The following is a 41,805-nucleotide window of genomic DNA, read 5'->3' on the forward strand; positions in this document are numbered from 1 at the left end:
GAAAAACAGAATTATTGATTTGCATTGTTTTGAATATACGGACGAAGGTGAAATTCTTTATGATGGGGATTGTTTTCCGGTAGAAACTTTTTCGGGTAAAGGAAGAATTGAGGAAATAGAGGTTTCCTGTATTGAACCATATAGTCAAGTAATGTTCCATCTGGGATACGAGTTTGATGAAAATGATGCACATGATGTGAAGTTATTGTGTGAGACACTTCATATCGAAATTCCAAATGAGTATAGATAACTGCAAATAACAGTTTGTAGGGGAGTTCTGATACTCCCCTATAAAAATGGCTATTTATCAACTGTTTGTTGTGACATAGCCAAACAAAATTGAAAGCCCCCTGCTCCGGCAGCGGGCTTTTCTTATACCTGAATTTCATAGTTTTTTACAAGGGCAACGGAAAACCGGCTGCCCTATTTTTATATCCAAAAGGAGAGATGCACTATGAAGAACATGAAAGCTATGGCAATGACTCTGGCCCTGGTGGCCGTCATTACGGGGACGGCCTTAGCCGCCGACATCCGGGAAATCGTGGGGGACCCTGGCACCGGAATCACGGACCGGAACCCTACTTGCTACCAGAGCCGGATGGTCAATGGCCACCTGATTGAGTCCTACGTGGAAAATGATGTGGCTGTTACCAAACAGGATGGTGACGTGGTAATCCTGTACGAGATTGATCATGGGGACTTTATTCCCTTCGATCAGGATTCCAATAACTGATAAAAAACGGCAGCGGGAACCAGGGGGTGAAGAGCATGTTTCCGGAAAGAAAAGAAAATGAACAGAATTTTACCATCACCAAAGATGGTGTGGAATACAAGCTGCCAGTCCATTGGAGCCTTACGGACAGCGGCAGCTATACCTTCCGGAGCAAGCTCCAGTCCCGGGCCTTTGCCCATGGCAGTGATGCTGTGGGGGATGGGAAGATTGACGGACGGACCCTCCAGGTGGAGTTTTCCATGGAAGGGGCTACGGAAGAAGACCATGACGAGGTACTGAATGAGGCATATACCTTCTTTGGCCAGACTGACTATTCCCTGATGGCAGGCCGGCCAGACCGGGTCTACCATGTGGCCTGCCTGTCGAAAATCAAGCACAAGTTTGAGAACGGGTTCAAGCAGAGAAGGAGCAACATCACTGTTTCCCTTCTCCTGGCAGATCCGTTCCGCTATGAAGCTCAGGAATCCAGGGTGGTGTTCACCTTTCCCCAGGCTACGGTTCAGGCGGAAATGGTCCTCCACAACCTGGGGAGCGTGGATACACCGCTCACTTTTCGCTTTATTCCCCTGGACCGGATGACGAATCTTACGGTCTGGCATCAGGAGGCCAAAGAAAAGTTCACCTTAACGGATGCTTTGCTGGTGGCTCCCAAGACCTCCATCGTCAACGGCAGAGAAGGAACCGTGTGGCGGGACAAGGACAACAGCATCAATGCTTTTACGGGCACCTTCCTCCACGCCAAACCGGGAGCCAATCTTTTCCTGTACACCGGAGGAGCCGGGACGGTGGAAATTACCTATACCAACAGGTGGTTTGTATGACAAATTTCATCTTTGGACGGGGCCTGTTCGGCCGGTGGATCTTTGCCGGTCCTACTGGTGCCGGTGAAGGAAACAGCGACCGGGGCAAGGTCCATGAGTACTATCCTGGCCAATTTGTGGTCTATGCCTACAAAAAGGACGGGACCCGGACGGCCATTTTTGGCGGGGGCAGCGAGGCCAATGCCCTGAACGAAGTGACCTTTGAAATCACCAGCACCGGTTGTGGCCAGTGCCAGCTGACATTCTATAAGCAGCCTTCCAATGCCCAGCTGGACTATATGCAGCGCATCGACATCCACCTGTACGGAGACCGGAAGCCCTGGTACAGCGGGTACATCATCAGCCGGCCTATTGAAGGGACTACGGATACCAAGTTCGTGTACAAAGGCTATGGTTTCTACAACCGGCTGGAGAACGTGATGCTCTGGAAGACCTATGAGAACACCGATGTAGGGGACATCGTCCGGGACATTGCCCGCCAGGTGGAACGGCAGACTCTCCAGGTGGTCTACAACGACAGCAAGATCCAGAGCGTGGGATACCGTCCCACCAAACTGGTCTTTGACGGGGTGACGGTGAAAGAAGCCCTGAATACTCTGGCGGACTTTACGGTGGACTACGTGTACGGGGTGGATGAATACCGCTGCCTGTACTTTCGACGCAGAGAGACAGCAGTGAACGAACAGGCCCGTCTTACGGTAGGAAAACACATCACGTCCTATACACCCTCCTGGGATGTGTCCAAACTGGTGAACTGGGCCCGGATCAAAGGTGGCAGCGTGGATGAACAGGGAGAGCAGTGGCTGTGTATCGTTGAGGATAAGGACAGCCAAAACAGCTACGGGGTCCACCAGGCCGTCTGGAACCTGCCGGAAGCCTATGATGCCGCCGATGCCAAGCGTTGGGGCGAGAACCAGATCAGCCAGTACAAGGCCCCGGTGAAATCTGCAAAAATCAGCGGTGTCCGGCTGGAGTATCCCTACCCGGACGGAACCTTCAATGTGCGGCATATGTCCACAGAGGGACTTGCAGAAATCCGGAGGCTGGACGGGAACGCCGATACGTATCCCATCAAGAAAATCAAGTATACCTTATCTGGGGAAAACGGCATCAAGACAGAGATGGAACTGGGGGAGCCTCAGTTTTCCGTGGACCGGTACCTGTCCGACATCGAACGCCGGTCCAAGGATATCGAGCAGTCCCAGTCTTCGGCCCTGAAGCAATGGAAAGGAGGAAGCTGATGGCCATCCATGATTATCGATTCAATCCCTTTGAAAATACCTTCGACATCAAAAAGATTTTTGACGAAGCCCATGTAATTCCTACCAATAGTCCCTATACCATCCGCCTGGCGGAAGTGCCCCAGAAGACGTCTCCCACCACGCTGCAGGTGAAGTTCCAGAACGGGAATCTCCTGACGGAAGTAGCGGAAGAGCCAGCCCAGGGGCAGTATTGGCCGGACTACCTGACTACGGAGCACGGCATTGAGGGGTGGAATACCGGGACATTGAAATTTTCTGCAGCTGATGCGGGAAAGACTGTCCGTGTTACCTATAACGGGATGGGAACTCTGACCGATGATCGGCTCATTGACCAGGTGGAGATTTCCGTAACGTCCAGCACTCAGGCAGACAAGGACGCCCGGGTGATGGGCTTGAATTCCTGGGACGTAGAGACTGGACCTACATCGGCACCGGGACTGCAGTCCATCAAGTCTGCTTACCATATCCGGAAACACCGGGGCATTCCGGCAGGAACCTACACCCTCCGGCGTATCCTCCAGGAACTGGTGAACCGGTCTCATACGGAAGAATACTGGAAAGAGAATTCTCAGTGCAACTGCAACTGTAACTGCGACTGCAGCGACGATTCAGGAGGAGGCTAAGATGCTGGTCATTGACGAAAATAAGAACATCCAGGTATCCCAATACGATACCTTTTCTATCCGGTTTCGTTTTACCAACTATAAGCTGACCAATGCGGATAAGGTGGTCTTTGCTATTAAGAAAACTACCAATTCTTCCGAGGTGGTGTATACGGATACCTTCTACAACCCCAACAACAACTTCGTGGATGTGGTGGTGCCCAAGGGAGCGTTGGATTCTTTGGAACCTGGGGCATACATTTATGACTTGGCCATTATGAACAGCGAGACAGAACGGATCCTCACCTGTTTCTTTACCAAATCTTTCATCATTAAGGGGGTGGCCCACAATGTCTGATGCTGCCAATGTGGAAGTGACGCTCACCGTCCAGAACAACACGGAAGTGGAACTGGGGGATGTGGCGGATAGTTATGCCGCGGATCAGGCTCGGGAATACAAAAACAAAGCCGGAGAATATGCGGAAAATGCCCTGAACAGCCAGAACATGGCGGAAGCCTGGGCAGAAAGCGACAGCCCTCCCGCCGGAGAAGGAACCCGTTCCTCTAAAGTATGGGCAGATACAGCCCGGCAGTGGGCGGAAAGTTCCACCAATCCGGATGGGGTGTCCGGGGCCCGGTCCAGTAAGACTTGGGCGGAAACAGCTCGGGCCTGGGCCGAAACTGACGGGGAACCGGATGGAGTAACGGGGGCCAAGTCCGCCAAGACCTGGGCAGAAGCATCTTCCAAAAGTGCCGCCGAAGCATCTGCCAGCGCCAAGGCTGCAGACACCAGTGCCAAAGCCTCTGCCAGCAGTGCAGCAGCGGCCAAGGCTTCTCAGGAAGAAGCCACCACCCAGGCTACCATAGCACGGCAGAATGCGGAGAGCGCGGCAAAAAAACTGGCCCAGATGCAGATCGACCTGAAGGTGAAGGCGGACGTGGACAGCCCGGTCCTTACGGGAACTCCAGTAGCCCCGACCCCTGCAGAAAGTGCCCAAAGCACCCAGATCGCCAATGTGGCCTATGTGAAGCAGAAAATCGCAGAGCTGGTGAATGGCTCCGACGCCTCCCTGGATACCCTGAAAGAATTGGCGGATGCACTGGGGAACGATCCTGACTTTGCCACCACCATTATGACGGCCATGGGGAAAAAGCTGGATGCGAATGCAACGGCCCAGGCGGCTCTGGCAGATGGGAAGGGAAACAACATTGCAGAGACCTATGCCACCAAGGCGGAACTGACCGGGGAGACGGAAACTCTTGCTGCCGTGGCAAAAAGTGGAAGTTACAAGGATCTGTTAGACAGGCCCACCATCCCGGATAAAACCAGCCAGCTGACCAACGACAGCCGCTTTGTGGCTGCGGATGCAAACGGGAATGTGACTTTGACCGGTACGCTCACGGCTGCGAAAGTCTATAACGCGGTGTATAACGACTACGCCGAATTCTTTCCCCGGGGGGACGATACCCAGCGGGGAGACATTATAGCTTTGGACGAAACATCCAGCAAGGAACAATACATCAAAGCTACCGCCAGCAGCTCCTGTGTGGTGGGGGTCCATACGGAAGATTTTGCCTCCATCATCGGCGGTCGGACACTTTCTCCAGGGGATGATATTCTAAAGGTCAATCTCCCCACCTATATTCCGGTAGCCCTGGCCGGCCGTGTCCCTGTCCGGATGTACGGGAAAGCCAAAAAGGGTGGATGGGTCATTCCTTCGGAGATGCCGGGAGTCGGCCGAATGGCCCTTCCGGGCGAAAGTCTTACCCAGGCGGTGGGACAGATTGTGAAAGACGATACCGCAGAAAACGTGCGGCTGGTTAAAATCATAGTAAGGAGTGGAAGATGAAGTATCTGAGACGAACCGTTAACACCGTATTCCTCATGCTGGGGAATTCCTGCAACATGAATTGTGCCTACTGTTTGCAGCATCCTCTGGTGCATAAGCCCCTTACCCGGGAGGTCAACCCGGAAATCTATGACTTCCTGGAAGAGATTTCTCAAGAGAACACCCGGCCCCTCCACTTTCAGTTCTACGGCGGGGAGCCTCTGTTGTATTTTGGCACCATCCAGGAAGTGGTGGCAGCTGTTAAGAAACGCAAATTGAACATGACCTTTGGGATCATCACCAACGGGCGGGCTCTGACGGACGAAATGGTCCGTTTTTTTAATGCCCATCAATTTTCTGCCTGTGTGTCCTGGGATGGCCCTCATGTGAGGGAAACAAGAGGGTATGATGTGTTTTCTGTGCCGGAAACCCGAGAACGGATCCTGGCCCTGGAGCATCTCTGCCTTTCTGCCGTCCTTTCTGCTAGGGCCTATCCCCAGGAAGTCCTCCAGGCCTTCCAGCAGATTTCAGAAGAGTACAGCGCCATCCATGGGTATCAGATAGCGGTGAACCTGGACGAAATCATGGATACCGGCCTTCCTAAGAAGAAACTGCTAGCTATTGATTACAATCGGGTAGAGCGGGAAATGAAGGAAATGACACTCCGGTTTCTGGATGGCTTCGGAAAACGGGTTCCTCCAGAAAGATATACAGAAGAAGCCTATATCCGGCAGCTGTTTCATGCTTTGAAGGAATTCTACCTGACAGGAAAGGGAAAGTGGAACCGGTATACCGCTGCCTGCGGAAATGGGCTCACGGTGCTGAATCTGGACCTCCAGGGGAACCTTTATCCCTGCCACAACACATCCCGGAAGGCAGGCACCATCCAGGATGGATATTTCACCTATTTGCAGCGGATCCTTGCGGGAGATCATACTCGTGAACACAGAAAAGAGTGCTTATCCTGCACGGCCCTCGCCTTTTGCCAGGGAGGCTGCAAGCTGGTGGGGGACAAGGCCCGGAAGGAATCTTACTGCAAGTTCAAACGGGCCGTCTTTACTCCGGTCCTTATGGCCATCCAGCAGTACGGGCAGAAGCTATTGGAGAAGAACCATGGGAAAGAACGGAACCATCAATAAAACTTCTTTTACAGATACGTCTGCCCTTGGGGATACCAGTGAGCTCAAAGTAAAGGCCATCCATGTGACGGAACTGCAGACGGCCCTGGAACAGCTCACTACCTATGCGGTCAACGTGGACAACTGTGGGAACTGCGTGTATTGCCAGACTTGCCAGGGGTGTCAGACCTGCCAAGGGTGCCAGAGCACAAAATGCCAGTCCAGTTCCTGCCAGACCTGTCAGAGCATCAGCCAGTGCAGCTCGAGAAACTGCACCTGCCAGACGAGAGGGCAATGTGACTGCAACTGCTCTGGTGGCAACTGTAACTGTTCGGATGATTCGGGAGGAGGGCCATAATGGCAAGTCAGAACGAGATTGTATGGAAGAAGGACCTGACGGACATCCAGTCGGGACTGGAAACCCTTGCCACAAAGACGAAGATTTCCATCGACCTTTCCTCGATGAACTATGACAAGGTGAAGAAAATCAACGTGGCAGCCCTGGAAACAGCGGTGAACAAACTAGAGGAGGCCTTTTCGGGAAACTGTTGCCAGGCCAACTGCTGCCAGACTTGTCAGGGGTGCCAGTCTTGCCAGACATGCCAGGGATGCCAAAAATGCCAGACCTGTCAAGGATGCCAAACGTGCCAAGGGTGTCAGAAGTGTCAGTATTACATGACCAAAAACTGCAATTGCGACTGCAATTGCGATTGCTCGGATGACAGCTAAAGGAGGAACGAATCATGATTATTGCCAAAGGAAACGTAAGTACGGCGGAAGGGCCAATGCCGGTAGAGAATCTGCAGCCCGGAATGCTGGTGATAGATCGGGGTCATCGGGCCAGGAAACTGCTGAAGGTGGAACAGGTCCAGCTCCATCAGACACTTCACTTTGAAAGGAATACCGACCTGGTCCTGGCTGGGAACAGCATCCTTTTTACCCTTATTGGGTTGCGGAGCGCCATCGCCCTTAAAGGTGTACGTAAGGCCATGGGTGGACGGATCCAGATGCTCTTTGAAGGAAGAAAGATGCAGGATGATGTGATGAAGATAAAAAAAGAAGAAGTCACCGGATATCGCCTGACCATTGAGAACGGGAAGGACGTCCTGGTCAACGGGTACGATGTGGCAGACAAGGAGGAAGGGGTATGCTGAAAATCTATTACAACGAAGAATCCAATGCGGATTACCGGATCCACCTGATTCTTCGGGGCGATTTCTGCAAGGCGGAATGCAGCAGCAATAGCGAGAGCCGAAAGGGAGCCGATGTGATCGAAACCATGCATCCCTACAGTTCCTACGTCCTTACAGAAGGAAACGGAACAGTGAAACTGTTCCGCCGCCCTATGGCTTCGGACTACCGGTTCCTTGACCTGAACCGACTGGGGGTATCCATTAAACTGGATTTTGCCGTCCTGACCCAGCTTTATGGAAATACTACCATCCTTGATATCGATACGGGCATTATGGCGGAAGGCCAGCGATACATCGTGGTGCGGATGTTTAACGGGCAGAAAGAGAATCTAACCATAGAAACGGACCAGGAATATGAATTACTGCCCTTTCACACCAGCGACCTGGTTCTGGGGGATCATCCCCGGATGAAACTGTGGGACAGCTACAGCCTTTCTGCTGGTGGACGGGAGCTGATGGCCAACAGGAAAGGATACCTGATTGATGGAGATCCGGAAGAACCCTTCATCCCGGAAGGTGATAAGGATTATATCGATTTTACCATCCAAAAGTACAAGGGGAATTTCTCTACAAAGGAGAAGTTGACCAGGGATATTGACGATGAAGAAGTCTTTGTGGAAGCGTCTGCCGGCCTTGTGAATAACAGGCGGGTAAGATTGGTGAAGGGAACAGGCACTTTTCGTTTGTATCCCTTTGGGTACGAAGGCCCGGTGAAAATCAAGTTGGGCCGGAAGTGGTACGAAGTGTGGAACGACTACCTGGTGTTTGTTGGAAAGTAGGATGACTATGCAGAAAAATAGGTTGGATTTGTCGACCAAGGTTCAACTTACCCTTTACTTGGGCAGCCAGTGTAATCTCCACTGTGCCTATTGCCACAGGGAGGCCTCGGACGGGGAAGGGGGCATTTCGGAAGAATTCCTGGCGGAACTAAAAGAGAATCCTCCTGGATCCATCAAGTTCATGGGAGGGGAACCTTTGCTTTACATGAAAGAGATCCGAAAGGTGGTGGAGGCTGTACCAACGGCCAAGTTTTCAGTCAGCACCAACGGCATTGGCATCGAAAAGCACCTGGACTACTTCCGGGAACACCATTTCCAGATTTGCATCAGCTACGATGGAGCAGAAAAGGACCTGCGGGGCTATGATCCCTTTACTGCTCTTTTGGAGTATCCGGATCTGGCGGTTTCCACTACCCTGTACCACGGGAATACGGATATGGGAGCCATCATGGAGCGCTTTCGGGAGAAAGAGAGGGTCATCGGACGGCCTCTTTCCTTCTTTCCCCATCTCATGCATGTGACCAGTGAAGCCAATCGGCCCTATGCCCTGACCCAGGAAGACTATGATTCTCTCCTGGAGCAGTACAAGAAATACGTGGGACTTTACCTATCCCGGCTCCGGAGATTCGGTATCCGGGACAAACGGTATGATGGCCTCTACCAAACCCTGGAGCGGCGACGGGAAGTCCATTACACTTTTGGGGAGACTTACTGCAGCAACCGGCACATCCAGAAGGTGGATGCCCGAGGGCAGGCTTATCCTTGCTTGTATATCCGGAAAGAGAAACTGAGAAAGGATTGGCTGAAGGAACAGCAGGCTCTCATTGATTCCGTCAGTCCTGGCTGTCGCCAGTGTTCCGTCTACGGTATGTGCGGCGGGGCCTGTATTGTCAGCCAGGAACATGAAATGGAGTGCCGATTCTACAAGGCCCTCTATACCTGGTTCCAAAAGGAAGAGGATCGGTCATGAATAACATATTCATTTTCCCTGAGGCCATCCATACGGAAGATACCATTTCTCTGGATCTGGAAGAAAATGGATTGCGCTTTTTCTGTAATAACAAACGAGTGGTTATTGATCTTGCTGCATTGCGGAGCGGGTCCTCCACGGTGATTCTGAAAAATCCCATCACTGGGACCGTCTATCCGCTGTTTAACTTCCGGGAAATCCTCCAGGTGATGGATCTGGGTCCCCAGGAGCTGCTCCAGACCCTTCGCATCAACGGCTATGTGCAGATCGACAAGTCCGGGAAGGATACCTTCATCAAAGTGTTTCTGCCCAATGGGCAACCTGAATTAAAGAGTCGGACTCATGACTTTTCCCGGTTTCCCCATGTGGCCATGGCCGATCTCCATAAGCTGGACCGGGCTTTCAGTTGGTCTGCGCATACGGGGAAGGTCCAAATCCATTATGGCCGGATTGAGGGATCCCTGGTGTTTGACCGCTCAACCTTTTGGAAGGAACCGGTTTATGTGAGCCATGCCGGACAGAGCCAGGAGCTGACCGAGGGGGAAAACTGGTTTTCCTTCGTTTGGAGTCCTTCGGAAGATGTGTACTGTGGGCCTCAATGTGGACGGTACAAAGGACGGGCACTTCATCTAACACCCGGCTGCTAGTCACCAGAAAGGAGGAGAATACCATGGATTTCATCAGCTACACCTTTGTGAACGCAGTGATCAGTGCCCTGGCCGTATTCGGGTGCTGGCTCATCCTGCGTCCTCAAAAGATTGAGAATCGGGCGCTCCACAAGAGTATCGACAATAATACCAAGGCCCTGGAGGACCTGACCGGTCTGATCAACGAAATGCGAGTGGCCCAGGCAAGTGTGGAGACGAACATTACCAATCTCTGGCACCGGTACAAAGATCTGAAGGGAGAAGTAGACAGAATTCATGACCACAATCGGGATCTGGGGAATCCGCCATGTTCGAAAAAGTAAGAGGGTGGCTCAAGAAGAGCCTTGGGACTGTAAAGAAGCGCCTGAACCAGTTCCAGCAGCCCATTAAATGGATCGTCATAGGGTATCTTGTGACGGTCTTTTTGTTTGTAGTTTCCTATTACGGATTCTGGATGTATCTGGCCGTGATGGGAAAAATCCAGCTGCCGGACCTATTGGCAATGATACGGGAACTAGTGGGGCCTGCCATGGTAGGCTTTGTCACCTTCATTGCAGGCTGTTTCGTGGATCTTGATGGAAACGGAGTCCCGGATCATTTTGAAAAGGAGAAGGATAAGAAATGAAGATTTTTATTAATCCTGGGCATATGCCCGGTGTGGACAGTGGGGCCGTCAATGAAACTTATGGAGTCACCGAAGCGGATATCGTAAAAGAAATCGGAGCCGGAGTCCAGCAGTACCTGAACCGGGTGGGCTATGACTGTATGCTGGTCCAGTCCGACAATCTTTGCGGGGAATCTCCCAACTATACCAATATTTGTGCCAGCGCAAATGGGTGGAAGGCAGATCTCTTTCTTTCCATCCACTGCAATGCGGCCGCGGAAGAAGCCCAGGGGACGGAAACTCTGGTGTACAGCAGGGACAGCGAAGGAGCCTGCGCCCTGGCAGAATGCATCCAGAACCAGATTGTCCAGAGCCTGAGCACCGTGGACCGGGGTGTGAAGGAACGGCCGGGGCTGGCGGTGCTTCGGGAAACGGATATGCCGGCGGTTCTTGTGGAAACGGCGTTCATCACCAACGAAGAGGATGTGCAGCTCCTGATGAACCGGAAGGACGGATTTGCCCGTGCCATTGCCCGCGGGGTGACGGATTATGTGGCCCGGAAAGGATGAGAGACCATGGACATGTGGCGGATCAGCGATGAATTTCTCTTAGGCTATCTTTTGGGCATCTTGACCGGGGTGCTCCTGTTCACCTTGGTCATCTGAAGAAAGAGGGTGGGGATGATTGAGAAGAAACGTCTGGTTCTTCTTGGTGCTTTGTTTGTTATTCTCCTTTCCGCAGGTGTCCTGGGCCTCTACGTATACCATAACAGAAGAGGAACTGACCCAGTTGGAGCAGAATATCAGCGAGCTGCAGACCATCAACAACAGATTACAGAAGGAATCCAGTCAGCAGAAGAAACGCATGAAGGAATTGGAGACGCAATTGACCGCAGCACAGACCGAATTACAGAAAGCCAGGGAACAGTCCAATCGGCTCGGGAGTCAATTGAAAGATCTGGAGAGGACCTCGATCAGGCAGGAAGAATCCTTGCGGATTGCCAACGAATCCTTAGCCGCATACGAGAAAGAAACCAATAGAACACAGAAACGGCTGAAGGCACAGCGGAATTTGGCTTATGGAATAGGTACGGTTTTGCTGGTGGCTTTGGTGCGGAAATGAATAGAGCCATGGTGGGAATTCCTGCCATGGCTCTTTTTTCGTGCAAAAAGTACTTATTCCCCCTTTCCTGTCCTGTTACCAGTAGAAACAGACAGAACAGGAGGTTTGAAAACTATGGAAAGTAAAGAGATTCCCTTTAACCAGCGGTATGTCCTGACCGTGAAGGAGGCCAGGCAGTATTTCCACATTGGGGAAAAGCGGCTGCGGCGGATTGCGGCGGAACACCCTGGGGCGAAGTTTTTGGTCTGGAATGGACGAAGAGTGCTGATCATCCGGGAGGAGTTTGAAAAGTTTCTCCGCCAGACATCCTGTATTTAAGTTGACTTATTTGACATTTGGAGTGATGAATTAGGATGCCAAACAAGGAGAAGGGGGAAAAACAATGAAAAAAATCCATATGCGGGGCCGTGTGCGCCGGGATAAGAAAAGAAGGATCTTACGGGCGGGAGAGTCCGTGCGGATCGATGGAAAGTATCAGTTCAAATATATGGTGAACGGGCGGCCGAAATTCCTGTACAGCTGGAAGCTGGAGCCTACGGATCCCTTGCCGCCGGGACGGAAACCCTGCCTATCCCTCCGGGAAATGGAAGACAGCCTGGAAGTGAAACTGGTGATCTGCCCCAATGCCCATTCGGATTCCATGACCGTCCTGGAGCTGGTCCAGAGGTACCTGATGCTGAAAAAAGGCGTCAAACCCAATACCCTGAGCAACTACAAGTTCATAGTCAATGCTTTGAAGAAGGACCCGTTTTCCCAGAAGGCCATTGGGAAGGTGAAAATGTCCGATGCCAAATTGTGGCTGATCAAAATGCAGTCGGAAGGGAAAGGGTACAGTACCATCCACAGTATCCGGGGCGTGGTACGTCCGGCCTTTCAAATGGCCGTGGATGATGAGATCCTCTGGAGGAATCCTTTCAACTTCGAAATGAAGGATGTGCTGATCAACGACAGCGTACGGCGGGAGGCTCTTTCCAAACGGGACATGCGGATTTTCCTGGAATTCATCCGGAAGGACGAATACTTCAAGAGGTACTACGAAGGAATCTACATCCTGTTCCATACCGGGCTGCGGATCTCAGAATTCTGCGGGCTGACGGTGAACGACATTGACCTGGAAAAGCGGACCATCAACGTGGACAAGCAGCTCCAGAAATCCAACAGTAAATATTACATCCTGTCCACCAAAACCAAGGCCGGGGCCCGGCTGTTGCCCATGACGGACGAAGTGTACCGGTGCTTTGTGACCGTCCTCCGGCAGCGGAGGCCGCCAAAGGTGGAACCCATCATCGACGGAGTGGGGCAGTTTCTTTTTTATGATAACAGGGGCTTTCCCATGGTGGCCCAGCACTGGCAGAAGTATTTTCAGCATATCCTGAAGAAATACAACAGCACCTACAAGTACCAGCTGCCGAAGATCACCCCTCACGTGTGCCGCCACACCTACTGCACCAACATGGCTCTGTCCGGGGTGAGCGCCAAGACTCTCCAGTACCTGATGGGTCACAGCGACATCGGCATCACCCTGAATGTGTACACCCACATCAAGTTCAACGATGCCCAGAAGGAAGTGGAAGTGATCCAGGCCCGGCAGCAGAAGGAGATGGAAAGCGTAAGGGAAGAACTGGAAAAGGTGGGCGAGATCCAGCCGAAGGTGATCCGGTTTCCGAATAAGGCGTAGAAACTGGGAAGGCAGTTGGCCTTTGCCGGAAAAAAGAGAAGACCCGCAGTCTTGTGATTGCGGGTCTTTTCTGTGGTGTTTTTGGGATAGGTCGTTTGGTATAATGGGCATAGAGAAAGAAAAAAACGGTTGATGGGGGTCTGAAACATGAGCATAAACCGAAGTCATAAACATGGACTGTGCGTTGACACAATGTGGGAGGATTTGAAGCCCCAGGTGAATCAGGTGATCCAAAAATATTTTGCAGAACATAATCTTTCAGTAGAAAAGCTGAAAAAATGTAGGATAAGTGAAGATTATGAAATGCGAGGGTACCAGGCACCTGCTTCTCCTTATAATGTGCCAACCAAGGATTACGGTAAAAATGTGATGGATGATTCAGTTGTACCGCCAATTGTTTTGCTTCTGCGTAAAAAGGGTGACAGGCTGGAAGTCGAGCCTACAAGATATACAAGACCATTTCTAACCAAGGAATCAGATTACTTTCTTGTAACGGTTGATTTTCTAAAATACCGGATCAATTCTTTAATCCAGCACGTCGTTTTTGATTATAAGGGAATTCCCTGCGGGGTGGATCCCCTTTCTCATCATGAGTTCGATGTATGGTATGGCGACAAAGCGGAAACAATGACCAGCATAGATGACGTTATGAACAAGCCGTTCTTTGATGGAAAGAGTCTTACTGAAATTGCTTCTGAAATAGAAAATGTGGAATTCTAGATGGTTGTGCTGTTTTTAAAGATGCGGTAGGTGCAGAATCATGACAAGTTCTGACGAAATAGATAAAAAATCATCTAAGGATGAAGAAGTCCTGGCGAAAATCAATTCTGAACTTCAAAATATGGATCGAATTTATATAATGGCTTCTGAACCGCTTGAAGGGCGCTCCATTGAGGAAATGCAGGAATTAGCAGAGAAGACAACAGATACGGAAACGCTGGCGAACCTCTATGCGGCCGTTTGTAATGAATTTTTCTGGATAGAAGATAACGAATATGATTTTCCCCAGGGAACACCGGAATATGCAGAAGCGATTCAAATAACCGATCAATGGGGAAATCTTATGGACGAACTGGAAGCACGGCTTATGCAGATTGCGGCAGAGGAAAGGCTGCTTCTGCCGGAAGAATCCGTTAGCTGGCGTCTAAATCGAATAGAACGATTTATGAAAAAATATGGCCTTGTGAATGCCGGTGGCTGGTGGGTCAAAGAAACACTGAAAAATGAAGAACTGCAGGGGCAACTGGCATTTTTGATTCCGAATCTTGGTCATTGAATTTGTGAGAGCGGCCAGGGATGGGTTTGCCTTCGGCGAACCCCTACGCCGTCTTCGTCGGGGTGACGGGGAGAAGGTTCAATTGGGTGGAACTCCGTTTTTCTCCTTCAAAGGAACCCGCTGCCGGGTTCCGTCCATCGGCCGCTGACCGCTGACAGTTGACTGCTGACAAAAGGGAATGCCGCATATTTTGTGCAGCACTCCCTTTTCTGCTATAATCAATCCCAGAAAACGCTTAGTAGTAGGAATTGCCCAAAATACTACTACTTTTACTACTTAGAGGAGAAAAGTTATGCCAGGTTATGCCATTTCTTGTCTTCCCTGAATGGACTGGCAAAATCCGGGAATCGGCATTAATTCGGCATAGTTTGGCATAACATGGCATAGAGAGGAGCTAGTGTCTATGGTGAAAGTACTTTTTATTTGCCACGGCAACATCTGCCGTTCCCCCATGGCGGAATTTGTCATGAAGGAGCTGGTTCGGCGTCATCATTGTGCCGATGCTTATGAAATCGCTTCGGCGGCTACCAGCCGGGAGGAAATTGGCAATGACACCCACTGGGGGACCAGGGAGCAATTGGATCTCCACCATATTCCCTATGCGCCCCGGAAGGCCCGGCAGATGACCCGGGGAGATTATGGGTACTATGATCTGCTCATTGGGTTCGATGATGAGAACCTTCGGGAGATCCGCCGGATCGCCGGGGGAGACCCGGATGGCAAAATCCACCTGCTGCTGGATTTCACCGATCATCCCCGGGAAATCGCCGACCCCTGGTATACGGGGGATTTTGTCAGCACGTACCGGGATGTGAAGGAAGGGTGTGAGAGCCTTTTCTGTCGGAAAAATGTTCCTTCAGCAGCTGGTTGATTTCGGCTCTTTCTTTGCCCTGCTTTTCCATCTGTTTGATCAGTTTGTAGGCGTGGAACAGGGGGGAGGGGGCGATTTCGGAGCTGAAGAAGCCGATGCCCATGTTCCAGGCCAGCTGTTCGAACACATCATCCAGGGCCCGGGAATCCAGGCCGTTGGCATAGGCCTTCAGCAGTTCCCGCATGGCCTGGCGCATCCGCCCGGCACCTACTGCATTGGCCAGGGAGAGCAGCAGCCGGATATTGTAATCCAGGTAGCGTTTTTCGCTTTTCCAGGTCATATCCCAGAATTCCACTGCCAGTTCGCCCAGTTTTTCGTCAATCATGGGGTAGTTGGTGATCACCGCCGGCCGTTCCGGGGCTTCTTCCGTGTTCCCTTTGTTTTCGGTCCGGTAGAAATAGGCGTGGTATTCGTTGGGGGCCTTTTTCTCAGTGGCATGTTCATAGCCCAGCATTTCCATCACTTCGTAGAGGGGGATGGGTTCGAAGGTCTGGATTACTTCCAGTCCCTGGCCCACAGGGAGCTTGGCCGCCTGTTTTTTCAGGCCTTCCAGGAAATTCCCGGCAATGCCCCGCACGTCGACTTTTTTAAAGCTGCTGATTTTATCGTTCCATTCCAGATTTTTCATACCGATTCTCCTTCCATTTGTTCCTGTTACCATGGATAATGTTACGTTCTTCGTCTTCCTGGAAACAATATAGCATGGAAAAAGAAACCGGTATGTTGTTTTTACAACGAAAATTGGCACAGGAAACCCTCCGGGAGGCCGGGGAGGGCGTGCCTCTGGCGCGCCCCTACGCGTCAGGGTCGGGGGTTCGGTGCACGGTCTGTATTTCGGTGCGTAAATCGGTACCGTAGGGGCTCCACGCCGGGGAGCCCGCAAAAAACACCGATTGTACGGGCGTAATAGCAATCATCCCTACGCTAACTACGTCCAATCCGATTGAAGGAGATCCCTCGATTCCAACGTGGTAGGGGCTGCCCGCAGGGAAGCCCGTCCCGGCCGCCGGTTTTTACTGTTACCTATTGAAAAAAATGAGCTGCTGCATATACCTGCAACAGCTCTAATTCATTTGATTACCGATAAACTTCCCGTCGGTGAGCAATTTCAAAAAGAAATACAATCAGCACATCATCCTGGATTTCGGCAAACAGCCGGTAATCTCCTACCCGGTATCGCCACACCCCTTTCAAGTTTCCCGTAAGAGATTTTCCATGCTGTCGGGGATCCGTTGTATCCACCAGGTTTTTAACCACCCAGTTTTTGATGACACGGGCCGTTTGTTTGTCCAGTTTTTTCAGTTCTTTTACCGCGTGTTCAGAGAACCGTACCTGGTACATATTAAATGCCCAGCTCTTTCCAGACCTCTGTATGATCATATGTCTTTTCTTTCTTCAGCAGTGCCCGGGCCCGCAGGATCCGGTCCTCGTCCAGTTTCATATCCTCCTCGATTTTATCCAGCACCAGGCTGCGGATAAAAGAAGAAAGATTCAGATTATTGGCGGCCACATAATTTTGAATCAGTTTGTTTTCTTCATCGCTGACCCGAAGAGAAATGGTACTCATAGGAAATCCTCCCTCGTAATACATGTAATACCTTCTACCATAAGTATAGCAAAAATGCGTGAAAAAGCAAGAGAAGAGAAGGGGGAAAGGGAAGATCCCTTCGGGAGGCCGGGAAGGGCGTGCCTTTGGCGCGCCCCTACGCGTCAGGGGCGGGGGGTTGGTGACGAGCCAGCAGGCCTGCCAGTTTGCATTTTTCCCGTGCAGACAGTTCCATGGTATCGCCTCCTCAGTAATTTTCCCAGAAGAGCCGGGCGGTTTCGTGAAGAGGCCGGCCTTTTTTCCGGACCAGCACCACCTGGCTTTCCAGCTTTTCTTCCCGGACCGGTACCGCATTCAGGTTCTGGCTCAGGTTCACCACGCTTTCCGGCACCAGGGCCACCCCCAGTCCCGCCTGGGCCCACTGGAGGCAGCTCCGGGCATCGTCTGCCAGGCACCGGAAATACAGGGAAAAGCCCCGGCCCCGGCAGATTTCCTGGATGATCCGCTCCCACCGCCGGTATCCCAGAAGGGGCAGCTCCTCTAGATCTTCCAGGGTAAAGGCCTCCGGCAGGTGTTGGGGGAACAGTTCCCGGCTTCCCAGGGCGCAGAAATGCTCCCGGCACAGCACCTTTCCTTCCACCCGGGTTTTGGAAAAGGGGGTCCGGATCACGGCCAGATCCACCGTCTCCTTTTCCAGGGCGTCCAGCAGCTGGTAGGTGTTCCCTTCGTACAGCTGGATGGAAATCTCCGGGTACTTCTGGGCGAAATACCGAACCCCCCGGAAAAACCGTTCTCCGGCGCCAGAAGAGATCATCCCCAGATGGAGACTGCCTTTTTTTCCCAGCTGGAAATTCTTCATGTCCTCCTGGGCCGCAAGGGTCAGGGTCTGGATCCGTTTGGCCGTGTCATAGAGGCTTTTCCCCGCTTCCGTGAGACGGATCTTCCGTCCGCCCCGTTCCAGCAGCCGTACCCCGCACTGGGCTTCCAGCCGCTGGAGCTGGAGGGACACCGGGGGCTGGGTCAGGTTCAGCCGCCGGGCCCCTGCTGAAATGGACCCTTCTTCCACCACTGCAATGAGACAGTTCAGCTGTTCCAGGTTCATAATGCATCCTCCTATATGGAAAATATATGGTTCTCAATAGATTCAATATTTATTATATAGTATTTCCGGTGGTAAGATAAAGACAGTTCAAGCAATGAGGTGCTGATTATGAAAAAATTTCTTTCTTATTTTAAGGGGTACCGCTGGGACTGCATCCTGGCCCCTTTGTTCAAACTGCTGGAAGCCCTGATGGATCTGGCGGTGCCGTTGGTGATCGCTGCCATGATCGACCAGGGACTTTCCACCGGTGACGAAGGCTTCCTGTTCCGCTGCTTCCTGGTGCTTATGGGGCTTATGGTGCTGGGCATGGGCTTTTCCTTTACCGCCCAGTATTTCGCCGCCCGGGGCAGCGTGGGGGTCATTACCCGGCTCCGGCAGGCTCTGTTCGACCATATCCAGGGACTGTCCTACAGGGAACTGGACACTTTGGGCACCGATACCCTGATCACCCGGCTCACCAGTGACGTGAATCAGGTCCAGACCGGGCTGAACATGGCTCTGCGGCTGCTGCTCCGGAGTCCCTTCATTGTGTTCGGGTCCATGGTCATGGCCTTTTTCATCGATGTGCCCAGTGCCCTGGTGTTTGCCGTGGCCATCCCCCTGCTGCTGGTGGTGGTGCTGGGGATCATGCTCCGGAGCATCCCTTTGTTCAAACGGGTCCAGGAAACTCTGGACAGACTGCTCCAGACCACTAGGGAAAACCTGACCGGGGTCCGGGTGATCCGGGCCTTCTGCCGGGAACAGGCGGAAATCCGGGAATTCGACAGCCGGAATGCTGACCTGACCCGGAAGAACCTTCATGTGGGCCGCTGGTCCGCTTTGATGACACCGGGCACTTATTTGCTGGTGAACCTGGCCACGGTGGTGCTGATCCGCCAGGGTGCCCTCCGGGTGGAACTGGGGGCCATGGCCCAGGGGGATGTGGTGGCTCTTTACAATTATATGGCCCAGATGATCATTGAACTGGTGAAACTGGGCAGTATGATGATTACATTGAATAAATCGGCAGCCTGTGCAAGCCGCATCCAGGGAATCCTGGAGGTGGAAAGTTCCATGACCAGTCCCGCTGCTTACGGACCCCTTCAACCGGTGAGCGGGGGACCGGCCGTGGCTTTCCATCACGTGTCCTTTGGCTATGCCGGAGGCGCCGAAGCGGTGACAGATCTGGATTTTGCCATTCCCAAAGGCAGTACTGTGGGAATCATCGGGGGCACCGGCAGCGGCAAGACCACCCTGGTGAACCTGATTCCCCGTTTTTATGATGTGACACGGGGCCAGGTGGAAGTGGAAGGCCGGGACGTGCGGGAATACCCGGCCGGCCATCTGCTGGAAAAAATCGCCCTGGTACCCCAGAAGGCAGTGCTTTTTGAAGGCACCATCCGGGACAACCTGCGTTGGGGCAAGGCTGATGCCACCGACGAAGAACTGTGGCAGGCCCTGGAAACTGCCCAGGCCAAAGATGTGGTGCTGGGGAAGGAAGGCCGGCTGGATGCCCTGGTGGAACAGGGGGGACGGAACCTGTCCGGAGGCCAGAAACAGCGGCTGACCATTGCCCGGGCCCTGGTGAAGAAACCGGATATCCTGATCCTGGACGATTCTGCCAGTGCCCTGGATTTTGCCACCGACCTCCATCTCCGCCAGGCCATCAAGGCCCTGGAAGGGGAAATGACCGTATTCATCGTGTCCCAGCGGACCAGCAGCGTCCGCCAGGCAGATGTGATTTTGGTGCTGGATGACGGGAAACTGGTGGGCCAGGGAACCCATCTCCAGCTGCTGGAAACCTGCCCGGTGTACCAGGAAATCTTCGATTCCCAGTATCCCGGCCGCCGGGCGGAAGAAATCCGCAAGGGAAAGGAGGAAGCCTGATGTCCATGGATAGAAACAATTCCAGCTGGGTCACCCTGAAAAAAGTCTGGAAGATCATCGACGCCTACCGGATGCTCCTTATTGGGAGCCTGGTGCTGGCCGGTGTTTCCGTAGCTCTCCAGCTCTATGTGCCCATCCTGTTCGGCCGGGCCATTGACGGGATCCTGGGACCGGGACAGGTGGATTTCCCCCTGGTGGGCCGCTATGCTTCCCAGATCCTCTTTTTGGTAGTCCTGTCCAGCCTGGCCACCTGGGCCATGAATCTCATCAACAACCAGTTGGCCTTTAACACCGTCCGGGATATCCGGAGCCGGGCCATCCGTCAGATCCAGCAGCTGCCCCTGTCCTTTTTGGACGGCCACAGCACTGGTGACCTGGTCCAGCGGGTGATCGCCGACGTGGACCAGATTTCCGACGGGCTGCTTTTGGGGTTCACCCAGCTGTTTTCCGGGCTGGTGACCATTGTGCTCACTTTGTATTTCATGTTTTCCACCCACCGGAACATTTCTCTCATGGTGATCGTCCTGACCCCGGTGAGCTTCCTGGTGGCCCGGTTCATCGCCAGCCGGTCCTATCGGCTGTTCCAGAACCAGACCGCCATCCGTGGGAAGCAGACCGCCCTGATTAACGAAACCATCGGCAGCGAAAAAGTGGTGAAGGCCTTCTGCCATGAAGAACGTTCTTCAGACCAGTTCCGGAGCCTTAACGAAGAGCTGCAGCAGGCCACCCAGGGAGCCCTGTTCTACAGCTCCCTCACCAACCCGTCCACCCGGGCGGTGAACAACGCCATCTATGCCCTGGTGGCCCTGGTGGGGTGCTGGGAGATCCTGGGCGGAGGGCTTACCGTAGGGGGGCTCACCGTGCTGCTGTACTACGCCAACCAGTACATGAAGCCCTTTACGGACATCAGCTCCGTGGTCACTGAGCTCCAGAATGCCCTGGCCTGCGCTGCCCGGGTGTTCGCTCTCATCGAAGAGACTCCCCAGAGCGCCGATCCGGACCGGAAACTGGTGTTCCGGGAAGGGCGCGTGGACATTTCCCATGTGTATTTTTCCTACAATAAAAAGCGCCCTCTGATCGAAGACTTCAACTTCCAGGTGGAACCGGGCCAGACCACCGCCATTGTAGGGCCCACCGGCTGCGGCAAGAGCACCTTCATCAACCTGCTTATGCGGTTCTACGATGTGGACCGGGGGACCATCGCCATCGACGGCCAGGATACCGGGAAAGTGGACCGGCATTCTCTCCGGAGGACTTACGGCATGGTGCTCCAGGAAACCTGGCTGAAACAGGGGACCATCCGGGAGAATATCGCCTTCGGGAAGCCGGGAGCCACCGAAGAAGAGATCATCCAGGCCGCCAAAGAAGCCCACAGCTGGGAATTCATCCGCCGGCTGCCCCGGGGGCTGGATACGGTGGTGGACGACGACAGCCTGAGCCAGGGACAGAAACAGCTCCTGTGCATCACCCGGGTGATGCTGGCCCTGCCGCCCATGCTGATCCTGGACGAAGCCACCTCCAGCATCGACACCCGGACCGAGATCCAGATCCAGAACGCCTTTGCCAAGCTCATGGAAGGCCGCACCAGCTTCATCGTGGCTCACCGGCTCAGCACCATCCGCAGCGCCGACCGGATCCTGGTGATGAAAGACGGGAAAATCATAGAGCAGGGCACCCACCAGAGCCTGATGGAACAGGGAGGGTTTTACAAGGAGCTGTACAACAGTCAGTTTGCAGGGTGATAAGGGTGTTGCACAGAACGTGCAACACCCTGTTTTCCATTCACCACCCAAAAACGCCCATTCATCCCACAGGGGGTTCTCAAATCTGGAAACTCCGGTATAATGGGACCTGAGGGGAAATTACCTGTACCGAGGAGGCACCAACATGGACAGAAACAATTCCGACTTCAGCTACGAAATCACCCAGGAACTGGGAACCCTTTCCACCAGCCCCAAAGGCTGGACCAAAGAGGTGAACCGGATTTCCTACAACGGCCGGACACCCAAATTCGACATCCGGGAATGGGCCCCGGGAAGAGAAAAAATGGGCCGGGGAGTGACCCTGAGCGAAGAAGAAGCCAAAACCCTGTGCAAGATCCTGTTCCAGTATTTCAAGGAACAGGCAGGGAGGTAAGAGGAGGAGGGCTGCTGCGGGAGCAGCAGCCCCCTTTGTCAACGGTCAGCGGCAAAAAGGAGACCATCTGCCGGAGGCAGATGGTTTTGAAGGGAAACGCAGCCCTGGGGGCTGCTAACCCACCACCAGCCTATCGGCCGGTCCCCCGCCCTTGAAAAGGGCGGATATGTGGCACGGCGGGCTGGGGCCCTTGTGCAGAAGGAGACCATCTGCCGGAGGCAGATGGCTTTGAAGGGAAACGCAGCCTGGGGGCTGCTAACCCACCACCAGCCTATCGGCCGGTCCCCCGCCCTTGAAAAGGGCGGATATATACGGCGCATACCGGGCCAGGGGCCCTTATGCAAAAAGGAGACCATCTGCCGGAGGCAGATGGCTTTGAAGAGAGACGCAGCCTGGGGGCTGCTAACCCACCACCAGCCTAACGGCTGGTCCCCCGCCCTTGCAAAGGGCGGATATACGCTCGGGCTGGCGCCCATTGCTTTTTGGCAAGTGCTAAGGCGTTAGCCCGCGTACTTCTTGTTCACTCTTTTGCGTGGGTGGATATACGCTCGGGCCTGCGGCCCATTGCTTAATGTATTGCAAAACTACAGCTGTCGTATTGCTGCACAACTGCAGATTTAATCGGACAGTCGCCATTAATCGTGCAGGGCGCCAGCCCGCACTACTATCCGCCCTTTACAAGGGCGGGGGACCGTTGCGCCTGCGCAATGGTGGTGGGTTAGGCGCCGCGATACCCGGCGCCGTCTTCCTCTATCCCCCCGCACCAACAACCATCCCCAGTCCACTCTGCCATTTTGGCACCAACAAACAATTTGCCACAAAACAATCCAACAGAAAGGACCTCACCCATGTACTACGAAACCACCCGAGACCGTCACCTCAAACACTTTGCCAATCATCTCCGAAAAAACATGACTGCCGAAGAACGGCATTTGTGGTTCCAGTTTTTGCAGCAGTATCCTATCCGTTTTCTCCGGCAGAAACCCATCCGGGGATACATTGTGGATTTTTACTGCGCCAAAGCCCGGCTGGTGGTAGAAATCGACGGCAGTCAGCATTACAATCCCGCGGAAAAAGCCTACGATCTGGAACGGACCCGGCGGCTTATGGCCTGCGGCATGAAAGTGCTCCGGTTCAGCAATCGGGACATATGGAGAAATTTTTCCGGAGTGCAGTACGTGATCGATAAGGAAGTACGGAAACGGGTGAAGCAGTAGAGGGCACGGCGGGCCAGGGGCCTTTGTGCAGAAGGAGACCATCTGCCGGGGGCAGATGGCTTTGAAGGGAGACGCAGCCTGGGGGCTGCTAACCCACCACCAGCCTAACGGCTGGTCCCCCGCCCTTGCAAAGGGCGGATAAATACAGCGCATACCGGGCCAGGGGCCCTTATGCAAAAAGAAGCCCGGCATCCGCCGGCCCTTGAAGAGAAACGCAGCCGGGGCTGCTAACCCACCACCAGCCTAATGGCTGGTCCCCCGCCCTTGTAAAGGGCGGATATACGCTCGGGCCTGCGGCCCATTGCTTTAAAATAAGTACAAGGGCGTTAGTCCGCGTACTTATTATCCGCCCTTTTCAAGGGCGGGGGACCGTTGCGCCTGCGCAATGGTGGTGGGTTAGGCGCCGCGATACCCGGCGCCGTCGTCCTTCGCCCCCGCACCAACTTCCGCTGGTGCAGGCGGTGGCGATCCCCATGCAATCCCGGCGCCGTCTTCCTCTATCCCTCCACACCAACTTCCGCCTCGCTCCCACTTCCCATCCATGCTATAATCATAAGGAATGAACATCCAAGGGGAGGCATCCTTTATGCTGAGCAGGTTCAAAGGATTGTGCAGGGAAATCTGGGAGCGGAACCAGCGCTTCAAGACGGCTTTTCTGGGCAGTTGGAGCTTTTTTCTGGTATTCCTGGTGCTCACTGTCATCGGGCGGGAGGACCAGTGGAGCAAATGGACGGTAATCAGTCAGGGCTTTTTGGCTGTACAGCTGGTAATGTTTCTTTCCGTGCCTTGGCGGCTGTACAACGAAAAATACGGCAGGATCGAGCCCCGGCGGGAAGCGGCCAATTTCCTGCTTTTCCTTCTGCTCTGGCGGAGCCTGGAACAGGTCCCGTCCTTTAATGACTACCTGTTCCTGGGCCTTTGGGGCACCGCCGCCCTGTCCGCAGCGCTTACCCTTTTTTTCTGTGATACACCCCAGGGACGAAAGGGGCTTTTTCCCGCTTTTCTGCTGGCCCTTGGCAAAAGCCTGCTCCTGGGAGGGTTGTCCTTTGCCCTTTTGGGCCTCTGCTTTTCCGGCATCCGGATGCTCCTGTACCCCAAACTGTCCCTGGAATGGCTGGAGCTGGCCTGTGTATTTTCCATCTGGGTGGTATCCTGGCAGGTCCTGCTGGCCCAGATTCCCCGGGAAAACGAACCTCTGGCGATACCGGACTGGTATTCATCACTCTGCCGGAACCTTCTTCTTCCGGCGGCCGCGCTCCTTGTGGTCATCCTTTATTTCTATCTGGCCAAAAGCCTCCGGGAGGGAGCTCTGCCAAATGGTATCATGAATCCCTTTGGATCCTGTGCTTTGGCTTTTTATGCCCTGTTCTGCTTATCCTACCCGGAAGAGCAGCCGCTCTGGGTGCGGAAAGTCCTGAAATGGGGAGCACTCCTTCTGGTTCCCATAGCAGCGGCTCAGCTCCGAGGCGTCTGGATCCGTTTGGAAGCCTACGGGCTCACAACCCTCCGGTATCTGTCCCTCTGCTGCACCTTCGTGGGGCTTTGTGTCCTGCTCGGGGGCATTACAAGGCAAAAACCCCGGAAAATATACCTGTTGTGCGGAATCCTCAGCGGGATCCTGGCATTTTCGCCCCTGAACCTGGTGGACCTTCCTGCCTGGTCCCAGGCACGGCGCCTGGAAGAAACCATCACCCGGAATCAGCTGATCCAGAAGGGGAAACTGGTCAGCGCCCGAGAGATTTCTCCAGAGGAAGCGGAGCGGATCCGCAGCAGCTATGGTTATCTGGCCGGTTCCGCCGGCCGGTGGCGGTATCCTCTGGTGGAACAAATCAAAGAATCTCCCTTCCTGGCCACCCTGCCTCGTCCGCCCAAAGGAAAAGGTCATACCGGTATCGGGTATTATAACTACAGCCAAAAACTTGCAACACTGCCGGTCAGCGGTTATTCCAGGGTAATAATCATCAAGGGGGCCCATATCCAGTACCACCGGCTGCGTTTTTCCGGAGAGGGAAATACTGCATACAGCCTGCCCATAGATGATGCGTACCTGCAGCAGCTGCGGGAAAAATATCCTTCCAATGGACTGGTGGAGGGAAAAGATCTCCAGCTTCAGCTGGAGGATGGGAAACTGCTGATCTTTACCCAGCTTGCAGGGAGCCAGGACGGGTTTGACCAAAAAGAGAAGAATTCCGTCAGAGTCGATGGATACCTGCTGGAACAGTAAAATTCCAATTCAAAGGAAGTGTCCCCTTATGACCAAACACCGTGAAGCCATCCTGTGCATGCTGGTGGCTGCGCTGTTTTTCTGCCTTACGGAAGTATGCATGAAAAAAATCAATGGCGACCTGAACGGGGTCCAGGTGAATGCCACCCGGTACACCCTGGCCGGGCTGGCCTTGATGCCCTGGAGCCGGAAGCAGCTTTTGGCCCGGCATGCCCGGGTTACCTTTGCCCAGCAGAAACTCTGCTTTTTTCTGGGATTCATGGGCATTGCCATGGTGGGGCCTCTGTACCAGATGGCTTCGGTGGTGCTGGGAGCCAGCCATACGGCGGTGATCTTTTCCAGCACGCCTCTTTTCATTACGGTGCTGGCGGCCCTGATCCTGGGGACCCCCATTACCCGGTATGAAATCGCCGCCCTGGGGCTCCAGGTGCTGGCCATTGCCGTTTTGGTGGACCCATTCCACATGACCCTGGACCCGGGAGGCTTTTTGGGGCTCATGGTCTGCGTGTTCGGGTACAGCCTGTATGCGGTGGGAGGCAAGAAGCTCATGCCAGCCCTGGGCAGTGTGACGGTCACCGCTTGGACCTTTTTGTGGGGCGGGCTCCAGCTGCTGTTTGTGGCCTTCCTGTCCCACATCCCCGCTGTGGCGGCCTTTTTCACTGCCCACGGCCTGGGAAATTATGCCTATATCCCGCTTCTCACCGGCTACACCTGGGCCAACCTGCCCTGGGTGCTCACCCTGTATCTGGGCATCACTCTGGTGGCCTTCCTGTGCTGGTTCCGGGCCATGGAGGTGGGGAGCATCACCCTGGGGAGCCTGACCTATTTCATCAAGCCGGCCCTGAGCCCTCTCTTCGCCTGGTTTTTTGTGGGGGAGGCCATTACCTTCCAGATGGCCTTGGGCATGGGGCTCATGCTCCTGGGGGCCCGGATCGCCCTAATCAAATAACCTTTGTCGAGAAAGGAAAGATACCCAATGAAAGAAATCAACAATGCCTTGCTGAAAGAATTCCGTGCTGCCTATGACCGGGATGCAGCCGCCCGGACCCTGAACAGTGCCCTGGCCAAAACCGACCTGGCGGACCTGTCTTTTGTGCCCATGCAGGCGGCCCTCCACCAGGGACCCTTTGCGGTGGAAGTGAAGACCCGGGGGATCACCGCCCAGCAGAAGTCCGGCCGGTGCTGGCTCTTTGCAGCTCTCAACATCATGCGGGAGATCGTGGCGGAAAAGTGTGGTCTGGAGGAATTCGAACTGTCCCAGAACTATCTCAGCTTTTACGACAAGCTGGAAAAGGCCAACAACTTTTTGGAAATGGTCATCGAACAGGCCGGGGAGCCGGTGAAAGGCCAGAGCATGCAGTACGTGCTCCGGGGCATGGTGGACGGCGGCTACTGGAGTGAAGCGGCCCATCTGGCGGCCAAATACGGGGTGGTGCCCAAAACTGCAAACCCGGAATCCTACCAGTCGGAACATACGGACCGATTCCTGGCTGCCATGAACCGGCTGCTCCGGAAAGATGCCCTGGAGCTCCGGGAACTGGTGGCTGCCGGAAAGGATCCCTATCCCCGGAAGAAGGAAATGCTGGCGGAAGTGTACAAAGCGGAATGCATCGCCTTCGGGGCGCCGGTGGAGACCTTCGATTTTGCCTGGCGGGACAAGGACAAGAACTACCACTGTGACCGGAACCTGACCCCCAGGGAATTCTACGACAAATATGTGGGCCTTGCCCTGGAAGACTACATGCCCGTGATCAACGAACCCACCCCGGACAAGGAGATGGATACGCCGGTGGCCTTCCACGCTGTGGAAAACATGGTGGGGAAGGATATGGAAGCCCTGAACCTGTCCCAGGAAGCCCTGGAAGACCTGTGCATCCGCCAGCTCCAGGCCGGGGAACCGGTGTGGTTCGCCTGCGACGCCGGTGCCTACGGAGCCCGGAAAGAAGGGATCTGGGATCCGGACAGCGTCCAGGTGGAAAAGCTCCTGGGAGGATTTTCCTGGGATATGCCCAAAGGCAAGCGGCTGGAATACGGAGCCAGCTCCGCCACCCATGCCATGCTCCTGACCGGGGTGGATTTCGATGCCAATGGCCGTCCCACCCGTTGGAAAATCGAGAATTCCTGGGGCAAGGAAGTGGGGAAGAACGGCTATTTCGTCTGCTCCGAAAAGTATTTCAAAGAATACGTCTACGAAGCCGTGATCAGAAAATGCCATTTTACCCCGGAACAAAAAGAAATGCTGAAAAAAGAACCCATCCGGATCAATCCCTGGGATGAGGATGTATGAAAAAAGGAAGAAACCCACAGCAAGCCGGTTTCTTTGATGGTAAACGCATCCGTTGGATGCTAACCCACCACCATTGCGCAAGCGCAACGGTCCCCCGCCCTTGTAAAGGGCGGATATACGCTCGGGTTGGCGCCCATTGCTTTTGTGACACACGGGCTTTGCCCTAGTGTCACTATCCGCCCTTTACAAGGGCGGGGGACCAGCCGTGAGGCTGGTGGTGGGTTAGCCGCTTCAGCGGCGTTTCCCTTTAGAACCATCTGCCTTCGGCAGATGGTCTCCTTCGCCCGCTGCCCGCTGACAAAAAAACAGGGTGCTGCATGTTTTATGCAGCACCCTGTTTTTCTTACTCCCGTTCCTTCTTCGCCAGTTCCGGCAGGATGAACCCGATCCCGATCAGTACCAGCGGGGTCAGGATGTTCATGGCGAACTGGAAGTACCAGGTGTCCGTACCACTCTGGACCCCACGGGGGAACATGCCCATGATGCAGGCAAAAGCGGTGAAGGCGAAGCACCAGAACCCGGCCAGCATGCCCAGGCCCTTGCTCTTCACGAAATGATATTCAGAAACATAGTTGTCCGCATGTTTCTTCAGCATCATGTAGGCAAAGAACACCCACAGATACCGGAGCGGCATGCACACCGCGTTCAGACGGATCAGCCAGTTGTACAGGCTGGTCATGTCCCCGATCCCCAGCGCCGGTACGATCAGCAGGATGGAAACCAGGATGGCGGTCAGTTTGTACCCGGTTACAGGCACCCCTTTGGCGTTCACTTTGGTGAACACTTTGGGCACGAACTGGGGATCCACGTCGGACAGCAGGATCTTGATGGGGGCATCGATGGAAATGGCCAGGGTGGCGGCCTGTCCCAGGGCGGTGCAGATGGCGTAGATGATCACGAAGGTCTGGCCGATGCCGTAGTATTCACCCAGCTTGGAGAAGCTGTAGTAGGCCCCGTTCATCATCAGGTCCTTGGGGATGTTGTTGGGGTCGAACATCAGCCCCATGGCAAAGGTCCCCAGCAGGGCGGTCACCGCCACCATAATGGCCATGAAGATCATGGATTTGGGATATTCAGAAGAAGGTTTCTTCAGGTTGTTTACATAGGGGCTCAGCCGTTCGCAGCCGCCAACAGCAAACACCAGGATCCCCAGGGTGGTCATGTAGTCAAAATCGAAGGTGGGCATCAGGGTTTCCCAGTTCAGGCTGTAGCTGAAGGTCTTGGCGGTGGTCAGGTGAGGAGCCGCCAGGGCCAGCAGGATGTACAGGATGGACATGACGAACATGAAGCTCCCGGACAGGGCGCCGATCCGTTTCAGGGCCGTAACCCCTTTGGAGGCGTACCACAGGAAGAAAAAGAAAATCACAAGAGCGATGCATTGCAGGACCAGGGGCGAAATCATTTTCGTCAGGGATCCGTTCTGGAAAAAGGCCCAGCCAAAGGCGATGAGCATGTTCTGGGGTTTCTGGGCCAGGTAGGGCATGTGGACGATCCAGTAGGTCCACCCGGCGAAGTAGGCCAGCTTGGCGCCCGAAGTGGACCGGATCCAGGAGGATACGCCTCCGGCGCTGTTCTTGAAGGTGGAACCCATTTCACCGACCATGAGCACATAAGGGATGAAGTACAGGGCGAACATGAGGATCCAGGACACTACGGCCTTGAGACCCTGGTTGGCATAGCCGTTGACGATGTTCCCGAACCCCCACACGGAGGTAAAGGTCATCAGGCCCAGCGCTTGCCAGGATAAAACTTTGTTGCTTCCATTGTTGAGTGTTTTTTCTTTTTCAGCCATTGGAAAGCCTCCTTTACAAAAGATGGTTCCATTATATCATGCAGCGGTATTATCTGGCTAGTTAAATAAAAAAGTTTTTGAACAATTTTGTACCTTATGATACAATGTCAACAGGAGGTGTCGAAATGAATCAAACTACGAAAGATTTACTGAACCTGATCCAAAAGAGCACGTCTCCGTACCATACGGTGGCGGCCAGCCGTGACCTGCTGCTGGCAGACGGCTTTGTTGAACTCCCCCTGGGCGGGGACTGGACCCTGGCCCCGGACAGCAAGTACTTTGTCACATGCTTCGATTCATCCCTGTTTGCCTTCCGTACCGGTAAAGCAGGATCCCGGGGGCTGAAGATTGCAGCCGCCCATACGGATTTTCCCTGCTTCAGGCTGAAACCGGCGGCGGAAGTGGATACCCAGGGCTATGGCACCCTGAACGTGGAAGGCTACGGCGGCATGATCGTATCCACCTGGATGGACCGGCCTCTGTCCCTGGCCGGGAAAATCGTCACCCGGACCGCCGATCCCTTCAAACCCCGGACCCACCTGGTGGATTTCAAACGGCCCCTTTTGAGCATGTCCAGCCTGGCCATCCACATGAACCGGGAAGTGAACGACGGCTACAAATGGAACAAACAGAAAGATGTGCTGCCCCTGGCCACCATGCTGGGCGAGGACCCGGAAGACAAGCACTTCTTCACCAACTTCCTGGCCAAGGAACTCCAGGTGAAACCGGAAGACATCCTGTCCTTTGAACTGTCCACCTATCCGGTGGAAGAAGGCTGCACCTTCGGGCTGAAGGATGAATTCATCTCCTCCGGCCGTCTGGACAACCTGACTTCCTGCATGGGCTGCCTGAAGGGCATCATGAACGGTAAAGGCACCGAAGGACTGCGGGTGGCCTGCCTGTTTGACAACGAAGAAGTGGGCAGCAACACCAAACAGGGAGCCGATTCCCTGGTGCTGAACAACCTGCTCCACCGGATCTACACCAAACTGGGCCTGACGGAAGAAGCCCTGTATGAAGACATGGCCAACGGGTTCATGCTCAGCGTGGACGTGGCCCATGCCCTCCATCCCAACTATACGGACAAATGCGACATCACCAACAAGCCCAAACTGGGCCAGGGTGTGGTGCTGAAACAGGCCTGCAGCCAGGCGTATGCCGGGGATGCGGAAGCGGTGGCCATTGTGAAAGGCCTCTGCGCCGCCAACGGGATTCCCTGCCAGCTGTTTGTGAACCGCAGCGACATCAAAGGGGGATCCACCCTGGGGTCCATGGCATCGGCCCTGACTCCCATCCGGACCATGGATATCGGTGTGGCCCTTCTGGCCATGCACAGCGCCCGGGAAACCATGGGAGCCGCCGACCAGAAGGCGCTGGAAGATCTGATTACAGTGTTCTTTGGATAAAACGTGAGAAAAAGAAAAGGTGTGACCGCGGTCACACCTTTTCTTTTTCCTTCAAAATAATGTCATACGCCTTGCTCACATTCTCCTGGATGGCGGCGGCACAGGCTTGGAACTGCTTTTGTTCTTCCGGGGTCAGGGGCAGGTCCAGGACCTTTTCCACGCCTTCCTTGCCGATTACCGCCGGTACGCCGATAAACAGGTCCTGCTGGCCGTATTCCCCGTCCAGTTCCACCGAGCAGGGGAGCACCCGCTTTTCGTCCCGGAGGATGGTCCGCACCAGGGTGGCTGCCGCGCCGGCAATGCCGTATTCCGTGCACCATTTGCCGGAGACCGTCACCCAGCCTCCTTTGATGGCCTGTTCCTGGATTTTGGCCCGGTCGAACTTCCGTCCCGTGTGCTGTTCATACTGATCCACGGTCATCCCGGAAAAATTCAGCAGGGACCAGGGGACGAACTGGGAATTCCCGTGCTGACCCAGCATAAAGGCGCTGAAGCTCCGGCTGTCCAGCCCTGTAAAATCGCTGATGGCGTGGCGCAGCCGGGCCGAATCCAGAAGCGTCCCTGTACCCAGCACCTGGGACCGGGGGAGACCGGACAGATTGGCGATTTCCCCGGTGATCAGGTCACAGGGGTTGGTGATGTTCACAAAGATCCCATCGAACCCGGCATCCATGATCCGGGGAATGAACCGGGCCACCTGGATCACACTGTTTTTCAGTTCATCGTCCCGGTTGAAGTTCCGGCACAGAGAAATATCCCCCACGGCGATCACAATAATGGCACAGTCCTTGAGACCGGCATAGTCCGTGGTCCGGTAGGTTACCCGGTTGGGCATGAAAGGGACAGCATCGTTCAGATCATTGCATTCGCTGGTGAGTTTTTTGTCATCAATATCGCAGAGCAGAATCTCGTCAGCGATCCCCATCATTCCCAGGGAATAAGCCACATGGGCGCCCACATGGCCAACACCGACGATGCCTACAGCGTTTTTTTCAATCATGGCAGAACCTCCTTGATTTGGCAGTAATAGAATCCCTTACCAATCTATTGTAGCATGGTTCTGTGACAGCTGAAAGGACATTTGAAAATGTATACTGGATACAGGGACGGTCAGCGGACGAAGGAGACCATCTGCCGGGGGCAGATGGTTCTGAAGGGAAACGCAGCCAGGGGGCTGCTAACCCACCACCATTGCGCAAGCGCAACGGTCCCCCGCCCTTGCAAAGGGCGGATATACGATTGGGCCTATGGCCCATTGCTTTTTATAAGGATAGTAACGGGTGCTGTTTATCAGTACCTTTTTCAGGGCGGATACACGCTCGGGCTGACGCCCATTGCTTTTTGGGCACCAGGGCGATAGCCCGCGTGCCATATATCCGCCCTTTTCAAGGGCGGGGGACCAGCCGCAAGGCTGGTGGTGGGTTAGCAGCCTTCTGGCTGCGTCCACGTTCAAAGCCCGGCAGATGACGGGCTTCCCTTATTTACTTTTTAATGATCTCCGTCAGCGCCAGACTGGCCTTCTTATAGATTAGATACGTAATCCCTGACACCACCGCGTACTTCAGCAGGTTGAAGGGCAGCACCGTCAGCAGTAGGAAATCCGTCAGGCTGTGGACCAGGGGATTGGTGGCACTGGCCATTTTCAGGATCGCCTCCAGAGGGATTTTGTACAGCTTTACGTACAGCGGGATGGCCAGGAACCTGTTGGCCAGAACCGCGAACACACTGGCCACCAGGCTGCCGGCCACCAGTGCCGTCATGGCACCCTGGCGGGTCCGGTGCAGGTGATAGAACACCGTGGAGGGCAGCACATAGGCCAGGGCACACAACAGGTTCATCCCTTCCCCCACAAAAGCCGTAGAGCTTCCCACCAGCACCAGTTTGATAAGGATCTTCAGCAGTTCCGTCAGGCCCCCGGCCAGAGGCCCGATAAAGAATCCGGCAAACAAAGCCGGCAGGTCCGAAATCTCGAATTTCATGTACGCCGGGGCAAACGGCAGGGGAAACTCAAAAGCCATCAAAAGAGAAGACAAAGCCCCCAGTATTGCAATAAAAACCATAGCCCGGGGAGTCAAAGCACGATTCATGGGAAAATCTCCTTTCCAAATAAGAGCAAGTCCAGTGTAACAAAAGGGGTGGGGGATGTCAACGAGGTACCAGCCACCCAACCATCCACCTAATCACCTAACCACCTAACTCCTGAATCCCCTACAAATTTCCTGCCCCATCTGATATAATAAATAGTCACAACAACATTCGTTCCAGCCAATCCTGGCTGTTTTTCTTTGAAAGGATCTCTGTCATGTCCAAACAACTGATTGTCAATGCTGATGATTTTGGCCGTCATATCCTGATCAACCGGGCGGTGGAACGGGGGGTGGCACAGGGACTGATCCGGTCGGCCACGGTAATGGTCACCGGCGCCGCGTTTGAGGAGGCGGTGGCCCTGGCCCGCCGTACTCCCGCCCTGGGCCTGGGCATCCATTTCACCCTGGTGAACGCCAAACCAGTGCTGCCGGCCTCGGACATCCCCAGCCTGGTGGACCCGGCCACCGGGGAACTGTACCCGGACCATGGTGCGTTCGTGAAACGGTTCCTGACCGGCAAAATCCGGCTCCAGGACGTCCAGCGGGAATGCACCGCTCAGCTGGACCGGTTTTTGGATACGGGCCTGGTGCCCACCCACGCCGACAGCCATCAGCACATGCACGTGCTTCCCGGGATCATCGACATCATCCTGGACCTGTGCCTGGACCATGGGATCCCGGCGGTGCGGATCCCGGCCATCCCGGTGAGCCTTCTGGCCACCCGGCCCTCCAACCTGGGAGAACAGGTGGGCCGTACCGGTCTCCATGTGCTGGCGGAACGGGCCCGGAAGAAGGCCCACGCCCAGGGAATCCGCACTCCGGATCATTTCGGGGGCATTGTGGCCGGGGAAGCGGTGGACAAAAAAGCCCTCCGGACCATCCTGCTCCACCTGAAGGAAGGCACCACTGAAGTGATGCTCCACCCGGGCACCAGCAACGGCATCCTGATCCCCGCCACCCAGTGGGACCACGATTTCGAAGGGGAACTGGACGCTGTAACCGATCAGGAAATCCTCCAGCTGGTAAAAGAGCAGAATATCACGGTCCAGAATTTCAGGGACCTGTAAAAAAGAAAAAAGGAAACGGCGCCGAACAAAAAGCGGCGCCTAACCCACCACCATTGCGCAGGCGCAACGGTCCCCCGCCCTTGAAAAGGGCGGATATAAGCACACGGGCAAGCATCCTTGTGCAAAAAAACAAGGGTCCGGAAGCCACGAGGGTATAGCAGCCAACGCAAAGGGCGGGTATACTCTCGGGCTGGCGCTTAGCGTCCATCGTAATAATTGAAACCATGTTGTGTTTTTCACTGCTGATTTTAGACGCAATATAGTAAGGTACAAGAGCGAAAGACATGCGTCCCCTATATCCGCCCTTTACAAGGGCGGGGGACCAGCCGCAAGGCTGGTGGTGGGTTAGCAGCCACCCGGCTGCGTCTACCTTCAGGGGCCGGCGGATGCCGGGCCTCCTTCTGCACCAGGGCCCCAAGGCCCGACGTGCCCTTTTCCATCCTGCACAGAAAGGAACACCATCCAAAATGATCTATACCATCACCTTCAATCCCTCCCTGGACTACGTGGTGACCCTGTCCCGCCTCCAGGTGGGGGCCATCAACCGGAACCAGGCCGAGGAAATCTTCCCCGGGGGCAAGGGCATCAACGTGTCCTGGATCCTCCAGAACCTGGGGGTCCCCACCCGGATCCTGGGCTTTAAAGCCGGGTTCACCGGAGACGAAATCCAGCGCCTGGTGGAAGAGCGGGGCATTCCCTGCAGCCTGCTGCCTGTGGCAAACGGCTTTTCCCGGATCAACGTAAAGATCCGGGCCGGAGAAGAAACCGCCCTTAACGGCAAAGGGCCGGAAGTCACTTCCGCCGACCTGGACCGGCTCCAGGCCCAGCTCCGGGAGCTTACGTCCGAGGATATCCTGGTCCTGTCCGGCAGCGGACCCAGCGGCTGTGCCCCCTCTCTCTACGGGGACATTGCCCGGGCCATGGAGCAGCGGCACATCCCCTGTGTGGTGGATGCCACCGGCAAACTCTTGGCCGGGGCTCTTTCGGCCCATCCCTTCCTGGTAAAGCCCAACGGGGAAGAACTGGAAGACCTGCTGGGCCGGAAACTGCCCACGGAGCAGGATTTGATCCAGGGGGCCCGGGAACTCCAGCAGCAGGGAGCCCGGAACGTACTCATCAGCCTGGGGGGCGACGGTGCCCTCCTGGTGGACGAAACAGGGAAAGTCCACCGTCACCTGGCCCCCAAGGGGACCATGGTCAACACGGTGGGAGCCGGCGACAGCATGGTGGCCGGTTTCCTGGCAGGATACCTGCGGAACAAAAACTGTGAAGAAGCCCTCCACTGGGGCATCTGCGCCGGCAGCGCCACGGCGTTCACCATGCATCTGGCGGAAAAGGAAGCCATTGAACAACTGGTAAAGGGGAATTGATATGCAGATCACGGATCTACTGAAACGGGAAAGTGTGGAACTGAACGGTTCCGCCGGCAGCAAGGCAGAAGCGCTGGACAAACTGATCCAGCTTATGGTGAAACAGGGGAACATCGCCGATCCGGAAGAATACCGGAAAAAGGTCTTTGCCCGGGAAGAAGAAGGGAGCACCGGGGTTGGGGAAGGGGTAGCCATTCCTCATGCCAAGACGGCAGCGGTCACCCGTCCGGGGCTGGCCTTTATGCGCTGCAGTGACGGGGTGGAATTCGATTCCCTGGACGGACAGCCTGCCAAACTGTTCTTCCTGATCGCCGCACCGGATACCAAGGACAATGTGCATCTGGATGTGCTCAGCCGTCTGTCCACCCTGCTCATGGATCCGGATTTCATCGACGGGATCATGGCTGTGGACAGTGTGGATGCCCTCTATGAACTGATCGGCAAGGCAGAAAAAGAGAAGTTCCCGGAAGAAGCCGGGGAAGAACAGCCGGCGGAAGAAGCCCCTGCCCCGGAAGAAGCCCCCAAAGGGTACCAGGTGCTGGCGGTCACTGCCTGTCCCACCGGCATCGCCCACACCTACATGGCTGCCGAAAGCCTGGAACAGCACGCCTCCCGCCGGGGCATTTCCATTAAAGTGGAAACCAACGGCCAGAGCGGGGTGAAGAACGCCCTGACGGCGGAAGACATTGCCGGGGCCACCGGGATCATCGTGGCCGCGGACAAATACGTGCCCATGAACCGGTTCAAAGGGAAACCGGTGGTGATCGTGAAAGTGGCCGACGGCATCAACAAGGCCGACCAGCTGCTGGACGAAGCCCTCAGCGGTCAGGCTCCCATTTATCAGGGGGAAGCCGGCGGGGAAGCAGCCGGAGAAACGGCGGCGGAAGAAAGCGGCGCCCGGAAGGCCTACAAGCATCTGATGAACGGGGTATCCCACATGCTGCCCTTCGTCATCGGCGGGGGCATCCTCATCGCCCTGGCTTTCCTGTTCGACATGGGAGCCGCCGGTACCGCCCAGTTCGGGTCCAGTACCCCGCTGGCCGCCTTCTTCAAGAACGTGGGAGGCCTGGCCTTCAGCTTCATGATGCCCATGCTGGCCGGGTTCATTGCCGCCAGCATCGCCGACCGTCCCGGGCTCCTGGCCGGGTTTGTGGCCGGGGCCATGGCTTCTGCCGGGGGCAGCGGGTTCTTCGGCGCCCTGGTGGGTGGCTTTGCCGCCGGGTATCTGATCCTGGCTTTGAAGAAGGCCCTGGCCTTCCTGCCGGAGTCCCTGGAAAACATCAAACCCATCCTGCTGTACCCGGTGCTGGGGCTGATGATCATGGGGGCCCTGATGGTGGTCCTGATCAACCCGGTGATGGGTGCGGTGAACCACTGGGTCAACGGGGGCCTCACCGCCATGAGCGGGGGCAGCAAAGTACTCCTGGGCCTGGTGCTGGGGGGTATGATGAGCATCGACTTCGGCGGGCCTCTCAACAAGGCCGCCTATGTGTTCGGTACTGCCTCCCTGGCCGGGGCTGACGGACAGGCCGTGTCCTCTCCCTTTATGGCCTCTGTGATGATTGGGGGCATGGTGCCGCCCCTGGCCATTGCCGTGGCCTGCCGGCTGTTCCCCAAGAAGTTCACGGCACAGGAACGGAACTCTTCCGTGACCAACTTCATCATGGGGCTCAGCTTCATCACCGAAGGGGCCATCCCCTTTGCAGCGGAAGATCCCTCCCGGGTGATTCCCGCCTGTGCCATTGGTTCCGCCGTGGCCGGGGCCCTGTCCATGGTGTTCGGCTGCACCATCCCGGCCCCTCACGGAGGCATCTTCGTGTTCGGCGTAGTCCACAACTGGCCCATGTACCTGGCCTCCTTGGCCGTAGGGACAGCAGTGGGTGCCCTGCTGCTGGGTATGTTAAAGAAGAATAGAGAGTGAAAAAAGAGGGGCGAGGGCCCCTCTTTTTTGTCAGCGGCGGTCGGATGCCAGCTGCGCTGGCTTTGAAGAGAAACGCAGCCTGGGGCTGCTAACCCACCACCCATGCTGCGCATGGATCCCCCCGCCCTTGCAAAGGGCGGATAAAGGCACGGCGGGCAGAAGCCCTTGTGCAGAAGGAGGCCCGGCTGCCGCCCGCCCTTGAAGGGAAACGCAGCCAGGGCTGCTAACCCACCACCATTGCGCAGGCGCAACGGTCCCCCGCCCTTGAAAAGGGCGGATATATGCTCGGGCCTTCGGCCCATTGCTGCTTGTCGGTGTTCGCAGTGACCACGGTTCGGTGCGGATATACGCTCGGGCAATCGGCCCATTGCTTATGGTACCAGGGCTTGTGAACCTGCGTGTCCCAAAACGAGGGACCTGTGTCCCGAGTTTTTATCCGCCCTTTGCAAGGGCGGGGGACCAGCCGTTAGGCTGGTGGTGGGTTAGCAGCGTCAGCTGCGTTTCCATTCAAAACCATCTGCCTGCGGCAGATGGTCTCCTTTAACCCTTGACAGCTGACAGCTGACCGCTTTTCCTGTATAATAGTACTAAAAAGGAGCGTACACCTGCCATGACACTTTTCTTTGTCTTTCTGCTGCTCCTGGCTGCTCTGGGGGTGGCCTGGGGCGGGTCTTTCTGGATCGACCGGCTCTATGGCCGGAACCTTTCCATCCTTACCTTCCCCGACGCCATTGCCTCCCGCAGCCGCTGGCGGAAACCCCTGCTTTTTATCGGGTTCCTGGGCTGCGGACTGCGGCTGCTGCAGCTTGCCTCCGGTCTGCCTCTGGTGCTCATGCTGGTGTTCACCGCTTTTCTCCTGTGGATGACCGTTACGGATTTCGAACAGTACTGCCTGTTTGATTCCATGATGCTTCCCTTTGCCCTGGCCGCCCTGGTGATGCTGGCCACCTATCCCGACATGCTGGTGAGCCACCTGCTGGCCGGCCTGGCTGGGGGACTGGTGTTCCTGGTGCTGGGAATCCTGTCCCGGGGTGCCCTGGGCGGGGGAGACATCAAGCTCCTGGCCGCCCTGGGCCTGTGGATGGGCCCCCAGAGCCTGGCCTTTACAGCCGCCGCCGGCACCGTCCTGGGAGGTCTGTCCGCCCTGGTGATGCTCCTGGCCGGGCAGAAGAACCGGAAAAGTTCCTTTGCCTACGGACCCTATTTCATGCTCACCGCCCTGGCCCTGATGCTGGTCCGGGGGTTGTAACATCTCATTTTCCTGTCCTTGAAGGAGGCGCTTCCCATGAAGCCTTTTACTCATAACCGGAAACAGAAAGGGGCCTTCCTGGTGCTCTTTGCCGTACTGCTGCCAGTGTTCCTGCTGCTGGTGGCCCTGGTCAGCGAAATCGGCCGGATCTGGGCCTATCACACCAAGCTCCAGAACGCCGCCGACGCCGCCGCCCTGGCCGGAGCCGCCAACTTCGTCAACGGGGACACCATCGATTCCCATCCCAACGCCGACCTGTTCGCCGACCGGTACGTAACTGCCAACCTGGGCCACAACCTGGCCAGCAACCCCAACCTCCAGCAGTTCCAGGCCAAAACCAAAGCCGCCACCGGCAGCGAAGGAGAAAAATCCTACTACCGGGTCCATCTGGAAGAAGAAATCCCCCTGATCCAGGCCACCGCCGCCTGGCTCCACCGGCCCACGTTCCTGGTAAAGGCCACTGCCGTGGCGCTGATTGGGAAGGAAGGGACCAGTGGAGGTGGGGGAATTAAGCTGGGGAATCTTGTGAATGTAGGACTTGGAAGAAGAGGGTTTGACGGATCTTTTTACAATAATAATAATAGTGATAAGATTGGAGGTGCTACTTTTGAAGGAGATGTTGTTGTTTGGGATTGGAGAAATTATTATAAAGAAAACAATCAGGGAAGATATATGTTGTACACAAGAGAGGCATATGGGAAATCCAGAGAAACCGCTATAAGTCAAGGAATGTATAAATATCCATCTGCAGGAGTAGCTCCTAATGGTTCCAATCCCGAAAAATATTATAATGAACAGGTTTCAGCTAGTGAGCAAGCTGTTAAAGATGCATTCAAAGATATTCCCAAAACAGAAAATGATCAAAACTATACAATAACAATTTCTGACAATGGCCAGTCTATGTATAGGCTCGCCTCTAATGTTCAAAATATGAACATTAATCTTAGTGATAATTCTTTGAATTCTAATGATCCTGTATATCTTTATGTTGATGATGATCTATCTCTTCTACATATTTCTTTACAAAGCAATATAAGGCGGCCTGTAATAATCTGTTATTTTGGCCATCAAGAAATAAATAATTGGAATAAGAATCCCATTACGAACGTGCAATTTGATGCCAATACTTACGACTTCCGAGGTAGTTTATATGTGCCAGGCTCATCATTATCTCCGTTTAATTTTGATAAACAAGAAAAAGACCAACATGGGAACGTACTACCTAAGCAACAATTCCATGGTTCTATTTATGCCAACGAGATAGAATTTAATGCAACACATGGTGATTTCACATTTGAAGAGTTCTCTCTTCCCGGTGGTGGCGGCGGAAGCGGTACCCCGGCCGTCAAACCCCGGCTGGTGGACAACAGCCTGTGGTGAGAAAACCAGTGCAGAGTGAAGAGTACAGAGTGAGGAGTGAAGAGCAGGGACGGCCGGGCCGACAGATCCGTTCTGGAACCGTAGGGGACCCAGGCCCGGCGCCCCGCCTGCACGTCCCCACGCCAACCACGTCCAACCATCAGTACGCGGACCCATGACCCCAACGCCGTCACGGTCGGAGGTTCGGTGGGGTGCGGGGGCTGGTTTTCATCGTACTCCCGATGAGAAAACCTCTCATTTCCATTCTTTCAAAATAGTTTGTTCCATTCATGCCCCAATTTTTCCACTTGGGAAGGAATTATCAGTTTCCTGTCGAAAGGTATTTCTATACCAACTTCACAAGGAGGCAGATTAATGGAAAGAATCAAAACCTTTGATGAACTAACCATCCGTGACAACTTTCTCTTCCAGCATGTCATGCGCAATGAACGGCTTTGTACCCATTTGATTGAAAAGATTGTGGGAATCAAAGTCCGTTCTCTGCATTACCAGGATTTCGAAAAGACCATCGACCTCCGGCTGGATGGCAAAAGTGTCCGTTTGGATGTCTATGTGGAGGATGAGGAAGGTCGTGTCTACGATATCGAGATGCAGTGCTCCAACTCCCCCAAATACGACCTGGCCAAGCGCAGCCGTTTTTATCAGAGCCTGATTGATGGGGAACTGCTGGATAAGGGCAAGCCGTACGAAGAATTGAACCCGTCCTATGTAATCTTTATTTGCACTTTCGATCCGTTTCATCGGAATCTGCCGATTTACACATTTACCCATTGCTGTCAGGAAGATAACAGGGTAAAATTAAAGGACGAAGAGACCAGAATGTTTCTGAACAGTAAGGGCAGCGAAAATGCAGCTGATCCTGACGTTGCTGCTTTTCTCCGTTACGTGGACGGAAAAGCCGCAAAAGGGAATTTTGTGGAAAGTCTGGATCAGGAAGTCCATCTTGTGAAGAGCATGGATAAAGTGAGGCGAGAATATATGATTTTAAGCGATGAAATCAGAAGGCGCCAGAAAGAAGCAGAAGAAGAAGGCAGGAAGGCAGGCCGGAAGGAAGGTTTGAAAGAAGGATTGGAGCAAGGCATGCAGCAAGGGATGCAGCAAGGGATGCAACAGGGAATGCAGGAGGAACGCGAATCCAACGTTCTTGGCATGCTGAAAGAGAAAATCCCCATGGAAACCATTTCCCGGATCACCCATTACTCCCTGGAACAGATCCAGAAACTGGGAAAACTGCACGGACTGCTTTAAAATGGAAAAGACCGCCGGAATTTCCGGCGGCCTTTTTGTGCAATCAATGGTTTCAAAAACACCTGGTCTGCTTTTTTAGTCAAAAGTATTTGCCGTGAGCAGATGGTATCATTAAATTGTTGTCCATACATACATTTTAAACGATCACCTTTTCTATCAATTTATTATGCTGTATAATAAAGAAGACAATATATTACATTTCTGTCCCAATATAGGAGTCTTACGATGAACCAAATATTTTTGAATTTAAGTGAAAATAAACGTATTTTCCTGGCAATGGCTTTTTTATTTTGTTTCCATCGGTAGTGTCAAGATTCTTTCGCAAATTCATTTCATCCGCCAGTAAATATCGGCATCAGATGTATGGATTTTCCTCGTCAGCTGGCTGCTCAATTTCCATCT

42 protein-coding genes are annotated in these 41,805 nt (G+C 54.5%); 35 read left to right on the forward strand and 7 right to left on the reverse strand.

What is annotated here, in order from left to right:
- The 21 genes from ACZOF8_RS09060 to ACZOF8_RS09160 all read left to right on the forward strand — a co-directional run.
- A partial coding sequence (locus ACZOF8_RS09060) for a nucleotidyltransferase domain-containing protein (protein WP_487426806.1) occupies positions 1-250 on the forward strand: 250 nt, incomplete at its 5' end.
- A gap of 204 nt (positions 251-454) precedes the next feature.
- Entirely contained in the window at positions 455-733 is a 279-nt protein-coding gene (locus tag ACZOF8_RS09065; RefSeq protein WP_487426807.1) for a hypothetical protein, read from the forward strand.
- A 35-nt stretch (positions 734-768) separates the two neighbouring features.
- Positions 769-1,554, forward strand: a complete 786-nt coding sequence (locus tag ACZOF8_RS09070; protein WP_487426808.1) for a phage distal tail protein — start codon at positions 769-771, stop codon at positions 1,552-1,554.
- Entirely contained in the window at positions 1,551-2,795 is a 1,245-nt protein-coding gene (locus tag ACZOF8_RS09075; RefSeq protein WP_487426809.1) for an XkdQ/YqbQ family protein, read from the forward strand. Before ACZOF8_RS09070 ends, ACZOF8_RS09075 begins: the two co-directional genes overlap by 4 nt.
- Entirely contained in the window at positions 2,795-3,439 is a 645-nt protein-coding gene (locus ACZOF8_RS09080; protein ID WP_329777587.1) for a hypothetical protein, read from the forward strand. Before ACZOF8_RS09075 ends, ACZOF8_RS09080 begins: the two co-directional genes overlap by 1 nt.
- Before the next feature lies 1 nt (position 3,440).
- Complete coding sequence (locus ACZOF8_RS09085; protein WP_487426811.1) at positions 3,441-3,776, forward strand: hypothetical protein; 336 nt, start codon at positions 3,441-3,443, stop codon at positions 3,774-3,776.
- Positions 3,769-5,268 carry a hypothetical protein gene (locus ACZOF8_RS09090; protein ID WP_487426812.1) on the forward strand — a complete coding sequence of 500 codons (1,500 nt, stop codon included), beginning with the start codon at positions 3,769-3,771 and terminating at the stop codon, positions 5,266-5,268. Before ACZOF8_RS09085 ends, ACZOF8_RS09090 begins: the two co-directional genes overlap by 8 nt.
- Positions 5,265-6,386: a radical SAM protein gene (locus tag ACZOF8_RS09095; RefSeq protein WP_487426813.1), complete on the forward strand. Its 1,122-nt coding sequence runs from the start codon at positions 5,265-5,267 to the stop codon at positions 6,384-6,386. Before ACZOF8_RS09090 ends, ACZOF8_RS09095 begins: the two co-directional genes overlap by 4 nt.
- Positions 6,387-7,108: 722 nt before the next feature.
- Complete coding sequence (locus ACZOF8_RS09100; RefSeq protein WP_487426814.1) at positions 7,109-7,519, forward strand: hypothetical protein; 411 nt, start codon at positions 7,109-7,111, stop codon at positions 7,517-7,519.
- Positions 7,513-8,337, forward strand: coding sequence for a hypothetical protein (locus tag ACZOF8_RS09105; RefSeq protein WP_487426815.1), 825 nt, complete (start codon positions 7,513-7,515; stop codon positions 8,335-8,337). Before ACZOF8_RS09100 ends, ACZOF8_RS09105 begins: the two co-directional genes overlap by 7 nt.
- Before the next feature lie 7 nt (positions 8,338-8,344).
- A complete protein-coding gene (locus ACZOF8_RS09110; protein WP_487426816.1) occupies positions 8,345-9,307 on the forward strand; it encodes a radical SAM protein in 963 nt (320 codons plus the stop codon).
- Positions 9,304-9,954, forward strand: coding sequence for a hypothetical protein (locus ACZOF8_RS09115; protein ID WP_487426818.1), 651 nt, complete (start codon positions 9,304-9,306; stop codon positions 9,952-9,954). The genes ACZOF8_RS09110 and ACZOF8_RS09115 overlap by 4 nt, the downstream gene beginning before the upstream one ends.
- 23 nt (positions 9,955-9,977) lie before the next feature.
- The gene (locus ACZOF8_RS09120) at positions 9,978-10,277 is read left to right on the forward strand and encodes a hypothetical protein (protein ID WP_279002597.1); all 300 of its coding nucleotides are present in this window, start codon (positions 9,978-9,980) and stop codon (positions 10,275-10,277) included.
- Positions 10,262-10,579, forward strand: a complete 318-nt coding sequence (locus ACZOF8_RS09125; RefSeq protein WP_279002595.1) for a hypothetical protein — start codon at positions 10,262-10,264, stop codon at positions 10,577-10,579. The genes ACZOF8_RS09120 and ACZOF8_RS09125 overlap by 16 nt, the downstream gene beginning before the upstream one ends.
- Positions 10,576-11,127 carry an N-acetylmuramoyl-L-alanine amidase family protein gene (locus ACZOF8_RS09130; protein WP_487426819.1) on the forward strand — a complete coding sequence of 184 codons (552 nt, stop codon included), beginning with the start codon at positions 10,576-10,578 and terminating at the stop codon, positions 11,125-11,127. Before ACZOF8_RS09125 ends, ACZOF8_RS09130 begins: the two co-directional genes overlap by 4 nt.
- A gap of 115 nt (positions 11,128-11,242) precedes the next feature.
- On the forward strand, positions 11,243-11,680 hold the full coding sequence (locus ACZOF8_RS09135) for a peptidase M24 (protein WP_487426820.1): 438 nt from the start codon (positions 11,243-11,245) through the stop codon (positions 11,678-11,680).
- A 114-nt stretch (positions 11,681-11,794) separates the two neighbouring features.
- On the forward strand, positions 11,795-11,998 hold the full coding sequence (locus ACZOF8_RS09140; RefSeq protein ID WP_487426821.1) for an excisionase: 204 nt from the start codon (positions 11,795-11,797) through the stop codon (positions 11,996-11,998).
- Positions 11,999-12,062: 64 nt separating this feature from the next.
- Complete coding sequence (locus ACZOF8_RS09145) at positions 12,063-13,358, forward strand: site-specific integrase (RefSeq protein WP_487426822.1); 1,296 nt, start codon at positions 12,063-12,065, stop codon at positions 13,356-13,358.
- A gap of 216 nt (positions 13,359-13,574) precedes the next feature.
- Positions 13,575-14,078, forward strand: coding sequence for a hypothetical protein (locus ACZOF8_RS09150; protein ID WP_329777600.1), 504 nt, complete (start codon positions 13,575-13,577; stop codon positions 14,076-14,078).
- A gap of 40 nt (positions 14,079-14,118) precedes the next feature.
- A complete protein-coding gene (locus ACZOF8_RS09155; protein WP_329777601.1) occupies positions 14,119-14,634 on the forward strand; it encodes a hypothetical protein in 516 nt (171 codons plus the stop codon).
- Positions 14,635-15,037: 403 nt separating this feature from the next.
- On the forward strand, positions 15,038-15,505 hold the full coding sequence (locus ACZOF8_RS09160; protein ID WP_487426823.1) for a low molecular weight protein-tyrosine-phosphatase: 468 nt from the start codon (positions 15,038-15,040) through the stop codon (positions 15,503-15,505).
- Here ACZOF8_RS09160 and ACZOF8_RS09165 read toward each other — a convergent pair.
- The 4 genes from ACZOF8_RS09165 to ACZOF8_RS09180 all read right to left on the reverse strand — a co-directional run bounded on the left by ACZOF8_RS09165 (position 15,429) and on the right by ACZOF8_RS09180 (position 18,153).
- Entirely contained in the window at positions 15,429-16,133 is a 705-nt protein-coding gene (locus ACZOF8_RS09165; protein WP_154488279.1) for a DUF2249 domain-containing protein, read from the reverse strand. The genes ACZOF8_RS09160 and ACZOF8_RS09165 overlap by 77 nt on opposite strands.
- A gap of 449 nt (positions 16,134-16,582) precedes the next feature.
- On the reverse strand, positions 16,583-16,846 hold the full coding sequence (locus tag ACZOF8_RS09170; protein ID WP_022488289.1) for a type II toxin-antitoxin system RelE family toxin: 264 nt from the start codon (positions 16,844-16,846) through the stop codon (positions 16,583-16,585).
- Between the two features lies 1 nt (position 16,847).
- The gene (gene relB, locus ACZOF8_RS09175) at positions 16,848-17,072 is read right to left on the reverse strand and encodes a type II toxin-antitoxin system RelB family antitoxin (protein WP_022488288.1); all 225 of its coding nucleotides are present in this window, start codon (positions 17,070-17,072) and stop codon (positions 16,848-16,850) included.
- 226 nt (positions 17,073-17,298) lie between these two features.
- Entirely contained in the window at positions 17,299-18,153 is an 855-nt protein-coding gene (locus ACZOF8_RS09180; protein WP_308664536.1) for a LysR family transcriptional regulator, read from the reverse strand.
- A gap of 108 nt (positions 18,154-18,261) precedes the next feature.
- Between ACZOF8_RS09180 and ACZOF8_RS09185 the strand changes: the two genes are divergently transcribed.
- From ACZOF8_RS09185 to ACZOF8_RS09215, 7 genes are all read left to right on the forward strand, one after another.
- Positions 18,262-20,019 (forward strand): ABC transporter ATP-binding protein, encoded by a 1,758-nt coding sequence (locus ACZOF8_RS09185; protein WP_308664537.1) that lies wholly within the window; start codon positions 18,262-18,264, stop codon positions 20,017-20,019.
- Positions 20,019-21,761: an ABC transporter ATP-binding protein gene (locus ACZOF8_RS09190; protein WP_487426825.1), complete on the forward strand. Its 1,743-nt coding sequence runs from the start codon at positions 20,019-20,021 to the stop codon at positions 21,759-21,761. The genes ACZOF8_RS09185 and ACZOF8_RS09190 overlap by 1 nt, the downstream gene beginning before the upstream one ends.
- Positions 21,762-21,906: 145 nt before the next feature.
- A complete protein-coding gene (locus ACZOF8_RS09195; protein WP_308664539.1) occupies positions 21,907-22,155 on the forward strand; it encodes a YdbC family protein in 249 nt (82 codons plus the stop codon).
- An 848-nt stretch (positions 22,156-23,003) separates the two neighbouring features.
- A complete protein-coding gene (locus ACZOF8_RS09200) occupies positions 23,004-23,372 on the forward strand; it encodes an endonuclease domain-containing protein (RefSeq protein ID WP_487426826.1) in 369 nt (122 codons plus the stop codon).
- A gap of 586 nt (positions 23,373-23,958) precedes the next feature.
- On the forward strand, positions 23,959-25,596 hold the full coding sequence (locus ACZOF8_RS09205; protein WP_487426827.1) for a DUF4153 domain-containing protein: 1,638 nt from the start codon (positions 23,959-23,961) through the stop codon (positions 25,594-25,596).
- 28 nt (positions 25,597-25,624) lie between these two features.
- Positions 25,625-26,545 carry a DMT family transporter gene (locus ACZOF8_RS09210; protein WP_195839635.1) on the forward strand — a complete coding sequence of 307 codons (921 nt, stop codon included), beginning with the start codon at positions 25,625-25,627 and terminating at the stop codon, positions 26,543-26,545.
- Between the two features lie 27 nt (positions 26,546-26,572).
- Positions 26,573-27,883, forward strand: a complete 1,311-nt coding sequence (locus tag ACZOF8_RS09215; protein WP_487426829.1) for a C1 family peptidase — start codon at positions 26,573-26,575, stop codon at positions 27,881-27,883.
- 343 nt (positions 27,884-28,226) lie between these two features.
- On the opposite strand, the gene ACZOF8_RS09220 is transcribed toward ACZOF8_RS09215, so the two are convergent.
- A complete protein-coding gene (locus ACZOF8_RS09220; protein ID WP_022487513.1) occupies positions 28,227-29,675 on the reverse strand; it encodes an amino acid permease in 1,449 nt (482 codons plus the stop codon).
- A 125-nt stretch (positions 29,676-29,800) separates the two neighbouring features.
- Between ACZOF8_RS09220 and ACZOF8_RS09225 the strand changes: the two genes are divergently transcribed.
- On the forward strand, positions 29,801-31,081 hold the full coding sequence (locus ACZOF8_RS09225) for a M18 family aminopeptidase (protein WP_154488767.1): 1,281 nt from the start codon (positions 29,801-29,803) through the stop codon (positions 31,079-31,081).
- A 31-nt stretch (positions 31,082-31,112) separates the two neighbouring features.
- Here the strand turns inward: ACZOF8_RS09225 and ACZOF8_RS09230 are convergent, their stop codons facing one another.
- Positions 31,113-32,081, reverse strand: coding sequence for a lactate/malate family dehydrogenase (locus ACZOF8_RS09230; RefSeq protein ID WP_022487515.1), 969 nt, complete (start codon positions 32,079-32,081; stop codon positions 31,113-31,115).
- A 481-nt stretch (positions 32,082-32,562) separates the two neighbouring features.
- Positions 32,563-33,168 (reverse strand): ECF transporter S component, encoded by a 606-nt coding sequence (locus tag ACZOF8_RS09235; RefSeq protein ID WP_154488769.1) that lies wholly within the window; start codon positions 33,166-33,168, stop codon positions 32,563-32,565.
- Between the two features lie 215 nt (positions 33,169-33,383).
- On the opposite strand from ACZOF8_RS09235, the gene ACZOF8_RS09240 reads away from it, so the two are divergent.
- The 6 genes from ACZOF8_RS09240 to ACZOF8_RS09265 all read left to right on the forward strand — a co-directional run bounded on the left by ACZOF8_RS09240 (position 33,384) and on the right by ACZOF8_RS09265 (position 41,403).
- Positions 33,384-34,235, forward strand: a complete 852-nt coding sequence (locus ACZOF8_RS09240; protein ID WP_302158281.1) for a ChbG/HpnK family deacetylase — start codon at positions 33,384-33,386, stop codon at positions 34,233-34,235.
- Between the two features lie 467 nt (positions 34,236-34,702).
- Positions 34,703-35,605 (forward strand): 1-phosphofructokinase, encoded by a 903-nt coding sequence (pfkB, locus tag ACZOF8_RS09245; RefSeq protein ID WP_288274301.1) that lies wholly within the window; start codon positions 34,703-34,705, stop codon positions 35,603-35,605.
- A gap of 1 nt (position 35,606) precedes the next feature.
- A complete protein-coding gene (locus ACZOF8_RS09250) occupies positions 35,607-37,526 on the forward strand; it encodes a PTS fructose transporter subunit IIABC (protein ID WP_022487627.1) in 1,920 nt (639 codons plus the stop codon).
- 610 nt (positions 37,527-38,136) lie between these two features.
- Complete coding sequence (locus ACZOF8_RS09255) at positions 38,137-38,775, forward strand: prepilin peptidase (protein ID WP_154488774.1); 639 nt, start codon at positions 38,137-38,139, stop codon at positions 38,773-38,775.
- A 36-nt stretch (positions 38,776-38,811) separates the two neighbouring features.
- A complete protein-coding gene (locus ACZOF8_RS09260; protein WP_487426832.1) occupies positions 38,812-40,155 on the forward strand; it encodes a pilus assembly protein TadG-related protein in 1,344 nt (447 codons plus the stop codon).
- 354 nt (positions 40,156-40,509) lie between these two features.
- Positions 40,510-41,403, forward strand: a complete 894-nt coding sequence (locus ACZOF8_RS09265) for an Rpn family recombination-promoting nuclease/putative transposase (RefSeq protein ID WP_154488780.1) — start codon at positions 40,510-40,512, stop codon at positions 41,401-41,403.
- The last annotated feature ends 402 nt before the right edge of the window (positions 41,404-41,805 follow it).

The sequence above is a fragment of the Acidaminococcus sp. genome (genome assembly GCF_057597765.1).

What these genes read in the sequence shown, in the direction of transcription:
- ACZOF8_RS09075 (WP_487426809.1), top strand. Translation starts at nt 1,551, where the DNA reads ATGACAAATTTCATCTTTGGACGGGGCCTGTTCGGCCGGTGGATCTTT.
- pfkB (WP_288274301.1), top strand. Translation starts at nt 34,703, where the DNA reads ATGATCTATACCATCACCTTCAATCCCTCCCTGGACTACGTGGTGACC.
- ACZOF8_RS09105 (WP_487426815.1), top strand. Translation starts at nt 7,513, where the DNA reads ATGCTGAAAATCTATTACAACGAAGAATCCAATGCGGATTACCGGATC.
- ACZOF8_RS09200 (WP_487426826.1), top strand. Translation starts at nt 23,004, where the DNA reads ATGTACTACGAAACCACCCGAGACCGTCACCTCAAACACTTTGCCAAT.
- ACZOF8_RS09160 (WP_487426823.1), top strand. Translation starts at nt 15,038, where the DNA reads ATGGTGAAAGTACTTTTTATTTGCCACGGCAACATCTGCCGTTCCCCC.
- ACZOF8_RS09080 (WP_329777587.1), top strand. Translation starts at nt 2,795, where the DNA reads ATGGCCATCCATGATTATCGATTCAATCCCTTTGAAAATACCTTCGAC.
- ACZOF8_RS09120 (WP_279002597.1), top strand. Translation starts at nt 9,978, where the DNA reads ATGGATTTCATCAGCTACACCTTTGTGAACGCAGTGATCAGTGCCCTG.
- ACZOF8_RS09110 (WP_487426816.1), top strand. Translation starts at nt 8,345, where the DNA reads ATGCAGAAAAATAGGTTGGATTTGTCGACCAAGGTTCAACTTACCCTT.
- ACZOF8_RS09130 (WP_487426819.1), top strand. Translation starts at nt 10,576, where the DNA reads ATGAAGATTTTTATTAATCCTGGGCATATGCCCGGTGTGGACAGTGGG.
- ACZOF8_RS09090 (WP_487426812.1), top strand. Translation starts at nt 3,769, where the DNA reads ATGTCTGATGCTGCCAATGTGGAAGTGACGCTCACCGTCCAGAACAAC.
- ACZOF8_RS09185 (WP_308664537.1), top strand. Translation starts at nt 18,262, where the DNA reads ATGAAAAAATTTCTTTCTTATTTTAAGGGGTACCGCTGGGACTGCATC.
- ACZOF8_RS09145 (WP_487426822.1), top strand. Translation starts at nt 12,063, where the DNA reads ATGAAAAAAATCCATATGCGGGGCCGTGTGCGCCGGGATAAGAAAAGA.
- ACZOF8_RS09095 (WP_487426813.1), top strand. Translation starts at nt 5,265, where the DNA reads ATGAAGTATCTGAGACGAACCGTTAACACCGTATTCCTCATGCTGGGG.
- ACZOF8_RS09180 (WP_308664536.1), bottom strand. Translation starts at nt 18,153, where the DNA reads ATGAACCTGGAACAGCTGAACTGTCTCATTGCAGTGGTGGAAGAAGGG.
- ACZOF8_RS09115 (WP_487426818.1), top strand. Translation starts at nt 9,304, where the DNA reads ATGAATAACATATTCATTTTCCCTGAGGCCATCCATACGGAAGATACC.
- ACZOF8_RS09250 (WP_022487627.1), top strand. Translation starts at nt 35,607, where the DNA reads ATGCAGATCACGGATCTACTGAAACGGGAAAGTGTGGAACTGAACGGT.
- ACZOF8_RS09125 (WP_279002595.1), top strand. Translation starts at nt 10,262, where the DNA reads ATGTTCGAAAAAGTAAGAGGGTGGCTCAAGAAGAGCCTTGGGACTGTA.
- ACZOF8_RS09220 (WP_022487513.1), bottom strand. Translation starts at nt 29,675, where the DNA reads ATGGCTGAAAAAGAAAAAACACTCAACAATGGAAGCAACAAAGTTTTA.
- ACZOF8_RS09165 (WP_154488279.1), bottom strand. Translation starts at nt 16,133, where the DNA reads ATGAAAAATCTGGAATGGAACGATAAAATCAGCAGCTTTAAAAAAGTC.
- ACZOF8_RS09205 (WP_487426827.1), top strand. Translation starts at nt 23,959, where the DNA reads ATGCTGAGCAGGTTCAAAGGATTGTGCAGGGAAATCTGGGAGCGGAAC.
- ACZOF8_RS09235 (WP_154488769.1), bottom strand. Translation starts at nt 33,168, where the DNA reads ATGAATCGTGCTTTGACTCCCCGGGCTATGGTTTTTATTGCAATACTG.
- ACZOF8_RS09140 (WP_487426821.1), top strand. Translation starts at nt 11,795, where the DNA reads ATGGAAAGTAAAGAGATTCCCTTTAACCAGCGGTATGTCCTGACCGTG.
- ACZOF8_RS09265 (WP_154488780.1), top strand. Translation starts at nt 40,510, where the DNA reads ATGGAAAGAATCAAAACCTTTGATGAACTAACCATCCGTGACAACTTT.
- ACZOF8_RS09170 (WP_022488289.1), bottom strand. Translation starts at nt 16,846, where the DNA reads ATGTACCAGGTACGGTTCTCTGAACACGCGGTAAAAGAACTGAAAAAA.
- ACZOF8_RS09155 (WP_329777601.1), top strand. Translation starts at nt 14,119, where the DNA reads ATGACAAGTTCTGACGAAATAGATAAAAAATCATCTAAGGATGAAGAA.
- ACZOF8_RS09070 (WP_487426808.1), top strand. Translation starts at nt 769, where the DNA reads ATGTTTCCGGAAAGAAAAGAAAATGAACAGAATTTTACCATCACCAAA.
- ACZOF8_RS09225 (WP_154488767.1), top strand. Translation starts at nt 29,801, where the DNA reads ATGAATCAAACTACGAAAGATTTACTGAACCTGATCCAAAAGAGCACG.
- ACZOF8_RS09190 (WP_487426825.1), top strand. Translation starts at nt 20,019, where the DNA reads ATGTCCATGGATAGAAACAATTCCAGCTGGGTCACCCTGAAAAAAGTC.
- ACZOF8_RS09210 (WP_195839635.1), top strand. Translation starts at nt 25,625, where the DNA reads ATGACCAAACACCGTGAAGCCATCCTGTGCATGCTGGTGGCTGCGCTG.
- relB (WP_022488288.1), bottom strand. Translation starts at nt 17,072, where the DNA reads ATGAGTACCATTTCTCTTCGGGTCAGCGATGAAGAAAACAAACTGATT.
- ACZOF8_RS09230 (WP_022487515.1), bottom strand. Translation starts at nt 32,081, where the DNA reads ATGATTGAAAAAAACGCTGTAGGCATCGTCGGTGTTGGCCATGTGGGC.
- ACZOF8_RS09065 (WP_487426807.1), top strand. Translation starts at nt 455, where the DNA reads ATGAAGAACATGAAAGCTATGGCAATGACTCTGGCCCTGGTGGCCGTC.
- ACZOF8_RS09085 (WP_487426811.1), top strand. Translation starts at nt 3,441, where the DNA reads ATGCTGGTCATTGACGAAAATAAGAACATCCAGGTATCCCAATACGAT.
- ACZOF8_RS09240 (WP_302158281.1), top strand. Translation starts at nt 33,384, where the DNA reads ATGTCCAAACAACTGATTGTCAATGCTGATGATTTTGGCCGTCATATC.
- ACZOF8_RS09260 (WP_487426832.1), top strand. Translation starts at nt 38,812, where the DNA reads ATGAAGCCTTTTACTCATAACCGGAAACAGAAAGGGGCCTTCCTGGTG.
- ACZOF8_RS09215 (WP_487426829.1), top strand. Translation starts at nt 26,573, where the DNA reads ATGAAAGAAATCAACAATGCCTTGCTGAAAGAATTCCGTGCTGCCTAT.
- ACZOF8_RS09195 (WP_308664539.1), top strand. Translation starts at nt 21,907, where the DNA reads ATGGACAGAAACAATTCCGACTTCAGCTACGAAATCACCCAGGAACTG.
- ACZOF8_RS09255 (WP_154488774.1), top strand. Translation starts at nt 38,137, where the DNA reads ATGACACTTTTCTTTGTCTTTCTGCTGCTCCTGGCTGCTCTGGGGGTG.
- ACZOF8_RS09100 (WP_487426814.1), top strand. Translation starts at nt 7,109, where the DNA reads ATGATTATTGCCAAAGGAAACGTAAGTACGGCGGAAGGGCCAATGCCG.